This window comes from Geomonas diazotrophica, assembly GCF_018919385.1.
GTDB classification, from domain to species: domain Bacteria; phylum Desulfobacterota; class Desulfuromonadia; order Geobacterales; family Geobacteraceae; genus Geomonas; species Geomonas diazotrophica.
The window spans coordinates 115344-160442 of the sequence record NZ_JAHLMF010000012.1 but is presented as its reverse complement, the minus strand read 5'-3'; the positions used below and the strand labels follow the sequence as shown (position 1 = coordinate 160442).

38 protein-coding genes and 1 tRNA gene (1 of these 39 cut by a window edge) are annotated in these 45099 nt (G+C 60.8%); 14 read left to right on the top strand and 25 right to left on the bottom strand.

The genetic code is table 11. The features are described from left to right. Together KOM00_RS14700 and KOM00_RS14695 are read right to left on the bottom strand one after the other, a co-directional pair. A partial coding sequence (locus KOM00_RS14700) for a hypothetical protein (protein ID WP_216499685.1) occupies positions 1 to 3317 on the bottom strand: 3317 nt, incomplete at its 3' end. Positions 3318 to 3335: 18 nt separating this feature from the next. Beyond that, complete coding sequence (locus tag KOM00_RS14695; RefSeq protein WP_216499684.1) at positions 3336 to 3776, bottom strand: cytochrome C; 441 nt, start codon at positions 3774 to 3776, stop codon at positions 3336 to 3338. Between the two features lie 520 nt (positions 3777 to 4296). Between KOM00_RS14695 and KOM00_RS14690 the strand changes: the two genes are divergently transcribed. The 3 genes from KOM00_RS14690 (at position 4297) to KOM00_RS14680 (ending at position 6926) form a co-directional block, all read left to right on the top strand. Then, positions 4297 to 4728 carry a hypothetical protein gene (locus tag KOM00_RS14690; protein ID WP_216499683.1) on the top strand — a complete coding sequence of 144 codons (432 nt, stop codon included), beginning with the start codon at positions 4297 to 4299 and terminating at the stop codon, positions 4726 to 4728. Positions 4729 to 4744: 16 nt separating this feature from the next. Then, the gene (locus KOM00_RS14685; protein WP_216499682.1) at positions 4745 to 6157 is read left to right on the top strand and encodes a PAS domain-containing sensor histidine kinase; all 1413 of its coding nucleotides are present in this window, start codon (positions 4745 to 4747) and stop codon (positions 6155 to 6157) included. Between the two features lie 97 nt (positions 6158 to 6254). Next, positions 6255 to 6926, top strand: coding sequence for a response regulator (locus tag KOM00_RS14680; RefSeq protein ID WP_216499681.1), 672 nt, complete (start codon positions 6255 to 6257; stop codon positions 6924 to 6926). Between the two features lie 166 nt (positions 6927 to 7092). Here the strand turns inward: KOM00_RS14680 and KOM00_RS14675 are convergent, their stop codons facing one another. The 9 genes from KOM00_RS14675 to KOM00_RS14635 all read right to left on the bottom strand — a co-directional run bounded on the left by KOM00_RS14675 (position 7093) and on the right by KOM00_RS14635 (position 19534). Continuing rightward, positions 7093 to 10197 (bottom strand): hypothetical protein, encoded by a 3105-nt coding sequence (locus tag KOM00_RS14675; RefSeq protein WP_216499680.1) that lies wholly within the window; start codon positions 10195 to 10197, stop codon positions 7093 to 7095. Between the two features lie 48 nt (positions 10198 to 10245). Then, positions 10246 to 10674, bottom strand: a complete 429-nt coding sequence (locus tag KOM00_RS14670) for a cytochrome C (protein ID WP_216499679.1) — start codon at positions 10672 to 10674, stop codon at positions 10246 to 10248. A gap of 330 nt (positions 10675 to 11004) precedes the next feature. Next, the gene (locus KOM00_RS20930) at positions 11005 to 12108 is read right to left on the bottom strand and encodes a cytochrome c3 family protein (protein WP_216499678.1); all 1104 of its coding nucleotides are present in this window, start codon (positions 12106 to 12108) and stop codon (positions 11005 to 11007) included. After that, positions 12105 to 13154 carry a 6-bladed beta-propeller gene (locus tag KOM00_RS14660; protein ID WP_216499677.1) on the bottom strand — a complete coding sequence of 350 codons (1050 nt, stop codon included), beginning with the start codon at positions 13152 to 13154 and terminating at the stop codon, positions 12105 to 12107. Before KOM00_RS14660 ends, KOM00_RS20930 begins: the two co-directional genes overlap by 4 nt. 9 nt (positions 13155 to 13163) lie before the next feature. After that, positions 13164 to 15146 (bottom strand): hypothetical protein, encoded by a 1983-nt coding sequence (locus KOM00_RS14655; protein ID WP_216499676.1) that lies wholly within the window; start codon positions 15144 to 15146, stop codon positions 13164 to 13166. Between the two features lie 8 nt (positions 15147 to 15154). Further along, positions 15155 to 15694, bottom strand: a complete 540-nt coding sequence (locus KOM00_RS14650) for a cytochrome c3 family protein (protein ID WP_216499675.1) — start codon at positions 15692 to 15694, stop codon at positions 15155 to 15157. Between the two features lie 47 nt (positions 15695 to 15741). Beyond that, positions 15742 to 16938, bottom strand: coding sequence for an NHL repeat-containing protein (locus tag KOM00_RS14645; RefSeq protein ID WP_216499674.1), 1197 nt, complete (start codon positions 16936 to 16938; stop codon positions 15742 to 15744). Positions 16939 to 17083: 145 nt separating this feature from the next. Then, a complete protein-coding gene (locus KOM00_RS14640) occupies positions 17084 to 17845 on the bottom strand; it encodes a cytochrome c3 family protein (protein ID WP_216499673.1) in 762 nt (253 codons plus the stop codon). Between the two features lie 357 nt (positions 17846 to 18202). After that, positions 18203 to 19534, bottom strand: a complete 1332-nt coding sequence (locus KOM00_RS14635) for a cytochrome c3 family protein (RefSeq protein WP_216499672.1) — start codon at positions 19532 to 19534, stop codon at positions 18203 to 18205. A gap of 458 nt (positions 19535 to 19992) precedes the next feature. Between KOM00_RS14635 and KOM00_RS14630 the strand changes: the two genes are divergently transcribed. Further along, positions 19993 to 20997, top strand: coding sequence for a peptidylprolyl isomerase (locus KOM00_RS14630; protein ID WP_216499671.1), 1005 nt, complete (start codon positions 19993 to 19995; stop codon positions 20995 to 20997). A 113-nt stretch (positions 20998 to 21110) separates the two neighbouring features. On the opposite strand, the gene KOM00_RS14625 is transcribed toward KOM00_RS14630, so the two are convergent. Beyond that, positions 21111 to 23054: a sensor histidine kinase gene (locus KOM00_RS14625; protein ID WP_216499670.1), complete on the bottom strand. Its 1944-nt coding sequence runs from the start codon at positions 23052 to 23054 to the stop codon at positions 21111 to 21113. A gap of 362 nt (positions 23055 to 23416) precedes the next feature. On the opposite strand from KOM00_RS14625, the gene KOM00_RS14620 reads away from it, so the two are divergent. Both KOM00_RS14620 and KOM00_RS14615 read left to right on the top strand, forming a co-directional pair. Next, entirely contained in the window at positions 23417 to 25294 is a 1878-nt protein-coding gene (locus KOM00_RS14620; protein ID WP_236026977.1) for a TonB-dependent receptor plug domain-containing protein, read from the top strand. Next, complete coding sequence (locus tag KOM00_RS14615) at positions 25294 to 26145, top strand: ABC transporter substrate-binding protein (RefSeq protein WP_216499668.1); 852 nt, start codon at positions 25294 to 25296, stop codon at positions 26143 to 26145. The genes KOM00_RS14620 and KOM00_RS14615 overlap by 1 nt, the downstream gene beginning before the upstream one ends. Positions 26146 to 26239: 94 nt before the next feature. On the opposite strand, the gene ald is transcribed toward KOM00_RS14615, so the two are convergent. Next, on the bottom strand, positions 26240 to 27355 hold the full coding sequence (gene ald, locus KOM00_RS14610) for an alanine dehydrogenase (protein ID WP_216499667.1): 1116 nt from the start codon (positions 27353 to 27355) through the stop codon (positions 26240 to 26242). A gap of 146 nt (positions 27356 to 27501) precedes the next feature. Here ald and KOM00_RS14605 point away from each other — a divergent pair, with 146 nt between their 5' ends. Continuing rightward, positions 27502 to 27975, top strand: a complete 474-nt coding sequence (locus KOM00_RS14605) for an Lrp/AsnC family transcriptional regulator (protein WP_216499666.1) — start codon at positions 27502 to 27504, stop codon at positions 27973 to 27975. A gap of 86 nt (positions 27976 to 28061) precedes the next feature. Here the strand turns inward: KOM00_RS14605 and KOM00_RS14600 are convergent, their stop codons facing one another. The 6 genes from KOM00_RS14600 to KOM00_RS14575 all read right to left on the bottom strand — a co-directional run bounded on the left by KOM00_RS14600 (position 28062) and on the right by KOM00_RS14575 (position 34693). Further along, a complete protein-coding gene (locus tag KOM00_RS14600) occupies positions 28062 to 29189 on the bottom strand; it encodes a glycosyltransferase family 39 protein (protein WP_216499665.1) in 1128 nt (375 codons plus the stop codon). Positions 29190 to 29203: 14 nt separating this feature from the next. Then, entirely contained in the window at positions 29204 to 30919 is a 1716-nt protein-coding gene (locus tag KOM00_RS14595; RefSeq protein WP_216499664.1) for a tetratricopeptide repeat protein, read from the bottom strand. After that, positions 30916 to 31848, bottom strand: coding sequence for a glycosyltransferase family 2 protein (locus KOM00_RS14590; protein ID WP_216499663.1), 933 nt, complete (start codon positions 31846 to 31848; stop codon positions 30916 to 30918). The genes KOM00_RS14595 and KOM00_RS14590 overlap by 4 nt, the downstream gene beginning before the upstream one ends. A gap of 26 nt (positions 31849 to 31874) precedes the next feature. After that, positions 31875 to 32891 (bottom strand): glycosyltransferase family 2 protein, encoded by a 1017-nt coding sequence (locus tag KOM00_RS14585; RefSeq protein WP_236026976.1) that lies wholly within the window; start codon positions 32889 to 32891, stop codon positions 31875 to 31877. Positions 32892 to 33668: 777 nt separating this feature from the next. Then, positions 33669 to 33745: transfer RNA gene (locus KOM00_RS14580), tRNA-Met, on the bottom strand. 204 nt (positions 33746 to 33949) lie between these two features. Further along, a complete protein-coding gene (locus KOM00_RS14575) occupies positions 33950 to 34693 on the bottom strand; it encodes a hypothetical protein (protein WP_216499661.1) in 744 nt (247 codons plus the stop codon). 502 nt (positions 34694 to 35195) lie between these two features. On the opposite strand from KOM00_RS14575, the gene KOM00_RS14570 reads away from it, so the two are divergent. Then, a complete protein-coding gene (locus KOM00_RS14570) occupies positions 35196 to 36032 on the top strand; it encodes a sulfite exporter TauE/SafE family protein (RefSeq protein ID WP_216499660.1) in 837 nt (278 codons plus the stop codon). Continuing rightward, positions 36026 to 36337, top strand: a complete 312-nt coding sequence (locus KOM00_RS14565) for a DUF1634 domain-containing protein (protein WP_328758591.1) — start codon at positions 36026 to 36028, stop codon at positions 36335 to 36337. The genes KOM00_RS14570 and KOM00_RS14565 overlap by 7 nt, the downstream gene beginning before the upstream one ends. Before the next feature lie 8 nt (positions 36338 to 36345). Here KOM00_RS14565 and KOM00_RS14560 read toward each other — a convergent pair whose 3' ends face one another. Next, on the bottom strand, positions 36346 to 36510 hold the full coding sequence (locus tag KOM00_RS14560; RefSeq protein WP_216499658.1) for a hypothetical protein: 165 nt from the start codon (positions 36508 to 36510) through the stop codon (positions 36346 to 36348). A 242-nt stretch (positions 36511 to 36752) separates the two neighbouring features. Here KOM00_RS14560 and KOM00_RS14555 point away from each other — a divergent pair, with 242 nt between their 5' ends. Continuing rightward, on the top strand, positions 36753 to 37442 hold the full coding sequence (locus KOM00_RS14555) for a carbonic anhydrase (RefSeq protein ID WP_216499657.1): 690 nt from the start codon (positions 36753 to 36755) through the stop codon (positions 37440 to 37442). A 72-nt stretch (positions 37443 to 37514) separates the two neighbouring features. Here KOM00_RS14555 and KOM00_RS14550 read toward each other — a convergent pair whose 3' ends face one another. From KOM00_RS14550 to KOM00_RS14535, 4 genes are all read right to left on the bottom strand, one after another. After that, on the bottom strand, positions 37515 to 37925 hold the full coding sequence (locus tag KOM00_RS14550) for a DUF309 domain-containing protein (protein WP_216499656.1): 411 nt from the start codon (positions 37923 to 37925) through the stop codon (positions 37515 to 37517). 2 nt (positions 37926 to 37927) lie between these two features. Then, entirely contained in the window at positions 37928 to 39106 is a 1179-nt protein-coding gene (locus KOM00_RS14545) for a pilus assembly protein TadG-related protein (RefSeq protein WP_216499655.1), read from the bottom strand. A 113-nt stretch (positions 39107 to 39219) separates the two neighbouring features. Beyond that, positions 39220 to 40521 carry an L-lactate MFS transporter gene (locus tag KOM00_RS14540; RefSeq protein ID WP_216499654.1) on the bottom strand — a complete coding sequence of 434 codons (1302 nt, stop codon included), beginning with the start codon at positions 40519 to 40521 and terminating at the stop codon, positions 39220 to 39222. Positions 40522 to 40934: 413 nt separating this feature from the next. Next, on the bottom strand, positions 40935 to 41138 hold the full coding sequence (locus KOM00_RS14535; protein WP_216499653.1) for a GSU3473 family protein: 204 nt from the start codon (positions 41136 to 41138) through the stop codon (positions 40935 to 40937). A 265-nt stretch (positions 41139 to 41403) separates the two neighbouring features. Between KOM00_RS14535 and KOM00_RS14530 the strand changes: the two genes are divergently transcribed. From KOM00_RS14530 to KOM00_RS14520, 3 genes are all read left to right on the top strand, one after another. Beyond that, positions 41404 to 41901, top strand: a complete 498-nt coding sequence (locus KOM00_RS14530) for a Spy/CpxP family protein refolding chaperone (protein ID WP_216499652.1) — start codon at positions 41404 to 41406, stop codon at positions 41899 to 41901. Positions 41902 to 42063: 162 nt separating this feature from the next. Beyond that, positions 42064 to 42522 carry a hypothetical protein gene (locus tag KOM00_RS14525; protein WP_216499651.1) on the top strand — a complete coding sequence of 153 codons (459 nt, stop codon included), beginning with the start codon at positions 42064 to 42066 and terminating at the stop codon, positions 42520 to 42522. A 54-nt stretch (positions 42523 to 42576) separates the two neighbouring features. Beyond that, a complete protein-coding gene (locus tag KOM00_RS14520; RefSeq protein ID WP_216499650.1) occupies positions 42577 to 44130 on the top strand; it encodes a sensor histidine kinase in 1554 nt (517 codons plus the stop codon). Between the two features lie 8 nt (positions 44131 to 44138). Here KOM00_RS14520 and KOM00_RS14515 read toward each other — a convergent pair whose 3' ends face one another. Further along, positions 44139 to 44315 carry a hypothetical protein gene (locus KOM00_RS14515; protein ID WP_183348221.1) on the bottom strand — a complete coding sequence of 59 codons (177 nt, stop codon included), beginning with the start codon at positions 44313 to 44315 and terminating at the stop codon, positions 44139 to 44141. Positions 44316 to 44794: 479 nt separating this feature from the next. Between KOM00_RS14515 and KOM00_RS14510 the strand changes: the two genes are divergently transcribed. Beyond that, positions 44795 to 45099: the 5' portion of a hypothetical protein gene (locus KOM00_RS14510; RefSeq protein WP_216499649.1), read on the top strand. 49 nt of this gene lie beyond the right edge of the window; 305 of the gene's 354 nt are visible here — the first part of the coding sequence; its start codon is at positions 44795 to 44797; the stop codon falls past the right edge of the window.

The window sequence follows — 45099 nt, the reverse complement described above, 5'->3', positions numbered from 1 at the left end:
GCCCCGCTGTTGAGCAGCCAGGAGTAGGTGAAGCTACCCGCCGAAGCCGCGTCGGCAGCGACCAGGTCGACGGTTGCGCCCTTGGTCACGGTGATGATCTGGCTGCCGCCGTTTGCTGCCTGGCTGGCAACGGTAGCGATGTCTGCCACCGGGTCAATGCCGATACCGTAGGTGGCCGCGTTGGCCACGGCAGCGGACTCGAGGTAGTTTGCGTACTCGCGACCGGACATGGCCACGGCACCGGTCTTCACAATGCCGGTAGCCGGGTCGATATCGCCGATCTTGTAGTAGATCTTCGCTTCAGCACCGTTGTCGTCCTTCTCGTGCGGGTAGAGAGCATCCGCACGCTGCATCGGTACCGTGTACACATACTCCTCGCCGCCGATGGTTACTTCTTGCTGGAACTCGGTGGTACGCGGCTGCCCCAGCTTGTTGAAGCCTTCGAAGGCGGTACGCAGGTCGCCTTTGTAGGCCTTCACACGATACGGCTCGAGCGGGCGCTCCATCATGTTGCTTTCCATCGCGAAGTTGGTGTTCTCACCCCTGAGGTCGCGGGCGGTATCGCCGTTGGCGTCCAGCACAGGAATCAGCGTGTTCGCGTCTTCAGCCGACCCCTGGGTGAGGAGCGGTGTGGTCGGGTTGTAGGTGCGCCCAGCGGGGATGGCACTACCGGTCATGGTGAAGTCGCCGTTGAAGAAGCCCTGGCCCGAAGCATGGCACTCGTTGCAGGTTTTACCTTTGACGTAGTTGCTCACACCCTGGACGTTGTGGGTGACCATGAACGGGTCGCCTACGAGGGCCAGTTCGGTGCCGGTCCACTTCTTGTCTTCCCTGGAAGTGAGGCTGTTGCGCCAGTTTTTGTAGTCGCGGATCTGGTCCGGTTCGGTGAAGACAACAGCGCCGCTCCAGATGGAAACGTACTTCCAGTAGTTATCGGTTGAGAACTTGCCGTTGCCGGAAGGATCGTACGCCATCATAGACGGCATCCCCGGAGCGCCGAAACCTACGGAAATGACAGAGAGGGCGGACGGACCGAAGTTGAAGCCTTCCTTCAGGTCACGCATGATCCACGGGTCGAAGATCGGCTCGTCGTAGCCCTGGGCGTTGTTCTTGTTAAGGAGCTCGCCAGTGAAGATGTCCCTGTAACCGGTGAGGGATGCCTTGCTGTTGTTCAGCTTGCCGCCCGGGGCGCCGTCGCCGTTGGCGTCGACGCTGGAGGTGTAGTTGTTCCAGATCGCCGCGACGATCGGGTTGGAGAGGTAGATCTTGCGGCGGAACTTCATGCTGGAGTTGGCACCGTTGGAGAAGTTGGCACCATCGCCCAGGTTGGTGGTGAGCGGAAGCTCGAGGTTGCCAAGCTTTTGCCAAACCATGAGCGGTTTCCACTGCTGGAGCTGTCCACCGATGACCTGGGTGCCTGCCGGGATGAAGTCAGCACCATACCCCATGGCCTCGTACATCTGGTTGTACTGCTGACGAGCAGCTTCATTGACCGCGTCCGGAGCCGGATCTTCGAACATGCCGAACATACCCTTGGACAGGTCGGTGCCGATAACGGACGGGAAGCGCATGCCACTGGTTGCATCAAGGGTACGGACCGCCATGGACTTTTTCTGAACGTGGCAGACGGTGCAATCCATGACGTCGAGGTGGTTACCGACGTCCAGCGTAGTTTTGCCCTGACGGGTGAAGTTGCTGTAGTCGGAAACGCCCTGGCCGCCGAAGGTGCCATGGAGTTCCTTGTTGTCGACTATCTGTACGATGTTGGCGGTGAGGCCTGCCGCGGCGTGCTTCACGGTCGGGTTCGGTGCGCCGAAAGTTTCGATGCTCTGGCCGTAGTAATCCTTGCCGGTTACGTGGCAGAACTCGCAGCGTTTGACGGTGTTCCTGGTATCGTGCTTGTCGGGAGTCTCGCCGGCGATCAGGTTGCGGTTTTTCAGCGGCGGTACGCCGTCCTGGATACCTGCCATCATGTCGAAACCGCGGCCGGGGTCGCACTGGCTCTTATGGGTGCTGTCGCCGGTGAAATGGCAACCTGCACAGCCGAAGGCGCCATGAACGTCCTTGCCGTCCTGCCATGCGTCACCACGCTTGAACCACTCGGCACGGGGGAACGGCATGACGGAGAGCTTCATGGTGTTCTGATCCGGAGTCGTGCTGTCGTTGTAGTAGTACAGCGGACCGGTTTTGCCGGCATTGCCGCCGCCCAGGTCAAGGCTCGGGTAATTCGAACTGAAGCCAAGGGAGCTATCCCTGAAGGGGGTCGCGCCCAGCGCCTGCGGCCACGGCAGTTCCGGCATCATGTAGCTCATGTAGTTGTAGCCGGTGATGGCCTGAGAGAAATTACCTGCCGGCGTGAACGGGGCGTTGAGGTCGTAGGCGACCATGCGCTTGCCCAGGGGGCCCATGCCGTGGGCGGGGTCGTAGATCATCGGGGCCGAAGAGAGGAAACCGTTGCTGGTGCCGGTGGTGCCGAACATCTCGGGGAGATTCTTCAGGGTCTTGGTGGCGTGGCACAGCATGCAGTTGTTGGAATCCGGCTGCTTCATGATCCGGGACAGCGCATTGGCGGAAAGGGAAACCATCGCAACGTTGCCGCGCTCGGAGGACATGTTTGCGAAGGACAGGTTGCCGTTCATGCCGTTGTAGCCCATGTAGGTGGGGCTTATCGGAGTCATGTCGAACATGCCTGCGCCTGCGCCAGGAGCGAAGGCGAGGTTGCCGGCCAGGGTCATCACCGAGGCGGAGATATTGTCGTAGCCCTTGAGATGGCAGAAGAGGCAGTCCATCTCCTTGACGTTCGGCATCATCAACTGCCCTTTCTTCAGGTGCATGATGGCGCCGGTGTTGGGGTCTCTCATATCCATATCGGCCGGGACCCAGCCAAGCGGGTTGCCCTGGGCATCGTTAGCGCCGTACACGGGAGGGTTGGCCGGGTTGTTGCCCACGAACACCGGGTAGGCCCAGGGGGCAAAGGTCGGCTGGGAAATCTGCGCACCGGTTGCCGGGTCGTACTTCTCCCACACGGTGGTGGTAATCGGGTTGATCTTCGGCAGGGTCTGGCCGGTCGGGTCCAGCATGGCCTGCTGCCAGTCGGCAAACAGTCTCTGCGGCAAGCGAAGGTCCATCTCGCGGTCACGCTCGTAGAATACGCCGCCGACATGGCAGGTGCCGCACATGGTCGCCTGGTCCCAAAGGGAAAGGTCGACTTTGGGGTAGATCGCGGTGCCATCTGCGGCAGCGCCGCCGTTCAGGAATGCGTCGAAGCTCGGGTAGGTGATGTATTTGTTGTCGCGGTTAAGCTCGTAATCCGCCACCTGGCGGAGAGAGGGGACTCACCACTTGCCGTTGTGGCCGTGAGACTGCAGCCACGGCTTCTGCGGGCTCAGGCCCGTCTGGGTCCCCTTGGGAACCAGGGAGTCGTTGGAACCGTCGCCGATGAACAGACCGCTGGGATCGTTATCCATCCACTCGTTCCAGCCAAGAGCAGAGTGGAAGGCGTGCTTGGAGAGCTGGTCGTAACCGGCGTAGCCGCCGTGGCAGTTGGTGGCGCCGCCACCGGTACAGGTCTGTTTCGGGCTGTACGGCATGCCCTGGTTGTTGACACGGTTCGCCATGACCGGCATAGCGGACTGACCGAACTGCTGCGCCACTTCTTCGTACGTGTACAGCGTTATCGAGTCGTGGGCGGCGGCGAAGGCCATACCTGCACCCATGGCCACGCCAGCGACCGTCGCTATACCCGTCAAAAGCGAACTTTTGCGAGTTCTTTTCATGTTGGGTCTTCCTCCGAATTTAATGGTACTACAGTGCTGTCATGCACCATCGCGGCATGGGGGTGCCGATAGACGGAGCACAACAGCTATTACAAGAGAGCCGTTTCATATTTAGCAAATGCGAGGCCAAGACCATTTCTGCGCAATATAGAAGTATTCAGAAAATGCAATAACAGGTTCGCGGTATCCGGGGCTAACCGCCTGTTATGGCCGCTTTTCTCGAGTCCGCCTCTGCCACAAAAGTTTTTTTACCACCGCCACGTCATCCCAGGCAAAACACCCCAAAACAAGTCGAAAACTAGGTATATCACCCTAGGAGACGGGTCGCCCCTTGCCCTTGAAAGCGAGAAACTGCGCTAGCTAACGCGAGTGATATCGCCCACAATGGGGGATTTGCCACCGCCACGTTCACGCCCCACGCAGAGGGTTAGATGGGGCTTGACTTTGTAAGTTTATTTGCATATACCACAACCAGCATACTATCGTGGCCAGGAGTGTATGGCCTCCCAAGGAGCGTGTCATGAAGAAGGTTTGTCTGCTGTTGTCCGCACTGTTATTGAATGGATGCCTGCACCCCTCTCCCCAGTCCCACCAGGCCGCGCAGGCGGCTCCGGCTGCCAGGCCCTATCTGACCCCCGAACTCGTGGCACAGACCATTACCAAAGGCAAAACCACAAAGGATGAGATCGTGGCCCGGCTCGGGGCGCCCAATTCCGTGTTGAAGAACGAGCGTCTCCCTACCGCGGAGCAGATCGCAAAAGCAAAACAGCCCCTCCCCCCCGTCGCTTACACGGTGGAATTCTGGAACTACTGGAACACCTCGGGTGAGATCGAAAAGGCCATGGTGGCCGGCAGTTCGGCTGAAGTCTATCGGCTCGTAGTGTTCATGGACAAAAACGGTGTGGCGGTTGACTACGCCGGCGAGATGCGCAAAGTAGAATTCACCAAGTAGGCCACCAGGAACTCCCATGCCCGCGACAGACCCCCAGCTATTTGAAACCATCGTAAGTACCCTCTCTGATGGCCTTTACGTCGTGCTGGACAACCTGGTCGTCTTCCTCAACCAACGGTTCGCCGACCTCTTCGGCTACTACGACACTACCGAGACCCTGATTGGCCGCAACCTCTTCACGGATCTCTACCCTGACCCCAGCAGCGTCGACCTCTTCCAGCAGGTGCATCACCAGGTGCTGGCCGGTGCCCCCCCGCGACTGGCCTGGGGGCAGCCCTCCGCCAGGGTCGACGGCACGCCCACCTGGATCGAAGTCGAGATCCGCCGCGTGGAGTTCTCGGGCAAGCCCGCCCTGATAGGGACCTTCCACGATCGCACCGACTGCAAGCTGATCGGGGAGGCGATGCACGCCTCGCAGGAGACCCTGCGCATGCTCCTCGATGCCATGGAGGACCGGGTCTACGTCGTGACGGACGACTACCGCATCATCTACGCCAACAGGAAGATGCAAAACGGTCTCTGCGGCGACATCGCCACCGATCCCTGCTACAAGGTATGCCGCGGCCTCAGCGAGCGCTGCGACGACTGTTCGACCGACGCCGTCTTCACTGATAACCAGCAGATCCACAAGGAGTTCTTCAACGAGATGACCAAACGCTGGTACTCGGTGATCGAACTTCCCATCCGGATGCCCGGGCTCTCCCGTCCGGCAAAGCTGGCGGTCGCGCGTGACGTTACCGAGAAAAAGGAGCACGAGAAGCAGATCCGGGCCCTCACCCACAGCCTCATCTCCGCGCAGGAGAAAGAAAGGCGCTACGTCTCCCGGGAACTGCACGACGACCTTGGGCAGCGGCTCAACGCCATCAAGCTCGGCATCGATACCCTGGAAGAGGACCTTGCCGATGCGCCTGAAGAGCTGACCTGCCGGGTGAAACGTATTTCCGGGATGCTCAGGGACTCTATCCAGGCGGTGCGGGGCATCTCGGGACGGCTGCGTCCGGGTTCGCTGGAGAGGCTCGGACTCGTGGGGGCGATTGAGCATGACTGCGCCGCGATGGCCCCGGAGTACGGGCTGAAAATAGATTTCAGGCCGGCCGGCATGACCGGGGTCAAACTGGAGCCTGAGACGGAAATCAACCTGTACCGCGTCTTCCAGGAGGCGCTTCACAACGTGGTCAAGCACGCCGAGGCCACCGAGGTTACCGTCTGCCTCGTCGCCTCGCACCCCAACATCAGGATGCGCATAGAGGATAACGGCAAGGGTTTCGACCTGAAACAGCGCCAGCGGGACAGGGGGGAAAGGCTGGGGCTGGTGGGGATGACGGAGCGCGTCGACCTGCTAAGCGGCACATTCCAGGTTTCCTCGCGTCCCAAGGTGGGCACCCGCATCGTGGTAGAGGTGCCGTACTGTCAGCCTGAAGTTAATTAAAAGGTTGACACCTCCTTGGCCATGGTGCTATTGGGAATGCATTTTGCCACCTCGCCGCACGGGCTGGCACGAAAGTAAAAACTATGCGAGGTGCGCGATGCACAAAAAGAGCGTCCTGATCGTCGACGACCATCCCCTGTTCCGGGACGGGCTGAAGAGTCTTGTGGAACGCAGTACCGACTACCACACCATCGGAGAGGCCGGCAGCGGGGCAGAGGCGCTCGCTTTAGCGCGTGAGTTGCAGCCCGACCTGATCACCATGGACATCTCGCTTCCCGACATGAGCGGCATCGATGCGGCGCGCGAGATCATAATGGAGTTTCCCAAGATCGGGGTACTGATGCTCAGCATGCACCCCAAGGTTGAGTACATCTCCGAGGCGTTCAAGGCCGGTGCGCGGGGTTACGTGGTAAAGGAAACGACCAGTACCCGCCTGATACAGGCCATGGATGCGCTCTCCCGCGGGGAGTTCTTCCTTGACGGCCAGATCTCGCCGGAGACGGTGGGCAAGCTGATGGCGGGGACCCGCAAGGAGCATGGCTCGCAGGACGAGTGCTACGGCCTTTTATCACCGCGCGAACAGCAGGTGATGCGCATGGTGGCGGAAGGGGTGCCGACCAGGGAGATTGCACGTCGCCTGGTCCTGAGCGTGAAGACGGTCGACAACCACCGCACCAACCTGATGAGAAAGCTTGGGGTGCACAGCAAGATCGAACTCGTCAAGTACGCTGCCAAGCTGGGGCTGATCGACGTCGACTCATGGAAGTGACCGCCCCCCTCTCCTCCTGATTCCCCAGCTGAAACGGCCCACCGGGCCGTTTTTTTTTGCACCATCTCCGCCCCCCTCCCCTCCGGCGCCACTGCAAACCGCCGAAAAAAAGCCCGAAGCTTTCGCCTCGGGCTTTGCATTGCATCAGAGTCGGACAAGTCAGCGTTTACTGCAGGTTGTACACCGCCACGTTCTTGCTGGATACCAGGGTCGAGCCGTTGTAGACGCGGATGTTGGTGGTCCACTTGTACCCGGCCTGGTTGCCGGCGGTGTTCGGATCAGCATCGGCCACGGCGTACTTGGCGTAACGCGCGTAGGTGTGGCTCTTGCTGATGGAACCGCTGGTGTCGGTGGAGGTGGTGCTGGCACTACCGTCGCCCCACGCGAAGGTAACGGAGGTGTAAGGACCGCTGATGGTCAGCGGGATGGTCGTTGCCTTGGCGGCGTCCACCGTAATGGTACCGACGGTGACCGGGTCCGCAGCGACGACGTTGACCTTCTGGTTCACGGTGGAGAACTTCCCTTCCTCGTCGACCACGTTGAGGGTCAGGGTGAAGAGGCCGGTGGTCGGGAAGTTGTAGGAGATGCTCTTGCCGGCCGGCAGGGAAGCCCCGCTGTTGAGCAGCCAGGAGTAGGTGAAGCTACCCGCCGAAGCCGCGTCGGCAGCGACCAGGTCGACGGTTGCGCCCTTGGTCACGGTGATGATCTGGCTGCCGCCGTTTGCTGCCTGGCCGGCAACGGTAGCGATGTCTGCCACCGGGTCGACGCCGATACCGGTACCTGCAGCGGTGATGTTGTTGAAGTAGGTGAGCCAGTCGCCACGGCCGGCATACTCGAGGTTGTTCACGCCCTTCAGTTTCTGTGCGGCGTAGAGTGCGCCGGAGAGGCCGAGCGGCCCGACATCGGTCTGCGGGTTCACACGCACTTCGTAGCCTGCAGCCGGGGTGATGACGAGCTGCTCAGAGCCGCCGTCGGTGATGGTGAAGCCGTAGGCGTGGCTGTTGTTGGCAAAGCCGACGCTGTTCATGTGGGCGACCACGGCGGCAACATTGGTCATGGTGTTGTCGGTGTTGGCGAAGGTGTAGGACTTGACGGTGCCGGTCGCTGTCTCCTTCACGTCGAGCTTGGTCACCCAGCCGGCGGTGCCGGTGCTCTTGTTGGTGGCGTCGTACCACGGGCTGTTGGCCGCACCCACAGCCGGACGGGTGCTGCCGGTGATTGCGGTGGGACTGAAGCCGGTGTTGATGTTGGTGAAGGTCCCTTCGTAAATCATGGCCGCGCGCTGGACCGCCTGGGTGTCGTCGGTGAGGTTGCCGGCGGCGGTCGGTGTGAAAATCGGTACGGCAACACTGCGGTTGCCCGCCTTGTTCACCACGTTCGGATGCATGTCGGTGGCCTGGGTCGAACCGTTGACCTTGGTATAGTTCACCAACTGGCCGGCATTGTAGGTGAAGTTTGTCTTCGGCGATACCACGACCTTCTTGTTGAGGAAGGTGCTGGAAGCGCTATGGCAGTCAGCGCAGCTCTGGCCCAGTGCTTCCGTGGCCGGAGAAACGTTGTGGGTCCACTTGAAGGGGACCGCAAGGGCGGACAGCTTGATGATCGGGGGTTCGGTCGGATTGCCGATCATGGCGGGGAGCTGCGCCGTGATGGTGCTGATGTGCCCAGCGATTTCGTCGCCGGTTACCACGCCATCGTGGGTGAGGCTGTTGCGGTCGCTGTTGGCGACGTTGATGCGCGCGATGTGGGTCGGCAGGATCGGGTCGAGACCCGGGCCGCGCCCATCCTTGTTGGCATCGAGCATGGTGTTCATATCACGCCAGAAGAAGGAGGTCAGGAAGCTCCCCAGGAAGAGTTTGCCGTTGTTCCAGTAGAGCGAGTAGTTGTCGTACATCTCGCGCTCGACGTTGACGGTGTCGTGGGTTGCCAGACGCCCTTCTTCATCCTTGCCGGTGCCGTCAACCATGGCGCCGCCGGTGATGTGGAAGGAGGTGTAGCTCCTGAACACGCCGTTGGCGTCGTACAGCGGGAGCTGAACGTCGGTCTTTCTGGAGTGGCAGACGGTGCAATCGATGATGTCGAGGTGGCTTGCATTGGCGACGCCGTTGCTGACCAACTGGCCGGAGGCATTGAACTGCTTCTGCGCCACGATGGCGGTGAGCCCTTTCGCGGCGTGCGCTGCGGTGGGGTTCGGTGCGCCGTAGGTCTTGCCGTTGCCGGCGGTGCTCAGGTGGCAATCAGCGCAGTTTTTGAAAGCAACCTTGTCCATGGCGTTCCACTGCGCATCGTAACCGGAATCGCCGCCTTTGGCGGGGTCGCAAAGGCCGAGCTTCTTGTTGGCCGCAGCGTTGTTGGCGATACCGCTGGTACCGACCGTGGTCTTGTCGATTTCCCCGGTAGCGGTCAGGGTGTTGCGCTCGTGGCAACCCATGCAGCCGATGTTGCCGTGGACTTCGGAGGCGCCCCAGTAGTCGCCGCGCTTTTTCCACTCGACCTGGTACTTCTCCTTCTGGGTGGCGGCGTGGCAGGAGGCGCAGTTCTCGGAGGCAGGGACGCCGAGGATCTTGGCACCTTCAGTGGCAGAGAGCTTGTAGCCACCGCCCTCAGCGGCCACGAGCTTGGAGAGGTCATAGGTAACGGTCGTGGAGGGGGTGGAACCGGTGGAGTAGGTGCCGAAGCCGGCGCCGGTCACGCGCGAGGCGTCGAAGCCGAGGGCGCGTACGGCGTGCTTGCGGGCCTCCCAGTTGTACCCCTGCTGGTGGCAGGCGAGGCAGTCCATTTCCAGGACGCCGGACTGGGCGAAGTTGTTGTACTTGGGCTCGTAGGTGGCGTCTTTGCCGTCACCCTTCGGACCGAAGACGTCGATCAGGTAGTTGAAGGCCGTGTACACGGTGTCCAGCAGACCTGCGCTGCGCAGCGACACGCGGTTGGCCGGGTCCGGGGCTGCCGAACCGGGATACGCCCCACCACTCAGCGGACCGCCGACGACGCCGGCAGCGTAGGTCCCCAGGGGAGAGCCGATGCTGCCGTTGGCAATGTACTTGGGAATGTATTCCATCCCGCCGCCGCCTACGTGGCACTCCGCGCAGTCGTTCATGTTACCGAGCGCGGTGAGGTCGGCCGACTGCTTGAGGCCGTCCAGGCTGCTGAAGGGGAAGGGGATATAGGCCTGCGTCTCGTTGGTCAAGGTGGCGAGGTTGGGATTGGCAGAAGTAGCCGTCTGGCCGAAGTAAGCACTGATGTACTTGCCGTTGGTCTGGTCATAGGTCATGCCGAAGGAGTCTTTGAAAAGTCTCGACAACTGTCGAGCAGAAGGCGGTCACCAGTTCCCCAGATGGCCGGGACCCTGGACCCAGTTCTTACCCTGCGGGCTCACGCCGCGGCGGAAGGCGTCGGCGTTGCCGTCCGGAGTGATCCCGTCCGGGTTCCAGTTGTTGAAGCCGCGCAGCTCGTTGGTGCCGTTCATGGCATGGTAGGAGTGGCGCTCGATCTCGTCGTAGCTGTAGGTTGCATTGCCGGCTGCAGTGGCATCGCCGTGGCACCCTACGGTACCGAAGCAGGTGGTCTTCACGCTGTAGGCGGGGCCTTTCCCGCTGGCATCCAGTTGCACTAAATCGCCAGCCGGGTTCTTGAGCACGATGTTCTCGTGCGAGGCGTTGTAACCCAGAGCCGACCCTGCCGCAAGCGACATAAGCGCCGCGGTGGAGACGACGGTGGCTTTCACAGCCTTTTTCGTCGGTTGTCTCATTACGATCTCCTTTTGATTATTTCACTACGGCTGCATTGAATGTTTCCAACGACACCGGTGGGGGCCGGGACACGTCGCGTGTCATGTGCCGGAAGAGAGCAATTCACCCTATAGCACTGTCTGTGCCCATTTCGTTGCAGCCTCAGACAGGAGAAACCGCCGTACCGTTAAAACAGCAGCAACTTCAAGGCTTTTGAGAGACTGGGGTCACGAAGAGAAACACGAGGCGAAGGTTACCAGAGAGGATCGGAGCGGAAAACGATAGGGTAAATAACCCAACACCAGACAATACACTGGGTGATTTACCCTATACGACTTTTGAAGGTGGTATCAGTAGTACTTCGGGTTGGTGAGGTGAGTGGTGGGATGGCAGGTGACGTTGCAGCTCTTTGTCACAGAGTCGTAGGTCCCGCTCGTGACAAAGATACTTGAAAATTCGACTAAATGGGCATGAGCGGCATCGTTGATAGTGACACCATGAGAGGGGTGGCAGGCAATGCACGGGTACCCCTGGGTTACCACGTGTGAGTAGTGCTTAGGGAACTTCGTTTTCTCGGGGTGCAGCGGGTCAAGGATGTCTGCCTCCGCATGGCACCTAAGACAGAGGCTGTATCCCCCAGCATCATACTGGTGCTGGGTCCGGTACTCATACCTGTTACCCAATAAAGGCGCGTAGTTGACACCGTTGGCGCCGTGGGGCTTATGGCAGATCTCGCAGCCATCGAGCTTGGTGGCATCGGCAGTGGAATGGACGTTGGCGCTCCAGCCGGATTTATTGTGGCAGGCGATGCAGAGCTGCGTGCCGTTTTTGTAGTTGGGCAGCACCAGAAACTTGCTGTTGGGAGGAGAAGGATCCTTGTGCGGGTTGTGACAGGTGGTGCACTGGACAAAATTGGTGTTCCTCTCCAGCCGGATTTCCGGGGGCAGCGTGGAAGGTGCGTTCAGCTCCAGGTCTTTAGTGGAAAGCATGCTGTCGTAGGGAAAAGAAACGGGGTGATCGTTCCTGAGGTCCGAACCGATGTAGGAACTGCGGTCCGGGGTGATGCGCGAGGTGATTCCGGGAAGCTGATAATTTCCCTTGAGCATGCCGAGGGCGATGGATCCATCATGACAGCTGAGGCAAAGCCTTGAGGTGCCGGTCGGCTGGCCCGGCTTGGTAGTCGCCTGCATGGTTTCGGAGAAATAGGGATCGTAGGTGACGGAAGACGCCTCCCTGCTCCACAAGGGGTTCACCTCGAGGCGCTTGTCCTCGTTTGCATGATGGGGTGTATGGCAGAAAATGCAGACACGAGTTTCAACGGTTGATTTAAGCTCACCGGGACCACTCACAGAAAGGTTGTGTTTTGTGTTAACAACGGACGAGGAGCCGTAGGCTGCCTGGCCCAGCGCCAGAAATGCGGTTTCGAGCAGTAATATGGCCACGGTTGCTTTCACTTCTCACTCCTTGCCTCAAGGGGGTCCATGGATAGCCCCTCGAAAATCTGGATCCTCTTGTTGTAGGAGTCGACGATGTAGAGCCGGTCATCCTGATCGATGTGAACGCCGGTCGGCATCCAGAACTCGCCGGGGCGGCTCCCGCTCTGCCCGAAGGAGGCTACGTGCCGTCCGCGGAAATCAAAGACCTGCACCGTATCGGTGATGGCATCACTCACATACATCGCGCCCGAACTGTCGGCGGCCACCCCCTTGGCACGCAGAAAAGAGCCAGGTTCCGCCCCCACCCCGCCAAAGGAGAGCAGGAATTTCCCTGCGGGGGTCAACACCTGGATCCTCGAGTTGAGCGTGTCGTTCACGACGATCCGCCCGCACTTGTCCATGGTGATATCGGTGGGATAGTTGAATTCCCCCGCGCCGTCCCCCCTGCGCCCGATCCGGTACAGCACCTTCCCCTCCGGATCCATGACCACCACCTGGTGGCTTAGGGTATCAACCACGAAAAGCCTGCGCAGGTAGGTGTCGAAGACAATGCCGGTGGGCCGCTTGAGTTTCTGCGACGGTAAGCGCTCCAGCCGGTCCTCATCGACGTGATAGCGGTAGATCCATCCCGTTGCCGAATCGGTGATGTAGAGATGGTCGGCGTCGTCGCTGGCAAGACCAAGAGGTGACACCAGCCCGACCCCGTTCTGGGGACGTATGACCCTGTATTCCCTGCGCTCGGGGTCGAACACGTGCACCCGGTGGGAATCCGGATCGCTGACGAAGATCCTCTCGCGCCTGTCCACGTGTACTGAATAGGGCCTCTCGAAACGGACCGGTTCCTTGCCTACCAGGAACTCTTTCACGGCCGTCAACGGAGCCGGGTTGTAGACCGCATCCGTGCTGGTGCTGATCTCCTTCACCCAGCGTATCTGCAGCGGTCGCTGTGAACGCGACACCACCCAAAGCGGCTCGGAGCGCACCTCGGCCTGGCGGGCAAGGCAGCCGGCAAGCGCCGGCACCAGCAGGACGCCCAGAAGAAAAATCGCGATCCTGTTTCCCATCACATTCTCCTAGAAGAAACGCTTCAGCTCGATGCGCGCAGTGGCATTGCGCTGATACTGCTCTTTGTAGAAGCGCCAGTCCATCCGGACGCTGAAATCGATCTCGGCGCGGGCAAGACTGTAGCTGCCGAGCAGCCATGTGGAAAGAAGCTGCTGGCTGGAGGAGCGCCCTGAGGTGTTTTCGTACTGCCCCGAGACGCTCGCTTTGAGCCGTTCGCTGAAAATGCGGCGGTACATGCCGCTGGTCAGGAAGATGTTGTTCTGCCCCCCCTCACTCACCACCCCGCCCGACTCGGTCTTCTTGTACGAGGTGAGGACGTCCGAGACGTTCAGGGCGACAGCGCCCTCCTCCAGTTCCCGGTTGTACTTCCAGTACCCCTCCAGCCTCTCCTCGTTCAGCGAGATCGAGGAGAGCTTGCTGTACAAAAGGCCGGTACGGTAGTTCGTGTCATTGCGCTCTGCCTGCGCCGTGTAACTGTTGGAGGAACCGACCGGGGCGACGTTGTCCTCGCCGGCAAGCTTTTTGACGGTGGCGCGGCTGTAGCCGGCAGTAAAGGTATACAGGCGCCCAAGCCTCAGTGATGCGCTCACGCTCTGGGTCTCGTTCAGGTATTTAAGCAGCGGGTTAACGTTGGTGCTGTAGTCGACGGAGAGGGCCTCCCCCAGTGCGATTCCCTGGCCAGGTTCGATGCGCAGCCGGGTCCGGCGCCCATCGGGCACGACCGTGTAATCGGTCCCGGCGACGAAGGTCTTGGTTCGGCTTGCGTTCCACACCACGATGGTGGACGCTATGATGTTCTCGCTGGGCAGATAGTTTTCGACCTCGTTGGCGGAGCCGTTAAGGCGCCGGTCGCGGTAGAAGACGACGCCGCTTTTAAACTGATTGTTGAAGGTGTGCTGACTGTAGCCATACTGCACCTGGAGGTCGCTTTCGCTGGGCAGGCGCCTGAAATAGGTCAGGTTGATCCCCCCGCCGTACGAGTCCTGGCTCCCCGTGTCGAGGGTGGTGGAGCTGGCATCGCCAGAGAGCCTGGTGGTGATGGTGTCCAAAAGCCTGTGTTCCAGGCTCGTAGCCACACTGCGCAGGTCGCTCCCCTGGTTGTCGGACGAGGTCGAGTTCAGGTTGCCATCGATGGTGAGCCGGAGCACCTTGCCCAGCTCGCAATTGGCCCCCTCCTTCAGGTCGATGAATCTGCCGCTGTGAATCCCCTCTTCCCGGGTCCACCGGAACATCGAGTCGAGCGTCTTCTTGTATGGCGCCGTTGGCCACGGCTCCAACCGGTTGGTGAGGGTCCCCGAAACCACATGCTGATTCTGGATGCTCCCGGTGGAGAGGTTTTCACTGGTGTTTTGCTCGGCAGAGAAACTCGCGTTGCTGTCGCTCATTCTGTTTTTGGCGAAGTGGGCCACCGTCGCGGTGACGCTGTGCAGCGATTCCCGGCGATCCTCCTTTTGTCCCGAGGTCTCCTGATTGCCGTGTTCGAAGGAAAGCGTGGCCGGCAGGAGGTCGTTTTTGGCGGAGATGGCCACACCTTGCCGCGAGCTTTGGAGCTGGTAGCTGCTGGCGAACAAGGGGCTGACGTGGAGGGTATCGGAATTGAGGTGAAAATAGACCGATTGCGGCATGTAACGGAAAAAGGAGCCGTTGAGGCTGTAGTCGTACTGAAAATCGCTGCCTTTCCCGCTCCCCTGTGAGGTGCTGGTCTGCTGCTGCTGAGCCTCGGCTCCAAGAGAGATCTTGCCGTACAGCAGCGAATCGTCATAGACCGCGTAGTTTGTCTCGATCTCGTATTTCTCGGCTGGCGTGTGACGGCTGGTCGAAGATTTGGAATGCGCGTTCTCCTGGAGGAAGTCGTCGTACTGGTAGGAGAGCGTCACCAGTTGCTGGATCCCGAAAAGTTGAAGCAAGGCGCGATCCGCCCCCCACGCCTTTGCCGCGGGAAGAGCGGTGACGCAACAGGCGAGCACGATGGCGGGGCAAACAGATCTCAAGAAACCCTCTACTTCAGAAAGATTTTGCTCGAACTCGAGTGCGGGTCGTGGCAATCCACGCAAACCATCCCCTTGCGGCTCAGCCGTTCGTGCATGGTCGCTGCCAGCCGCTGCTCTGTGTGGCACTCGGCGCAGATCCGGTCCCGGCTGGTAATCAAAAGAGCGGGGTTGCTGGATGAATGGGGCAGGTGACAGGCAAGGCAATCCCCGTCGGCTACCGGGCCATGCACACGGGGATGCTTTGCGATATCGGGATGACACTTGAAGCAGAGCTTGTTGCGTGGGGCCACCAGACCGTCATTTACATCCTTTTCCTGACTGTGACAGTCGGGGCAGCGTTTCTCCTTGTAGGGAAGGTGAAGTACCAGGGTGACGTCCTTTTGCTGCTCCTTGGAAACAGTCGGTGTCTTGCCGCTCTCGTAGTCGCTGCAATACTCGTCGCTTCCCGGAAATGCCGGCACTTCGTTGAAGAAGATGGTCATCATCCGATGCCCCGTGCTGCCGCAGCCGGCAAGGCCGACAACCATGCCCACTAAAGAGATGAGCATGGCTCTCCTGCCGCCGCGCCTGACGCGGCGCTGCCCCCCCCGCCCACTCATTTTGCTTCCGTCGCTCCTGTTTCTTTGCCGGAAGGCGGCGCAACCTTCTGCTTCTCCTTGAGCTCCTGAATCCTCTGCAGACGCTCCTTGAGGATGCGCTGGTACTCCTTGTCGTAGTCGATGCCCTTCTGCTTGCCGAAGCCGTAAATGCCTACCTTGGGGTCTCCGAACTGGTTGGCAACCACGACGATCTGCTCCACTTCAAAATTCTTTTCGGCCAGCCCCTGGTAGTACCCGCTGCTGTCCTTGCCTACCGCGACGCCAGCGGGAAGGTTCATGCCGCCGTACGGTATGACCCCGCCGAAATACATCAGGATCTGCCCCTTCTCGTTGAGGACCTGGACGTTTTGAAAGGCGGCATCCACGACGAAGAGGTACCCGTTGTCGTCGACGGCGATCCCCTTGGGACGGGAGAACTGGCCGAAACCATCACCGATGTCCCCGAACGCCGCGATGAAGTGCCCGTCCTTGTCGAAGGACATCACCTTGCCGTTACCCGCGTTGGTGACGCGGATGACACCCTTTGAGTCTATGGCCATGGTGATGGGCAGGCTAAGGGACTGCTCGGCGCCGTCACCGGTGCCGATTTCCTTCACCTGTTCAAAGGTTTGCCGGTCGAACACCCTGATGGCGCCCTTGCGGGTGTCGAGCACGTAAAGCCTCTCCGCGTCAACCGCCACCGAGGCCGGGGCTGCATCCCCCCCTAGCCCGACCGCCCTGACGAACTCGCCTTGCGGGTCGTAGACGAGCACCTCTTTCCTGCCGTTATCTGCCACGAAAAGGGAACCGAGCTCGTCGACCGCGAGCTGGATCGGCTTCTTGAGCTTGCCGATGCCGTTATCGCCTTTTAGCCGGGTAAAGGTCTTGTTGGCCGGGTCCGCGATCAGCACCCGTCCCCCGAGGTCCGCTATGTAGATCTTGCCTTTCCCCACGGCGACACCGTACGGCTTCACGATCGGGATCACCTTCTTTTGATCCACGCCGCCGATCGACAGCAGGGAAAGGGAGGTGTCCTTTCCCTCGACGTCGGCGGAGTTGCTGAAACCGCCCAGATACTGGATCCGCGGCAGGTCGGGGGCAGGCGGGAAGAAGACTGGCCCCCGGGCGCCCCTGGTGCCGGCGCACCCGGACAGCAACAACGAAAAAACAGCAGCAAAAAGACCTAGTCGGGCGCGTGACATCGAACGGACCATCCTTTTTCTCCTTCTTCGTTTTGAACTCAGCGGGTCGAGACGATATCACATTTTTCGCATGTATCAAAACTCAAAAATGCGGATACTTCCATAAAAAAGGGGCCGCCCAGAAGCGGCCCCTCCCATGAAATCTCGTAAACCCGGATTACTTGTTGTGGCACATGAGGCAGATGGCCGAACCTTCCTGCTTTTCGTACAGGAAGTAGGCTTCCTGGTTGTCCTTGTTGTGGACCTCGTGGCAGGAGGCACAGGTGAACATCAGCTTGCCGTCCTTGGTGTCGAAACCGATGCTGGTGAACGGCTGCCCGGTCAGCTTCGGGTTCGTGGTCTGCAGGGTGGTGTTGATGGCGCCACCGAAGATGGGCATACCGCCAACGCCAGCGCCCGCGTCCTGCCAGGCTGCGGCGGAGATGTCGAACCCGATCGGGTGGTCGCCGGCGAGGCTCTGGCTGGAACCGACGGCGATCTCCCCCCAGCTGTCGCCGGTCAGGTGGGTGTTGGAGGTGTTCATGGTGCCGGGGATGCCGTAGTGCTGGTCGATGGCGATGGCGCCGTCATGGCAGCTCATGCACAGGCGGCTCGGGCCGACCAGGGGATCGGCGACCACGCCGTCAAAGGTGTAGCTGGCGTACGCCTGGAAGCCGGTGCTTTCCTCGATGGTGTGGGACCAGAGCGGGTTGTAGTCGGCCACGGTGGAGTCGACCTTGTGGTGCGGGGTGTGGCAGTAGGCGCACACGCGCTTCTGGCTGTCGGGGGTGCCGTAGTCGGCGCCTTTTTTAACGGCCAGGTCGTACATGTCGTGTTTGGAGCCCACGATACCGGAACCCGGGGTGGAGCCTGCGTAGGCGATGGTCGCCCCGAGGGCGAGTGCTGCAAGGGCGGTAAGGGCGGTTGCCTGCTTTTTCATGTTTTTCTCTCCTTTGGCTTTAATAGATTCAATTACAGCTAAAAACATTTCCAACTGGCTCTCTTCCTCTTCATCCATTTCTTGGGGCGGCGCTCTCCCCCCAGAGTAGCGCCCCCACGATCTGACGAGTCTCTATTTAGCAACTTGAGTGCCAAGTGAAATATTTACGTAAGTGATCTAAATCACAGAGTTCAACCGCACGAAGAGAAGCAGCGGATGGAGGAAGCTGGGGAGTAAGGCCCAAAAAGCCTGGGGCAAGCTGTGGCATTTCCCCCAGTGTGCGGACCTGCCAAAATAAAAAACGGCCGGGTCACCCTCTGGGGGACCCGGCCTTGGGGACACAGCGGCTGGATCGTTTCACTTGGCCGTGTAGTCGATGGGCTTCTGACGGTCGTACTGGTAAGGTTTGTGGCACCCCGGGGCACAACCGCCCCCGGTGGCGGTTTTCTTGAACCGTGTCTGCACCTTCCATTTACCGAACCTCGTGCCTTCGGTGGCGACCAGGGCGTCGCCGGACGAGGCATGGATTTCATGACAGGTGCGGCAGGTCCGCCCCTTGGAACGATCTGCTACATGGACGAAATGGAGGTTACTGTCGCCGTTTCTGAATTTCGTGTACATCGTGGTTTCCTTGAACGTGAGGAGATTTTTGTCATGACACTTGAGACAGAGACCATAGGCCCCGTCCCGGTAAGCCGCGTAAAAGCCGTCCGGGTAGGCGCCGGTCAGAAGCCGGCCATAGTTCGAGGCGTGCGGATCATGACAGCCGTCACATCTCCCCTTGGCGATGGGACCATGTTGCTGCTTCTTCCCGGAGAGCTCCTGGGCGATGTTTTTGAGCGCTGGATTGCCCACCTTGTCGCTTCCATGGCACCCAAGGCAAACCTCCTTCTGCTCGCCGATGAGGAGTCCCTTTTCCTTTGAGAAGTGCGTCGAGTGGCAGTTGCTGCACCCCTTCCCCTCCAGTACCGGCTTGTGGGTACCCTTCGAGGCCTTCAAACGCTGATCCAAATCCTTATGGCACCCCATGCAGAGGTCCGGCATTTTCTCTTTCAACAGATAGCGGTAATCCCCGCTGTGCGGGTCGTGGCAGGACGTGCACGGCTTATCCTTTACCGGAGAGTGCACCCGCTTCGCCATCTTCATCTCCTTGGCGAAGTCCTCGTGACAGCCAAGACAGAGCTCCTTCATCCCGTCCTTCAGGAGAAACTTGTTGGCGGAGTCGTGAGGGGAGTGGCAGGCGAGGCAGGTCCCTTCGGCCACCGGCCCGTGCACATACTTCTTCGTGTAAGGGGCCTGGTCGTGGCAACTGTAGCACAAAGCCCCCAGATCCGGCCCCACATCGAGCAGGTACCGGCCGCTGCCGCCGTGCGGCTTGTGGCAGGAAAGGCAGTCGCCCTCGTTGACCGGCGGGTGCACGACCTTCTGCTTCGCTATGCCGCTGTGGCAGCCGACACAGATTTCCTTGCCCCCCCCGGCGATCTTGAAGGTTTTGCCCCCCTTAACCGGATGTTCCTTACCCTGCTGCACGTGGCAGGTGGAGCACTCGCCCCCCTCCACCGGGGCATGCCGGTATTTCAGTCCGGAAATCTGGGTATGACAAGCGGTGCTGATGCAGCTTTCGGCCAGCGCCCGCCCAGGTGCCCCAAGCACCGTCAAAAGGCACAAAAAAAGTACTGTCGTCTTCATGCTCCTCCCTGCCTCGTCGCCCCGCCGTTAGCCTCACATGTCCGCCACAGCGACGGCCACCACGAGCGGAGAGGTCCCCAAAGGGGTGAATTCACCCACATCGGCAGCAAAATACAGGCCAAACTGGGTCAGATGGCGCTTTTTGCCCGACCGTGGTTCTTAACGGTGCCGACCTGCAACAGAAGGTGCGAATCGTGGGGGGGAGAGCGGGGAGAATGGGCGACAACGCCTCCTGGGCGATTTCCCCCACACCCTCTGCCGACAGCGGCAAATCCCCCAAAAACGAGCCTCTAAAGCGGCGCGCCGGCAGGTGCAGAAGCCCATCCTGACGCCCCCTACGGGACATAGTGCCGGTTGGCTTCGGAATTGCTAGGCATGAGCCCGACCTGCGCCCCGCCAGCGGCGGTGTGCAGCAGGCCATACACCACCACGGACATCACAACGAAAGGAGTACCTAGATGAAACGCTTGACCGTCAAATTTGCCACATCCGCTGCCGCGCTCCTTCTCGGCCTCACGGCCTGCACAACGACCACCGGGGGTATCGGCTCCAAGGAGGGGACACAAGTCGCCCCGGCAGTGCAGCAAGCCGTACAGACCGTGAACGGCGTCCCCATTACCAAGGCCGAGTTGGATCGGGCCATGCAGGTGATGCTGAAGCAATACAACATGACGCAGCCGCTCCCCCCGGAGATCCAGGCGCAGGCCAGCCAGGCGGCCCTGGAGCAATTGACCTCCACCGAACTGATCTATCAGGAAGCGCAGAAAAAACCGATCGCCGACCTGGAGCAGAAGGTGGAGCAGAGGATGGCTGAGACCAAGGCGCAGTATGCCACTGAAGCGGCCTTTCAACAGGCGCTCAAGGACGCGGGGATGACCCTGAGCGAAATGACCAACAACGCGCGCAAGGACATCGTGATCACCTCGTTCATCGAGGAGCACTTCGCGGCGCAGGCGGCGGTGAGCGACGAAGAGGTGCAGCGCTTCTACAAGGACAACGAGAAGAGCTATTTCACCAGACCCGAGACGGTGCGGGCAAGCCACATCCTGATCGGGGTAGACGCGAAGAACACGCCTGAGCAGAAGAAACAGGCCAAGGAGAAAGCCGAGGCGCTCCTCGCAAAGGTTAAGGCGGGCGCCGATTTCGCGTCCCTGGCCAAGGCTGAGTCGACCTGCGCCAGCAAGGAGAAGGGGGGCGACCTGGGAACTTTCAAACGCGGCCAGATGGTTGCCCCATTTGAAAAGGCGGCCTTCGAAATGAAGCCAGGCGAGATCAGCGACGTCGTGGAGACGCAGTTCGGCTACCACATCATCAAGCTCACGGAAAAGAACCCCTCCGGGCTGGTGAGCCTTGACGAAGCGAAGCCGAAGATAGTGGACTATCTAAAAAAAGAGAGGATCCGCAAGCTGGTGCCGGCCTACATCACCGAATTGAAGGGCAAGGCGAAGATAGAGAAGGTGTAGCAGCCACTACCTGAAAAAGCAGGGGTGATGCTCCTGTGACCGTGTCTGTTACCTGCATTGCAGCCAGCGCCGCGTCTCTCTCGCGGGCTGGCTGCTTTTTTATGCCCATGCGGCTACGACGCGGACGACTCCATGCAGAAGATCGGGAGGTAGAGGGTGAAGGTGGTCCCCTTCCCCAACTGCGAGTCGAAGGTGACCATGCCGCCGTGCCTGGTGACGATGGAGTGCACGGTGGCGAGCCCCAGCCCGGTCCCCAGTTCCGCCTTGGTGGTGAAATAGGGGGTGAAGATGCTGGACTTGTGCTCGTCGCGGATGCCGCACCCCTGGTCCCGGAAGGAAAGCTCGACGTAACAGCCGCACAAGGGAGCCGGCAGCCGCTCCCGCTCGCTGGAGACCAGCCTCCCCCGCACGTTGAACTCCCCCCCCTCCGGCATGGCCTGCACCGCGTTGATGCAGATGCAGTTTAAGGCCTGGCGCATCTGCCCGTCGTCCACGAAGATCGGCGGGAGATCCTCGGGGAGCTCGATGGTGGCACGGACCCGGGTCCCCTTGGTGGAGAACTGCACCGCCTCCTCGACCAGCGCCGCGACCGGCACCCCCTTTTTCAGTGGGGCGCCTCCCCTGGCGAAGCACAGGAGCTGGTTGGCGAAACCGGCGGCGCGCATGGTCGCCTTCTCAGCCTGCAGCAGCAGCTCGTGGGCGCCATGTGCCGGCTCCACGAACTTCTTGGCGAAGGAGATGTACCCAAGCACCCCGGTCAGGGCGTTGTTGAAGTTGTGGGCGATGCCGCCGGCCAAGACACCGATCGATTCCAGCTTCTGGTTCCGGACGATCTGCTGCTGCAAAAGCTCCCGCTCGGTCATGTCGATCATGATGTCGACGATGCGGGTGCCGGAACGCTGGTTGCTGCAGTTCAGGTGGCGCGGGGAGCCGTCCCTGCACAGGGCGCTCACCTCGTAGAAGGTGACCAGGTTCCCCTGTTCCCACGCCGCGATGGCGGCGCGCCGCTTCTCGAGCACGCTCTCCCGGTAGGCCCGGTCCGGGCAGATCAGGGCGAAGAGCGCGTCCAGGTCCGGCGCCTGCTCCGGACCGTAGCCGAAGGTGTCGAGCAGGAAGGAGTTGAGGTACTCGATATCCCCGCGCTCGTCGGACCAGACGATCCCCAGGGGGAGCTGCTGCACCAGGTTCTTCAGCTCCTGGCGGGCCTGGGTCCTCTGCTCGATCTCCTTCTCCAGGTCGAGGTTGATGGAGACGAGCTGCTCCTTGGAGGCGACCTCGAAATCCATGGCCGCCATCAGCTCCGTGTGCAGGCGGCGGTTCTCCTCCTCGCGCTGCCTGAGCGCCTCGGCAAGCTCGTTCAGCAGGGCCGAGGCCCGCCCCGGCTCGTCATCCGACACGATGTCGATGCGCGAGACGTAATCCCCGCCATGGACCTTCTCCATCCCCCGCATCAGGGAGTTGAAGGAGGCGGTCACCCTCCTGAGGATGAGGTAGCAGGAGACGCTGACGAAGAGCCAGCAGGCCGCGGCCAGCAGCACGCTCAAGGCGGCCAGGCGCCTCCCTTCCCGCCACAGGTCGTCCGTGCCGCGATAAAGCCGCACCTCCCCGACCAGGTCCCCCGCCGCGGCCTGCTCCCCGGACAGGGCCTGCTCCGGCGAAGGGGCCAGGGCATGGCCGTGCACCTCGGCCCGCTCCCGGATCAACTCCTCGGGGGAACCTGGGAGGGAGGGGGGGAGCCTGACCAGCACCTTGCCCCGTGCGTTGACGATCTCCACGGCCCTGATCTCGGGGAGCCCCATGGTTTCGGCGGCGTAGGAAAGCAGGAGGTCGGCGTTCTCGGCGTACAGGGGGAGGCGGACCGCATCGGCCAGGCCGTGTGCCTGCAGTTGGAGCATCTCCTTGGCATGGCGCTTGTTCTGGTTGATCTGGTGCAGCACGAAGAGCGTGCCGCAGACCACGGCGATCACCGCGGAGAAGAGGGTGAAGCGGATGAAGAGCTTGAACTGGAAGCTCGAGCGGAAGGAGCAAAAGCGCTGGGGCAACGACAACCTGTTCATGGCTGAGGCCTTCTCTGGCTTGACCCGGCAGCGGCCTCCTGAAGGGATGGATGGCGGTGGCGAGGTCGTGGTCGACGCGAGCGCCCGGCAGCAGCTCGTGCCTGGGACGCGACGTTGGAGATCCGGATCGCAGTGAAGCTATTTGTAGAACAGCACTGTATGTGAGCAGTAAGAACTATAGCTAGAAGTTAGTATTTATCAACATAGACGAGGGCAACAAACAGCAAATATGACATAAATACTACTAATGCAAATTCTTTTGACAATAACCCCTTAAACTGATAGGTATACGGCACCTTTTGTGACAGTTGTTCCAGAAAAAAACGCAGCTGTCAACGTTCTTTTTTACAACGGGCTGGATATTGACCGGCAAAGTCCTCCGCAAAATTTTGCTCGCCTCACTGTTGCTCCTTATCCCGCTGGCGCCGCTTAGCGCCAGGGGAGAGGACGGGGACGAGGTGACCCGCTCGCTCGGCCTCTCCGAGGAGGAGCCCGCCGGCGTCTCGCGCCTCCCCCGCCCCGCATCCCTCATCGCCGAAAACGTCACTGTAGTCACCGCCGAACAGATCGCCAGGCTGAACGCCCATACCGTGGCCGACGTGCTGCAGACCGTCCCCGGCGTGCAGCTCGACCTTTTGCAGACCCCGGGCTCCATCCTGCTCTACAACGTGCTCGGCTCGTCGAACCGGCACATCCTGGTGCAGATGGACGGGGTGCCCCAGAACTTCGTCAGCTCCGAAAACCTGGCCCACCTCGGCCTCATCCCGGTGCAGATGGTCGAGCGCATCGAGATCATCAAGGGGGCGGCGTCCGCGGCCTGGGGCTCGGCCCTTGGGGGGGTGATCAACATCATCACCAAGTCCCCGGCCACCGACCGGGGGGCCACCGGGCTCGCCTCCGCCTCCATCGGCACGGCATCGACCAGCGACCTGCGGGGCGAGATCAGCGGCAGCAGGGAGGGGCTCGGCTACTACCTGACCGGGGGGACCCTCCGCTCCAACGGGCTCGTCCCCGGCAACGACGTCGACTTCGGCCACGGCTTCGGCAAGCTCACCTACGACTTTGCCAACGGCGCCAGGGCGACCCTGGGCCTGGACGTCCGCCATGCCGACCTGGGGCTGATGCGAGCGGCCAAGTACGACGTCTACGAAACGGGCGAGGTCCGCTACCTAAACGGCTACCTCTCGCTGCAGGTCCCGCTGGCGCAGCGCCTGACCCTTGAGGTGAACGGCCGCGGCGGGGTGCGCAACAGCGTGGACCGCAGGGGGCTCATCTCCCAGGGGATACTCTTCTTCACCCCCGAGGCGCGCGAGACGCACCAGGGGTATGCGGCCGACCTGAACTGGGGGGACGCGCAGAACGGTCTGAAGACCGGGGTGGAATTCGAGAGGATCGAGGTGCGTCAGCGCGAACCGCTGCAGCAGATCCCCGGGAGCAACTCGGACCTCGGGCTGACCCGTTACTCCTTCTACGCCAACGGCACCTACACCATCGGGAGGTTCTCGCTGCTTCCCGGCGTGCGCGTCGAGCACCTGAACCTGCTGGATGACCCGGTGAGCGCGACGCTTGGGGCGACCCTGCGCCTGGGCGATGACACGATCCTGCGCGGCTACGCCGCGCGCGGCTACAGCCTCCCCTTGATCAGCCGCTACGGCTCCCCCACCGGCGAGGTGCAACACGAGCTGCAGCAGGTCGGCACCATCCAGGGAGGGGTGGAGAGTACGGCGATCCCCTATCTCTGGCTCAAGGGGATGCTGTTCCACAACAACGTCTGGAACATCCAGGAATTCGACTTCCAGGCCGGCCTGTTGCACAAGGGCAAGGAGCGCCGTCACGGCGTCGACCTGGAGCTGCGCACTTCCCCCTGGCATGGCCTGTCCCTCACCGGTGCCTACACCTTCACCGACGCGCGCAACCGCAGCACGGGGGAGGAGCTGGAAGGGGACCTGGCCGGGCCGCGCCATGCGGTGAAAGGCTCGCTAAGCTACGACAACCCCGATGCCGGCCTCACCTGCGTCCTGACCGCGAACTACTCCAACTGGAACCTCACCGTCCCGGGAGCCAGGGCCGAGGCCACCCTGTGGGACCTGCACCTGAACCAGAAGCTCCTGCCGGCGCGGGAAAACTCACCGGAGCTCTTCTTCTCGCTGCGCAACATCTTCGACACCAAATTCTACGAGTACGATTTCCGTCCCACTGCTCCGCGGTGGTTCGAGGTAGGGGGGAGGTTCCGCTTCTGATGCGCTCCCTTTACCTTTGCATACTGCTGCTGTCCCTGGTGCTTCCGGAGGCGGCGCCGGCCACCGAGCTGCTGATCCTACAGTCCAGCCGCAGCCTGGTCTACGCCGAGGCCTTGCGCGGCTTCCGCGCCGCCGCCAGGAGCAGCGAGCAGCCCCTGGTGCTCTCCGATTACGCCGAGGTGGACGTGCAGCGCCTGGTTCGGGAGGTGCGTCCGAGGATGGTTATCGCGGTGGGGGACAAGGCGCTGACCGCCTGCCGCAAGATCAGGGAGGTCCCCGTGGTCTCCATGCTGTCCCTGTCGCTGTCCCAGAAGCCCCAGTCCGATCACGTCGGCGGGGTGACCATGGTGGCCGCCCCTGGCCGGTACCTGGAGCTCTTCGCCCAGCTCGGGGCGAAGCGGATCGGGGTCCTCTACGACCCGAAGGTTTCGGGTCTGTACCTGAAAAGGGCCGCCGCGGAAGCCGACGATCACGACGTCAGCCTGACCACGGAGCCGGTGCGCCACTCGCGCGACCTGCAAGGGAAGCTGGAGAAACTCAAGGGGGAGGTGGACCTCTTGTGGCTTCTGCCGGACAGTACCGTGGTTACCACGGTGAACATGGAGGCGCTGCTCCTTTTTTCCATGACCCAGGGGATACCCGCCGTGACCTTTACCGGCCAGTACCTCAAAAACGGCGCGGCGGCCTCTCTTGACATCGACCCCTACGACATCGGGGTGCAGACCGGCGAACTGGCCCTCTCCCTGTTGAGAAGCGGCCCCGACCAGAAGGTCCCGGTGCTGGACCCGCGCAGGGTCCGGCTACAGGTGAACGACAGCGTGCTGCGCAAGCTGCGTCTGCGCACCCCCTAGCTTCCCGTCGAGAGAACGAACGTGAAACGAACGAGAAGAGGCCAGCCGGTTGCCGGCTGGCCTCTTCTTTTTTCACTGGCGGCGCGCTCCCCGCTTAGCCGAGCACCTCGTCAACGGGGGTGTAGTCGAGACCGAACGCCTCGGCGACGCCGCGGTAGGTGACCTGCCCCAGGGCGACGTTGATACCCTCCCTGACCCCGGCATTCTGGCGCGCCACTTCGCGCCAGCCGCGGTCCGCCAGCGCCACCGCGTACGGGAGGGTGGCGTTGGTGAGGGCCGCCGTCGAGGTGAGCGGCACCGCGCCGGGCATGTTGGCGACGCAGTAGTGCAGCACCCCCTCCTCCAGGTAGGTCGGCTCGCGGTGCGTGGTCGGGCGCGAGGTCTCGAAGCAGCCACCCTGGTCGATGGCGACGTCCACCAGCACCGCGCCGGGCTTCATCGTCTTCAGCATGTCACGGGTGACCAGCTTGGGCGCCTTGGCCCCGTGCACCAGCACTGCCCCGATCACCACGTCCGCCTCCTTGACCAGTTCGCGGATGGTCGCCGGCGACGACATCACCGGGAAGCAGTTCTTGGGCATCACCTCGGAGAGGTGGCGCAGGCGCTCCAGGCTCATGTCCAGGAGGTACACCTTGGCCCCCATGCCGCAGGCCATCTGCGCCGCGTGGGTGCCGACCACCCCGCCGCCGATGACCACGACCGTGGCAGGTGCGACACCCGGGACCCCGCCCAGCAGGATGCCGCGCCCCCCCTGGGCCCGCTCCGCGTACTTGGCCGCCTGCTGCGCCGCCATGCGGCCGGCGACCTCGCTCATCGGGGTCAGAAGCGGCAGCGAGTTGCCCGGACCGGTGATGGTCTCGTAGGCGACCGCGACCCCCTTGCTCTTTATGAAGGCGCGGGTCAGCCCCTCGGCCGCCGCGAAATGGAAGTAGGTGAAGACGATCTGCCCCTCGCGGATCAGGTCGTACTCGCTTGGTTGCGGCTCCTTGACGTGCATGACCATCTCGCTGCGGCGGTAGATCTCCGCGGGAGTCGCCACGATCTCGGCGCCGGCCTTTCGGTACGCATCGTCCTGGAAGCCGCTCCCCGCACCGGCGCCGGCCTCCACCAGCAGGGTGTGCCCGTGGCCCACCATCACCTCCACCCCCGCCGGGGTCATGCTGACGCGATTCTCCTCAACTTTGATTTCCTTCAGAACTCCGACGATCATCTTCGCTTCCTTTCCCCTCTTTGATGGCTTTTCTCCGGACCGGCCGGTACTGTACAGAGCATACCAAAAGATGGCCGATTTTTTCTTGCGAATCAGGGAGAAAGACGCTAAATTTTCGTGGAATATGCGAATAAGCGAGGATCAAGATGAAGAATGTTGCGCAGGACGGCGTAGACAAGATCGATCGGGCCATTCTGACCGCGCTGCAAAAAGACGGCAGGCTCAGTAACGTTCAGTTGGCCGAACTGGTCGGCCTGTCGGAGTCGGCCTGCCTGCGGCGGGTGCGCATGCTGGAGCAAAGCGGCATCATCGACCGGTACGTGATGCTCGTGGACCAGGGAGCCATCGGCAAGCCGGGCAACGTATTCGTGCGGGTCACGCTGGACGGGCAGCAGCGGGAAAAGCTCTCCAGTTTCGAGGAGGCGATCACCACCGTGCCCGAGGTGATGGAGTGCTACCTCATGTCCGGCGACGTCGACTACCTGTTGCGGGTGATCGTCAAGGACACCGACGACTACCTGCGCCTGCACAACAAGCTGACCGGGCTCCCCGGCGTGCTGCGGGTGCAGTCATCCTTCGCCCTGCGCACCGTGGTGAGCAGGACCTCCCTGCCGTTGTAGCTACCAGACCGGGTACACAGCCCCCCCTACAAACAGCAGCTCAGCTTTCGGGAAAAACCGGGTGCGTGATGCTCGTCCCGGCGCGATCATGCAATCCATCGGCTCGAGGCGTGGACGAGGACGAAAACCACCTGCACCAGCGCGCAAGGAATCAGGTAGCAGTATGCCATTCTCCCCCTCAACTTGATGGCTAAATATACGAAAAGGGGGAACGCCATGGCAACGTAACGCATGTACGACGTCAGGCTGCCGGTCATTGCGGGAACAAGGCCCATAACCAGCAGGTAGGCAAACATGGTCTTGTCCAGCTTTTTGTAGGACAGCACCGCGACCACTGCATAGAAGACGAAGAACACCCTGTTGAGGATGCTGGTGCTGAACCCGTTCAGGGTGAAGTCCAGGTAAACGAAATTGTTCAGGAACCAGTCAATAGGGTGCAGAAGGTTGAGCAGGGAATTGTTGGCAAGGAAAACCTTCTGGGCATCAAAGCCCGCAAAGGGATCGCCGGTGGAGAGATCCATCAACAGCAGGTAGGTACCGTACCCCGCTACGAATCCGGCAGGCGTGAGCAGCTTTTTCAGCTCGAAGCTCTCCTTTGCGCGGAGGCAGGGCAGAATGGCGGCCAGGGCGGGCACAATGACCAGGATCCCGGTGGGGCGGGTCAAAGGGAGCAGGAATGCACAGATGAAACTAGGAGTCGTCTTGTTTTCCCGGAGGTAATACAGCAGCATGAGCGCCAGCATCAGGAAAAGGGATTCGGTATACACCAGGCCCAGGTAGAAGCTTGTCGGGAAGGCAAGCAGCATCAGGCACGACCGGTAGGCGACCTCCTCGCCGTGGGTCTTCCCTATGAGCCGAAAGAGGTACACCATGGAGAGCACGGTGAATGTGGTCGAAAGGATCAATCCGGCAACCAGGTTATTCCCGAAGGTCAGGCTGCCCACCACCCGGACCAGAAAGGGAAACAACGGGTAGAATGCGTTGCTTATGTGATACGGCGAGTACCATGCGTCGGCCAGGTAGAGATAGTGATTGGCGTCCCAGGTCTTAAACGCGGAAGCCAGCGAAACAGGCTCACCGATCGGATAGATGAAATTGGCGTAGTGGGCTGGCACGTTGAAAGGCACCAAATAATATCCGGCCCAGATTACGGCAAGAATCACCGCCTTGGTCAAAACGGTGATAATAGTGAGCTTCTTGATGTATGAATTCATGGCCCTTCCCATCGCTATTTTTTCAGTTCATTCAAGGTGGCAGACAGGCGGCCCCTAAACTCCGGTTCATCCGGGTTGAGCCTTACCGAGGCCTCGAACTGTTCCGCAGCCTTGTCCTTCATGCCCGCGTCGAGATAGGCCATTCCCAGATTGTAATGACTGTCTGCATGGGAAGGGTCGAGCCGTATTGCGGCTTCCAGATGCTCAATGGCCTTAGCGTACGCGCCCAGTTCTCCGTACAATGCCCCCAGATCGTTATGGGCCATGCCATTTGCCGGCTCCAGGGCGACGGCCTTTTCATACTGCCTGACGGCCTCCTGACGGTCGCCGGCCTGGTAATAGGCGCTACCCAGTTGCCGGAAGAACTCGGTACTGGCATCAAGCTGCGTTGCAAAGGTGATCTGCGCAATCGCCTCGCTGAGCCTCCCCATCGATTTCAGCGCCGCCCCCAGGTTAGCGTGCACGATGGCGTTGTCAGGCGATTTCAAGACGGTATCAGACCAAAGGGTGTAATTGTCCTTCCAGACCGTGTTGCGCCGAACGGTGGCGACGAGGTAGCAGCATCCCACGAGCGACAAGGCGACGCACCATGCCCTGACCGCCCTGGGACTCTGGATATGCTTCGAGAGCAGCCCCGCAAGGACCAGGACTGCACCGACCGAGGGAAGGTACAAGTAACGTTCGGCGAAGGGATACGGTATGGCGCGGATGTAAAAGGCCGGGAGCAGCGGCACGAACGCCAACACCAGACCGAATGCGACCGTTTTCGTTTTTCTGGCCACGCCGCATAAAAGCGCCACGGCAGCAACGACGGTCAATACGGAAAAAACGGCAAGCGGCTCGCTGAGCGATCTTACCGGATTGAACTCGTACATCGCGTTCAGCTCCACCGGCACGATCAGCTTCCAGGCATAACGCATGGCCAAAGGGAAAGTATTAAGGATCAGCTGGAAAGGAGAGAGGTCGGGATGCCGGTTTATGGGCGCGAATGCCCCAAGCACGCTTCCCCTGACAGCCAGATAACAAAGAGCCACAGCGAGGTATGGGGCGTATCGTGCCACCAGCCTGGAGAGCGGCGCAATTCTTTTCTCGACGAGGTAATCGACCACCAACAGGACCAACGGAAGCGTTATTGCTATCTCCTTGGAGAGGAGTGCCAGTGCGAAAAGAGCCGCCGGCAAAAGTTTGTAATACCAGGAGCGGTCCAGATATCGCACATGGAGATAGACGCAACCGATGTAAAAAAGCGTCAGCAGCAGGTCAGTCACGCACATGACCGCTGCCACCACTTCTGTATGTATCGGGTGAACGGCGAACAACATCGCAGCCAGCAGCGAGAAGGCTGTTACATGCCGGGAATTCTCCCGAGCCAGCACAGCCTCGCAGAGCAGGAACACCAGGATGGTGACCGCGGCGTGGAGCAGAATGTTTAGCGCATGGTAGCCCCAGGCTTTCAATCCAAAAAGGTAATAACAGGCCATGTAAACGACATGCAGCAGTGGCCGATAATAGTTGGAGACGGAACTGCCCTTGAATCCCCACACCTCGTTGGTGAATATAGTGGGCAGGAAGTGAAAGTCCCTGATCCAGGGGTTCTTGAGCACCTGGTATTCATCATCATAGACGAACCCGTTGGAGAGCGTGTTCCCGTACGCAACGCAGACGGCAAGGACTAGGATGAGGAAAATTGCCAGGCGGGTCCTGGATGAACGAAGTTCGCAAGTGGTCATTCGTTCCCCTCCCGATCGATGTTTCTCGTATCGCCCACCCAGTAAAGCGGTCTGCCCTGTGCCTGCTCGAAAGTCCTGCCGACGTAAGAGCCGATTATGCCGATACTGAAAAGGATTATCCCGTTATAAAAAGTCATGAGTATGATGATCGACGTCCACCCCGGAACGGTTACCTGGAAAACAAAATGATCCAGTAATGCCTTCACGAGATAGATGAGGCTGACAGCCCAGAGGGTAAAGGATGTCCAGGTGATGAACCGGATGGGACTGGAGGAAAAGCTCAAGATGGCGTTGATGGCAAGGCTGAGCATCTTGTGGAAGGGATAGTTGGTGCTGCCGGCATAGCGTCGGTCGCGGTCGTACTGGATGATGCACTGGCGGAAACCAATGATGGCGAAAATGCCCCGCATGAAACGGTGACGTTCCCGGAATTTTCGCACCACCTTCAGCACCTTTTCGTTGAACGCCCGGAAATCTCCACAGTTCTCCACGATATCCCTGGTCGATAACCGGCGCATCAGCTTGTAGAACAGCCAGGCGGTAGCCAGTTTGAATCCGCTTTCGCCATCACGCCTCGTTCTCTGGGCATGAACCAGATCAAAGCCTTGCTCAATCTTTTCCAGCATCCGGGGGATCTCTTCGGGCGGGTCCTGCAGGTCGGCATCGATGATGACAACCATATCCCCCCCGGCGAAATCCATGCCTGCCGTGATCGCTATCTGGTGCCCCATATTTCGGGCAAGGTGCACAACCTTGACGCGCAAGTCACGCTCGGACAGTTCGTTAAGGCGGAGGGCTGTGTCATCCCTGCTTCCGTCGTTTACGAAAATGAATTCGAAGAGATAGTCTCCCGCCTTCTCTGCTACCCCGGCCATTCTCCGGTAGAACTCGTAGATGGTCTCGGATTCGTTGTAGCACGGGATGATCACGCTTACGGTCTTCTTGCTAACTGTAGTCACTCTTCAGCCTCGCACCACGTTGTACCTTGAAGAGATGGATTCACGACGTCTTGTCCACGCCCGCCCGTCTTCCACAGGCAGGAAGGATCGAAATGATTCACCAGGTAGAGAGGTCTCCGCTTGGTTTCGTTGAACATCCTGCCAAGATATTCGCCTATCATGCCGAGGGTCATCAATTGCACTCCCCCCAGAAACAGCATCACTACCATCAAGGAAGCATAGCCTTGCACGGGATCGCCGTAGGTCAGTTTCTTGAAGATGACGAAGCAGGCATAAATAAAGGCACCAGTCGCGGTCAGCAGGCCAATATAGGAAGCGATCTTCAAGGGAACGATGGAGAAGGAGGTAATACCTTCCAGCGCGAAATTCCACAGACGCCAGTAGTTCCATTTGGTCTTCCCAGCGAAGCGTGGCGAACGCCGGAAGTAGACTGCAGCCTGCGGGTAACCTATCCAGGCAAACAGCCCTTTCATGAAACGATGCTGTTCACGCAGCAGCCCCAATGCCTGAACTGCCTTCCTGCTGAGCAACCGGAAATCCCCGGTATCCTCCGGTATACTAATCCGGGTAAGCCTCTGGATAACTCGATAAAAAAGCTTCGCCGTAGATTTTTTCAGGCATGATTCCCCCTCCCTGACACTGCGTTTCGCGTAGACGACGTCGAAGCCGTCCTGCCATTTCGAGACGAGGTCCGGAATCAACTCGGGCGGGTCCTGAAGGTCGGCGTCGATCACCACCACAGCATCCCCCCGGGCATGGTCCAATCCGGCAGTCATGGCAATCTCTTTGCCGAAATTGCGGCTCAGGTCGATGGTAGCCACCCGTGGATCGCATAATCCGCGAATAACCTGCAGAGTACGGTCGGTGCTGCCATCATTTACATAAAGTATTTCCCAGTTGGCACCAAGGTTATTCATCACCGTCGAGAGCCGCCGGTGGAAATCAGGTAGCACTTCTTCTTCATTGTAAACCGGGACAACTACGGAAAGGGTGAATCCCTTTTGACTAGGCAAAAGAGCCTCCTTGTCAATAGATTGCCTTGATGCCAAATTCATACGAAATAGCCTATTACCGGTATCAATTCGGGGCTTAGAGGGTGCTTATTAGCTTGACTGGACGCAACTAGCAAGCGGACGATTCGGAGGGCTCCAGGGCTGGGTGACGCTCGTCTGGCTCATCGCTTTGGTGTCTATTCCCCCAGGCTTTCTACAAGAGTGCTAGTCCATCTTACGGCCATTTTCAAGAGAATATGGAATGCTGGAACAGCGTAACCAGGTCGTTTTTATAGCACAGTAAATTATCATGGCACAAGAAGTTAATAGCGATCATGAGCGCACAGGAGTAACTCAGGGTGCGCGTTTGAAGGGTCGCAATAAAGCCGGCGTAGAATGCTCGGAGGATTTGCTATTTCTAACATACCGCTAAAGATTAAGCGAGTCTCGTTCCGAAACAGGGGCAAGATTTATCGCACATAGTCAGGGAGGTGTAGGTTAAACATTGCCCCAGCGCCGAACAATAAGCAGGCAATCAATATGGCCCCCAAGGATTGGCGATCATCTTGTGGCGTGCTATGCATTACCAGAGTTGTACCAAGCCCTTGAGGGAAAGAGGCAGAGGTTTAAAAAAGTAACTCGCAACACCCAGGAAGTCCTCGATTTAATAATAGTTGCGGGGACAGGATTTAGATCTGTGACCTTCGGGTTATGAGAGCCTTGGCTACCTGCGTCATTGCCTGCGTCCGGATAACAAAAAGGCCAGTTAGCTGTTTCAGCTAACTGGCCGTGATTGATTGGTTGCGGGGACAGGATTTGAACCTGTGACCTTCGGGTTATGAGCCCGACGAGCTACCAGACTGCTCCACCCCGCGTCATTGAGTCCCAACTTGTAACACACCCCTCCGGGCGCAGTCAACCTTTTTGTTGCAAAAAGTTTGACCGCGGCAAAATCCCCAATCCTCGATCCGGGTCGCCCGGCTGCACCGCCTGCGCATGGCGAGAGCCCGCCTCTCAAAAAGAAAGGGGAGATGCCTGGGCACCTCCCCCTTTCTAACGACTCGGCTCCGCCATCCCTGTTAGGGGAAGTTGATATCCACCTGGGTGGTGAAGGTGTTCTTGCCGGCAAGCTGCTGGTCGTTGTAGATGTCGTAGCCAAGGATCACGGAGACGTTCTTGGAGAAAGCCCAGGACGCACCGAAGCTGAAGGCACCTACCGTGTTCTTGCCTCCCTGGTAGTCGGCGGCCAGCCAGAGCTTGTCGGAAATCTCGCTCATGGTGCGGTCCCAGGAAAGGAGCACGCCGTCATCCTTGGGCCCGATCACCTTGTCGTTGCCGAAGTAGTAGCCGGCGGAGAGGCGTCCAACGACCGGCAGGGTCTTGGCAGCCAGACCGTAGACGATGTTCTGGTCGGTACGGAAGGCGCTGTTCTTGTCGCCGTTGGTCCCGAAGCCGTAACCGCCGACTGCCAGTGCCGGGGAGAGCTCGAAGAGCGACCCTTCCGGGGTCCCTATCTTGGCGTTGAAGTAGATCGGCCTGCTGTCGTAGCCGTTCGAGCCGCTGGTGATGTAGTCCACACCGACCTCGGCCTGTATTTTTTCGAAGGGGAGCACCCCGGCGGTGACCCCGAGGTCGTAGACGTTGCCCACGCTGGAGTTGTTGGAGGTGCGGGTGTAGTTGTCGATACCGAGGTGCAGGCTCTTGAAGCCCTGGATGTCGGTGGAGGGGATCCAGATCTGGGTGGAGGGGGTCGCCATTGCGATCCCGCTGGTTGCGATGGTCAGCGCCGTTGCCATGATGATGCCTTTGATGGTTCTTTTCATGTCTTTACTCCTTTGTAATTTTTTCTTGTATTGGTGCTGCGATTGATCTTTAGAAACCTGCCAGCCCTTGCGGCTGCCCCCCCTTTCACTGGATTTTCCATAAAAAAAGGCGCCTCTCACCCGTCGTGGAGAGGCGCCCTTGCCTGTCTGCCCGTGGTCTCGTGCACTTCGTTGTGCTTCGTGACCTATCCCATATTAGCAGGAGCTGTGCCACAACCAGCGCGCCGCTCCAAAACAACGACAATACGGATAGTTGAAGCTGACGGCCGCCGGCAACGGCCGAAACAACAGGCAAAATAAAGGCAGAACCGCCCAATCTTTGTGCACTGGCCGACCGCACCCCCACGCGCGGAGAGAGCGCCGCGCCAGGGGCTCCGCCGGCAATTGCCGGTGCCGGAAGATTGGTATTTCGTTACCTTTTTTTGTTTGTAAAGCCTGCGGAGAAAAGGTAGATTGTCCCGATTCGCATGCACCGGCAGACGCCGGTCGGGGGTTTTCTGCAATGGTAACGACCTTCATAATAATATTTGCCATCGGTGTCGTGGCGGGGGTGATCGGCTCGATCCTGGGCCTGGGCGGCGGGATCATCATCGTCCCGGCCCTCACCCTCATCTTCGACATGCCCATGCGCACCGCGGTCGCGGCTTCCACCGTCTCCATCATCGCCACGTCCACCGGCGCCGCAGTGGCCTTCTTGAGGGACCGCCTCACCAATACCCGGGTCGCGATCTGGCTGGAGATGGGAACCGCCACGGGGGCCCTTACCGGCGCCCTGGTGGCCGCCTTGGTGAACCAGCGCGTTTTGTTCATCCTCTTCGGCCTGCTGCTGGCCTACTCGGCCTACAACATGTTCCGCACCAGGAAGGAGCATTCCAAATCCGAGGTCGTTCCCGACGCCATTTCCAGAAGGCTCAGGCTCGGCGGCTCCTACTTCGACAAGGCGCTGGGGCACCGGGTGGACTACCAGGTAACCCGGACGCTGCCGGGGCTGATCATCATGTACTTCTCGGGGGCGGCTGCGGGGCTTTTGGGGATCGGGGCGGGGATCTTCAAGGTGCCGGCCATGGACCAGGTGATGGGGATGCCCTTCAAGGCGTCCAGCGCCACCTCCAATTTCATGATCGGGGTGACCGCCGCTTCCGGAGCGGTGGTCTACTTCGCACGCGGCGACGTGAAGCCGCTGGTGGCGGGGCCCGTGGTGCTCGGGGTGCTCCTGGGGGCGATCCTCGGGGCGCGCCTGATGCTGCGCATGAAGGCCGGCAAGATTCGCCTCTTCTTCATGCCGATCCTGGCCTACACGGCGCTCGAGATGATCTACAAGGGGGTGAAGTGGTGGTAGGAAACGATCCGGAGGAGAAAGCCGTACACCCGATCGAGCTGGTGCTGGCGAGGCTTTTGCGGCTCGGTTCTCTGGCGGCTGCGGCGCTGTTGGCAGTCGGCATCGCGGTCATGGTGCTCGGGCAGACCGAGCTCGCGCCCAAGCTGATCACCGCCGGCCTTTTGGTGCTGCTCGGGACGCCGGTCCTGCGCGTGGTCGCCGCCGCAATCATCTTCGTGAAGGAGCGGGACTGGCACTTCGCCCTGTTCTCGCTGGTGGTCCTCTGCGCCGTGGCCGCGGGGATCTACTTCGGCAAGCGGGGGTAACGGGGAGGTTAGGCGTCCCCCTCGCCTTTCGAGCCGCCCGCCAGCTTCTGGCGCGCCCTTTCGGCGATCTGCCGCCTGCGCGGCCCGCTCACCAGCTTCTCTTCCAAAAAGGCGATCATGGCGATTCCCGCCGTGACCAGCACTCCGATACCCAAAAGCTTCAAAAGAAACATCCTCTCCCCCGCTTTTCCCGTGTCTTTACGCCTGCCCAATCTGCCTGAAGCGCCGACGGTTGTCAACCTTCCCATCCCCGCATGCCACCCGATCCCCCTAAAGGAGAGGTCAGATTGGACTGGCATAATATTACTTTTCGTGTAAAATGAGCCGCCCCTTTTTTTCATGACCTGCAATTGCCCCAATGAGGGCTGGACCAGTTTCGGGAGCCCACCCGGACTACATCAAAGGAGGAAAGACTATGAAGAGCAGCAAAGTAGCACGCAGGATCGCGATACTGGCAGCGGCCCTGTCCGCAACGATCGGCATCGCGTTCGCTTCCGGCGAAGGGAGCGGCATCACCGCCGACCAGGCGCTTCAGAAACTTATGGACGGCAACACGCGCTACGTGGAGAGCAAGATGTCGGCATCGGCGCTGTGCGACGCCACGGCCCGCGGCAAGCTGGCCAAGAGCCAGCACCCCTACGCCATCATCCTCTCCTGCTCCGACTCCCGCGTCCCCCCCGAGATCATCTTCGACCAGTCGCTGGGTGAGGTTTTCGTGGTGCGCGTTGCCGGCAACGTCGCCGACCCGCTGGTCCTGGGGAGCGTGGAGTACGCCGCCGAGCACCTCGGCTCCCCGCTCATCATGGTGCTTGGGCACGAGCGCTGCGGCGCGGTCACCGCAACGGTCGCCGGAGGCAAGCCGGAAGGGAACATCGGCGCCATCGTGAAGGAAATAGCGCCTGCCGCGAAGAAGGCCAAGACCACCTGCAAGGGCAAAACGAAGGAGGAGATCGTGGAGTGCGCGGTCGAGATCAACGCCAAGGCCGTTGCCGCCGAACTTCCCAAGAAGTCCAAGCTCCTGGCCAAGGAGCTGAAGGAAGGCAAGATCAAGATCGTCGCCGCCAAGTACGACCTGGACGACGGCAAGGTAACCCTGCTGAAGTAAGCCGCTCCGCATCGTATAAAAAAGCCGCCTCCGGGATCCCGGGGCGGCTTTTCCAGTTTCGGAACCGGCGTTTCAGGCGTCAGGCCGGCGCAGTTTCGGAATCAGGGCCGGGTCCAGTTCGGCCATCCGCTCTTCCCCCAAACCGAGGAGCGCCTCGCGCAGCACGCCCGCCTCCGCCACCAGCGCCGCCACGTCGACCCCGAGGCAGCGTTCGGAGACCCTCCTCAAAAGGCCGGAGCCTCGCTGCAAGAGCCCCTCGGCCCCCTTGAAGTTGCCGTTGCGCCAGTGATACAGCGCCACCGCGACCTGCAAGAGCCCCTGGTAGAAATCCCGCAGCTCCCCCTTCTCGCCCACCCAGAGCTCTTCGAGCGTCTCATGGCACTCGAACCATTCGCCGGCGTTGAACTCGTCGATGGCCTGTTGCAGTTCCGGCGGAGCCGCCGACTGGCAGCGTTGGCTATCCGGCGCCCCCGGCGCTGTCACCGCTAGTCCACCAGGACCGGGCGCAGCCCCGGCAGAAGCTTCCTCGCCTGGCTGTCGCACCCGACACAGGAAATCCGGTCGATGTAGAGCCCGTCGGCTCCCGGGGTGCAGGAGGTGGCGGGGAGGTCCGCCTGGGTCGAGGACTTGCCGCACCCGGCTGCGCCGCCGGTGCAGATCCTGCTGATGCGCACCAGCGAGTACCTTGTCACGGTATGCTGCTGGTAGCTCTCGCCGGGGAGGAAGCCGGAACAGTCGGTGGCGGGAACGATCACCCACCACCCGACCAGCTTGCCGTTTCTGTCGTATTCCTTGTTGGAGCGGTCCACCTGGGGGTCGTACATCATCGCCTTGATGTCGCGCAGGACGGCGTCGCTGTTGCTGGCCGCGGCGAAGATGGGGAGGCCGCAGACCTCCTGTACCGGCATCTCCTGGCAGACCAGGTCGGACATGGAGTTGGTGATGGTCACCGGATGCAAAAGGGAGGTGTAGAGGTAGCGGCCGGAGAGGGAGCCGGCTGACTGGGGGTTCCAGGCGGCATGGCTCATGCGCCGCTCGGCGATGCCGCAGATCTGGGGGAAGGTACAGGAGGGCTGGCACGCCTCGGAGCAGATGGCTATGTTGGAGCGGGTCCCGGGGACCAGCGCGGCCGTTGCCACCGGCGTGGAACCGAAGTCCTCGGTGCCGCTGATCTTGGCGATGAAGGTACCCAGGGTCCCAAGCCCGACCGAACTGCTCTCGGCGGTGCGCCTGGTCCTTACCTGCATGGCGTTCACCGGGGTGGCGCCGGGGGTGTAGCTGCGGCTGCTCATGTTCCAGAAGCCGACGGTGATGTCGTTGTCGCCGGTGAGGGCGTTGCCGTTGTTGTTCAAAAGCCCGACCAGGGCCGCGGCATCGTGCTTGCCGGTGACGAGGTCCACCGCGGCGGCCCTCGCCTGGGACTGGACCGGGTCCTCGGAGACGCCGGGCAAGCGGGCCGGGTCGGTCTGTGCCTGCAAAAGGTAGCGCTGCTTGATGCTCTGCGCCCCGGTCAGGGCCGCCATCTCGGCGGAATGCAACAGGTCCTCCTCGCTGACGTACATGTACCCGATATCGATGGCAAGACCTGTCACGACCAGGAAGACGACCAGCATGATGGTTACATAACTGGTATCGAAGGCGGACTCTTCTTCAGACACGATCATCTCCAGAGTGGGCGGGTTTATTAAGAGTGCGCCATAATAACATCATCCTTAAAAAAAGGGCCATGCAGAATTTGCATGGCCCTTCTTTTTTTCAGCCTACGCTGCAGAACACGTTAGGCGGAAACCTTGACGGTGACCTTCTCGCCTGCCATCTCGGTGGCCTCGACCTCGACCGCCTTCTTCTCACGCAGGAAGAAGGTGATCACGGTGCCCAGCGCCAGGCAGGAACCGGCCAGGATGAAGGACTTGTTCAGGCCGCCCGGCTGCGCGTTCATCATCTCCGAGACGCGCCCCATGACCAGGCCGCCGACGCCCCAGGCGGAGAACAGCACGCCGTAGTTGAGGCCGTAGTTCTTGAAGCCCCAGTAGTCCTTGGCGAAGGAGGGGAAGAGGGTCAGGTTGGAGCCGTAGTTGAAGCCGATCAGCGAGGCGAGCAGCACCAGCATGGCTGCGGAGCCGGAGCCGACCACCGGGACCGCGGCGAACATGAGGATCGCCTGGAAGCCGAGCATGAGGGTCAGGGTGGCGCGACGGCCGATCTTGTCGGAGAGGACGCCGGCCACGACGCGGCCGGAGGCGTTGCCGATGGCCATGATGGCCACCGCCACGAAGGCCATGGGGCCCATGCTCTTCTTGGCCAGCCCCGCGACGGAGCCGATCACCATGAGGCCAGCGCCCGCACCGATGAAGAAGGTTGCCCAGAGCATGTAGAACTTGGGAGAGCGCAGCATCTCGCCGACGTTTGCGTCGTGTACGGCCTTCTTCGCCGGGGCGGCCTTCTCGTCACCTTTGAGGGCCGGTTCCGCGGGAACGTAACCCTTGGGCGGGTTGGCGAGGGCGAAGGAGAGGCCGCAGACGATGACCGCGAAGCCGGCGGCGAGGATGTACATGGACTGCTGGATGCCGTAGGCGCCCAGGAGGTAGCTGGAAAGCGGCGCGATGTACACCGGGGCGAGACCGAAACCGGCGACCACGATGCCTGCGATGAGGCCGGTCTTCTTGGAGGAGAACCACTTAAGCGCCGGCGGGGTGGCGGCGGAGTAGCCGAAGCCGAAGCCCGAACCGGCCAGTACGCCAAAGCCGGTGACCCAGGCGGCGTAGCTGTTGGAGTACCCCATGAGGGAGAAGCCTGCCCCAACCAGGAGGCCACCGATCAGGGCGGTCTTGGCCGGACCGATCTTGTCCTGGCACTTCCCCGCCAGGATCATGGAGAAGGCGAAGGCGAGACAGCAGAGAGCGTACGGATCGTTGATGGAGCCGAGGCTCCATTGGAAGGCATCGGGGCCACCCTTCTCGATGGACGCCTTGATGGCCCCCTTGAAGATACTCCAGGCATACAGCACCCCGAGCGCCAGGTTGATTCCGGTTCCAGCGAAGACTACCTGCCAGCCCTTGTTAGATGTTGGTTGTGACATGCCTTTATACCTCCATGTTGGGATTGACGACTCTTGTCACAGATCTTAGCAACTCGCATACCAATGTTTTACGATTTCGTATATTTTTACGAATCGCGCAAAATCAGCATGTTAGCGGGCGACGGGTGGGCGGATCGGTGCCGGGTGAGCCAGGCCTTTTTCGCACAACGGCGAAAGACCTCGCCGCCGATAAAACCGCCGGGTCACCCCGATGCGGCGTGATATCAGCACGTTGATCGTTGCCGCCGCGTCGCCGGAGTGCTTTCGCATAAATGCAAAAGGGCCCTCGGTGTTTTGCAAAACTGTAAATAATGGCGGATTTGTATAACAGGCGGGAAACCGGAGGTTGGCCAAAAGCAAAGGCCGGCTCGATGAAGAAGGCCGGCCTTGTCTCTTGCGGTGCGGGGACTTGCTCAGCAGAACAGGACGTTCCCCCTGCGCTCGGGGCCGCGATAGGTTCTCCCACCCATCCCTCTCACGCTGTCGACCCCGACCTGCACGCACTCGCCGTCGCTGCGCAAGAAGGATACTATCGCTGCCTGCTCTATCAATTTCTGGAGTTCCTCTGCTTTTACCAGCCCGCGTCTTTCATCAGCAAACACAACCGGAATTTTCATAGCCCCCTCCTCGATGATGGTTCAGCGAAGTTCAAGCTCGTTAGTACATTCTAGCAATGTAGACCGTGATGGCAAGGACGGCTCTGGTTAAATCAGGAGGCAACACTCATATCCCCTCCGGTCACAACGCCGCGAGTCGTCCCGAAAGCACGCGGCGACGATTTCCTCAATTCCTTCATATTTGCTTCATAATCGCCAGGTACCTTAGGTTCATACCGTAGCCGGAAGAGCTGGCCGCTAAGCCAGACCCAAAAGGAGAATCGATATGAAAAGACAGCTAAGGCAACTGGCACTATTCACCTGCATCACCGCAACTGCGGCTTTGGGTGCTCAAAGCGCGTTCGCCGGCTACGGCCCGGCTGAGGGGGAAGGCGGCAAAGGATGTTTCGAGCAGCAAAAACATGGGGGTCCTCGTGCCATGCTCAGGAAGATGGCCCGGGAGTTGGGACTCTCCGAACAGCAAAGGAACGAGGCGCGCGCCATCTTCGAGGCCGGGCGCGCCAAGAACGCCCCCCTGTTCGCCTCCCTAAGGCATGAGCGGCACGAGCTGCAGGCCCTGGTCCGCTCCGGCAGCGCCGACGAACCCGCCATCAGGGCCCAGGCGGCAAAGGTCTCGGCGCTGCAGGCGGACTTCGCGGTGCAGAGGGGGGCGCAGACCAGGCAGTTTCTCGCCCTGCTGACGCCCGAGCAGGCGGCCAAGTTCAAGGCGCTGCGCGAGGCACCCCACGGCGCCCCGGGTCACCGCGCCGGTCACGACAGGTAACCCTCCACAGGCGCTGCCGTCCGGCTGAGGCAGCGCCACTCCCCGGCTCCGGGTCTCCCTCTTCCAGTCAACCTCCCCCTCCCCTGCCGAACAAACTCCGTCGCCGCGTTGTGCATTACCCCCCAGTGGCGTAAAATATCAGCTGTTCGAAGGAGGTGTCACATGAGACGACCTAGACCCATCTTTTTAATATTGCTGCTCCTCCTCGGCGCCTGCGCCACGTATCCCGACCTGCAGCAGCAGCGCCTGGCAGCCCTGCCGCATCAGTACAAGCAATTCGACGTCCTGATGGGATGGGAGGTGCGGCCCGCCGGCGGGAGCACCGTCGTCCAGGGGGTGGTGAAGAACGTGCGCTACTTCCGGATGCGTAACCTGGAGATATGGGCGTCGCAGCTGGACGGCCGTGGCAAGGTCCTGGTGCAGGGGATGACCTTCGTCGTGCCGTCCGAACTGGGACTGGACGAAAGTGCCGATTTCACCATCAGGATCCCGGCTGCACTCGCTGCGGGGGATCGGCTCCGCATCACCTATAAGTACCTCGGCAGCGATGGAGGGAGCCATGGGCTCGGTGACGGCACCAACTGGATGCAGAGTTTCGAATCCGTCATCCCGGCAAGGTAGCCGGCTGCGTCCCGCGAGGTCGCAATAACGGTAGCTACAGCACAGGCACAGACAATGGTCGACAAACACGATGAAGACAAGACAACCGCCGTCGTACCGGAACCCTCGCAGCGGGCAAGGGACCAGTTGTTTCGCCTGGCGGCGGAACAGGTAAAGGACTACGCCCTGATCCTGCTCAACCTAAAGGGCGAGATCATCTCGTGGAACAGCGGCGCCGAGCGCATCACCCGGTACCTCGCCCACGAGATCCTGGGGAGACACTTCTCCGTGCTGCACCCCAAGGAGGAGATTCGCTCGGGTGCGCCGCAGCGGGAGCTCGCCATAACGGGCAGCATGGGGAGCGTCGAGCTGCAGGGGTGGCGTCTGCGCAAGGATGGCAGCCGTTTCTGGGCGGCCATCACGATCAACGAGCTGCGTGACACGGCCGACGAGCGCACGGGGTATGTGCTGATACTGCACGACAACACCGAGCGGCGGGCTTCCGAGGAGGCCATGGCGAAGAGCCGCACCATGCTGGAGCGTCTCTTCGAAACCGCGCCCGACGCCATCGTGGTGGTGGACGGCGGCGGCGTGATCCGGAAGGTGAACCAGCAGGCCGAAGTGACCTTCGGCTACATGCGCGAGGAGCTGGTGGGGCAGCGCATCGAACTCCTCATCCCCAAGCGTTTCCACAAACGCCACCGTCAGCACCTGCGCAACTACTTCGGCGATCCCAGGGCCCGCAAGATGGGGATCGGCCTGGAGCTGTACGGGCGCCACCAAAACGGCTCCGAGATCCCGGTGGACATCATGCTGAACCCCATCGAGGCGCAGGATGCAACCTGGGTCTTCGCCGTTATCCGGGACATCACCATTCAAAAGCAGGGGGAGGCGAAGATCATGGAACTGAACCTCGCCCTCAGGAACCAGCTGGAGCAGCTGGCGGCAACCAACCGGGAACTGGAGTCGTTCAGCTACTCGGTCTCGCACGACCTGCGCGCGCCGCTTCGGCATATCATCGGGTTCGTCGACCTGCTGAGCTCCAAGGCCGGGACGGGACTGGACGAGAAGAGCCGCCACTACCTCGACGTCATCAGCGGCGCGGCGAAGAAGATGGGGCTTCTCATCGACGACCTGCTGGCGTTCTCCAGGATGGGGCGCAGCGAGATGATGAAAGGGTGGGTGGACCTGGGTCTGTTGGTGCGGGAAATCGTGGCAGATCTGCAGGGGGACCTGCAAGAGAGAGAGATCGAATGGGACATCGCGCCGCTTCCGGTGGTTTTGGGCGACGCCGCCATGTTGCGCCAGGTGCTGATCAACCTGATCGGCAACGCGGTGAAATTCACCCGTTCCCGTGCTGCCGCGAGGATAGCCGTCGGCGCGGTGGACCGGGAAAACGAGCAGGAAATCTACGTCAGGGATAACGGTGTCGGTTTCGACGAGGCCTACGCCAACAAGCTATTCGGGCTGTTCCAGCGGCTGCACGCCAACGAGGAATTCGAGGGAACCGGCGTCGGGCTCGCTATCGTGCAGCGCATCGTGCTCAGGCACGGCGGCAGGGTCTGGGCCGAGGGGGGCGTGGGCGCAGGCGCCTGCTTCTGGTTCTCCCTGCCCAAAAAGACAGGGTGACCCGCCCCCTAGAGCTTGTTCCTGAGCGTTTCCTTCAGTTCCAGGATCGCGAGGGTCTGCATGTACTCGCCTAGGAAGTCGATGTTTTTGAACGCCACTCCTTCGCCGAAGTAGTCGTCGATCTCATGTATCGCCTGTTTCATCAACTTCTGCCCCGGGGTCAGTCTAGCCAGATCTGGGTTCATCGTTCTCTCCGCGTTCTAGAATGAGTGTTGGGCCGATTAGACAATTCTAAATACAGCGCCCATTGTGTCAACAACTCCGACGCACGACGGGGAGGAGATTTGTCTTTACCCGTCGCCGCGAGCAGATAACTTCCGACCGACCTTCATCCATCCCTTCAATTATCCCCGACTGCCATGCCCTGGACGCCCATGACGTCACCACTGCCCCCCCCCCCGCGTTCTTGGCGCACAGCAGGGGATCATGCGTGGCGCCGATTTTAACCTGAGGCGGCATCATCGTCAAGGTTCAGGAACCTTCGGCGGCTCCCCTTTGGTCACCACCTCCTTGTCGAGGGTTACCTCAAGTGCAGGCGCTGATGTTGCTATCGAATCCCTGGTCGCCGGTGAATTTCAAACTTTGAACTGTTGCATAAAAAGGGGTTGCCTCGTCTAAGGCGTCGTTGCTATAGTGCGCTGGCATTTTTCAGCGGGGGTGAGGCATGTCGGATTTGGAAAACCAGATGGGGCTGTTCGAACTGGCGGGAATCGCGGAAGCTCCCGCGCCGGCCGCACCGGCCGCGCCGCCTACACCGGCGTCCCGGCCGGAGGCCAAGACGCGCCCCAAGCAGTCCAGCCACTCCGCCGCCCCACCCGCGCCCAAGCCGCAGGGCGGCAAGCGGGGACGCCTCCCCAAGGGGGCGGTCAAGGCGGTCTCGGGCCTGGTGCCGGAAGGGGACGTGCGGCTCACCGCCAACATCAGGCAGGATCTGCACCTAAAGCTGAAGATCGCCTCCGCCTACCGCAG

Coding starts and splice junctions, on each gene's coding strand:
- KOM00_RS14535 (WP_216499653.1), bottom strand. CDS start 41,138: ATGAAAATTCCGGTTGTGTTTGCTGATGAAAGACGCGGGCTGGTAAAA.
- KOM00_RS14570 (WP_216499660.1), top strand. CDS start 35,196: ATGGTAACGACCTTCATAATAATATTTGCCATCGGTGTCGTGGCGGGG.
- KOM00_RS14645 (WP_216499674.1), bottom strand. CDS start 16,938: ATGGTCCGTTCGATGTCACGCGCCCGACTAGGTCTTTTTGCTGCTGTT.
- KOM00_RS14600 (WP_216499665.1), bottom strand. CDS start 29,189: ATGAATTCATACATCAAGAAGCTCACTATTATCACCGTTTTGACCAAG.
- KOM00_RS14525 (WP_216499651.1), top strand. CDS start 42,064: ATGAGACGACCTAGACCCATCTTTTTAATATTGCTGCTCCTCCTCGGC.
- KOM00_RS14640 (WP_216499673.1), bottom strand. CDS start 17,845: ATGAAAAAGCAGGCAACCGCCCTTACCGCCCTTGCAGCACTCGCCCTC.
- KOM00_RS14530 (WP_216499652.1), top strand. CDS start 41,404: ATGAAAAGACAGCTAAGGCAACTGGCACTATTCACCTGCATCACCGCA.
- KOM00_RS14605 (WP_216499666.1), top strand. CDS start 27,502: ATGAAGAATGTTGCGCAGGACGGCGTAGACAAGATCGATCGGGCCATT.
- KOM00_RS14560 (WP_216499658.1), bottom strand. CDS start 36,510: ATGTTTCTTTTGAAGCTTTTGGGTATCGGAGTGCTGGTCACGGCGGGA.
- KOM00_RS14690 (WP_216499683.1), top strand. CDS start 4,297: ATGAAGAAGGTTTGTCTGCTGTTGTCCGCACTGTTATTGAATGGATGC.
- KOM00_RS14515 (WP_183348221.1), bottom strand. CDS start 44,315: ATGAACCCAGATCTGGCTAGACTGACCCCGGGGCAGAAGTTGATGAAA.
- KOM00_RS14545 (WP_216499655.1), bottom strand. CDS start 39,106: ATGATCGTGTCTGAAGAAGAGTCCGCCTTCGATACCAGTTATGTAACC.
- KOM00_RS14520 (WP_216499650.1), top strand. CDS start 42,577: ATGGTCGACAAACACGATGAAGACAAGACAACCGCCGTCGTACCGGAA.
- KOM00_RS14555 (WP_216499657.1), top strand. CDS start 36,753: ATGAAGAGCAGCAAAGTAGCACGCAGGATCGCGATACTGGCAGCGGCC.
- KOM00_RS14695 (WP_216499684.1), bottom strand. CDS start 3,776: ATGAAAAGAACTCGCAAAAGTTCGCTTTTGACGGGTATAGCGACGGTC.
- KOM00_RS14625 (WP_216499670.1), bottom strand. CDS start 23,054: ATGAACAGGTTGTCGTTGCCCCAGCGCTTTTGCTCCTTCCGCTCGAGC.
- KOM00_RS14685 (WP_216499682.1), top strand. CDS start 4,745: ATGCCCGCGACAGACCCCCAGCTATTTGAAACCATCGTAAGTACCCTC.
- KOM00_RS14595 (WP_216499664.1), bottom strand. CDS start 30,919: ATGACCACTTGCGAACTTCGTTCATCCAGGACCCGCCTGGCAATTTTC.
- KOM00_RS14680 (WP_216499681.1), top strand. CDS start 6,255: ATGCACAAAAAGAGCGTCCTGATCGTCGACGACCATCCCCTGTTCCGG.
- KOM00_RS14615 (WP_216499668.1), top strand. CDS start 25,294: ATGCGCTCCCTTTACCTTTGCATACTGCTGCTGTCCCTGGTGCTTCCG.
- KOM00_RS14575 (WP_216499661.1), bottom strand. CDS start 34,693: ATGAAAAGAACCATCAAAGGCATCATCATGGCAACGGCGCTGACCATC.
- KOM00_RS14650 (WP_216499675.1), bottom strand. CDS start 15,694: ATGCTCATCTCTTTAGTGGGCATGGTTGTCGGCCTTGCCGGCTGCGGC.
- KOM00_RS14630 (WP_216499671.1), top strand. CDS start 19,993: ATGAAACGCTTGACCGTCAAATTTGCCACATCCGCTGCCGCGCTCCTT.
- KOM00_RS14635 (WP_216499672.1), bottom strand. CDS start 19,534: ATGAAGACGACAGTACTTTTTTTGTGCCTTTTGACGGTGCTTGGGGCA.
- ald (WP_216499667.1), bottom strand. CDS start 27,355: ATGATCGTCGGAGTTCTGAAGGAAATCAAAGTTGAGGAGAATCGCGTC.
- KOM00_RS14540 (WP_216499654.1), bottom strand. CDS start 40,521: ATGTCACAACCAACATCTAACAAGGGCTGGCAGGTAGTCTTCGCTGGA.
- KOM00_RS14675 (WP_216499680.1), bottom strand. CDS start 10,197: ATGACCTATGACCAGACCAACGGCAAGTACATCAGTGCTTACTTCGGC.
- KOM00_RS14670 (WP_216499679.1), bottom strand. CDS start 10,674: ATGAGACAACCGACGAAAAAGGCTGTGAAAGCCACCGTCGTCTCCACC.
- KOM00_RS14660 (WP_216499677.1), bottom strand. CDS start 13,154: ATGGGAAACAGGATCGCGATTTTTCTTCTGGGCGTCCTGCTGGTGCCG.